This is a genomic window from Pseudomonas sp. GW823-FHT02E01 (assembly GCF_058797535.1).
In genome coordinates this window covers 115,343-171,628 of sequence record NZ_JBXAJS010000010.1, presented here as the reverse complement: position 1 = coordinate 171,628, position 56,286 = coordinate 115,343, and the positions used below count along the sequence as shown (strand labels likewise).

Here is a 56,286-nt window from a genome sequence, read left to right as displayed (position 1 = left end):
CATGCTCTCGTGCAGCTTGATGCTGCTGCCGCCGGAGCGTTCTTCGATGTCAAACACGGCAGATGGCCCCACGGAAAACTTGAGCGGCACGATCACGCGCAAGCCATCCTTGTGCGACTGGATCTGCAAGGCGCCTCGGCTATCGGCCAGTTTTTCGCTCAGGCATTGCGCGTATTCATGGGGCTTCTTGCCAGAAATCACGTTCATCGTCGGCAAGGACTCGTTGATGTCCGAGACGTTCGCGCAACCACTGATCGTCAATGCCATCGGCAACAACCACAAACCCCACTTCATACCAAACCTCCATTAAAGACCCTCGGACAGCGCAACTGCGATTTTTCTCCGAGACAAACTGCTTTATCGCTCATCAAATGTGAAATAAGCGTTTTTTATTGTCGAAGCGGTCGGATAATAAGGCGTTCGGGCTGATAAACTGCGCCTATCGCCCATGCTATCGTTTTGATTTTGTAGAAAAAGCCCTTCTGGAGGCGCCTCATGAAATTTATCCATCAGCGCGAGCACCTCAATGAAGACGACATCGTCGTCATTCAATGCTCCCAAATGTGCAACATCCGCTTGATGAACGACGCCAACTTCCGCAGCTTCAAGAATGGCGGTCGTCACACCTATCACGGCGGTGCATTCGACACGTTTCCAGCCCGCATCACAGCCCCGAGCACCGGTTTCTGGAACATCACGATCGACACCGTCAACCGCCGCGCTATCAGCGTGACGCGCAAACCTACCCTGACGCACTCGATCAAAATCATTCGCCGCTCCAGCACGAAACTGAGCTGATCAGCGAACCCGAAACACAAGACAGGCAGATACAACCGTGGCCCAAACGACCAAGTACGTCATCAAATACAAACTCAACGGTGAGCGCCGCTTCGAGTTTGCCCAGCTTGAAAACGGCACCCAGGAAGAAGCCAAGGCGGCGCTGGATGCCATTCATGGACAGGACGACGTCATCAGCGACATCAGCGTCAGCAAAGCGTTGTAACACGATCCGGAGCGACAATGGACGTCGGCTCCCGCTCGCAGTTCGACCGCAAGCAGCGGAGTGCCAGTTTTATTTTTGCCTTGCAGACTGACCACCTCCATAACAAGAGGCCCGGCAATGAGCGAGCAATATCTGGACAGGCTGGACTGGCCCCGGCTGGAGCAGCAACTTGATCAGGACGGCTGCGCCGTCATCCCGTCACTGCTGAGTCCCAAGGCTTGCGGGCAGGTCAGCGCCTGGTACCCTCGCACCGAACTTTTTCGCTCCCACGTGGTGATGGCTCGCCACGGGTTCGGCCGAGGCGAGTACAAGTATTTCAACTACCCCTTACCGGAACTCGTGGCCCGCTTACGCAGCGCGCTCTACCCACGACTGGTGCCCATCGCCAATCGCTGGCATGAACAGATGGGCTTGCCGGAGCGTTTTCCTGAAACCCTTCCAGCCTTCCTTGATCGCTGCCATGCCGCTGGTCAGAACCGTCCGACACCCTTGTTGCTGCAATATGGTCCGCAGGACTACAACTGCTTGCATCAGGATCTGTACGGTGAGCACATTTTCCCACTGCAAGTGGCGATCCTGCTGTCAGACCCGGATCAAGACTTCACCGGCGGCGAATTTGTCCTGACTGAACAGCGCCCGCGAATGCAGTCACGCCCGATGGTCATCGATCTGAAGAAAGGCGACGGGCTGATCTTTGCGGTCAACCAGCGTCCGGTCAAAGGCACTCGCGGTTACTACCGCGTTACCCTGCGTCACGGCGTGAGTCGCCTGCACAGCGGTAATCGGCATACCCTTGGAATCATCTTTCACGATGCGTCATGAACCCATGAATCCGCAGACTTTCGATCTATTTACCGATGCAGAACCCGAGCAACAGCCCAGGCGCGAGCAGATCGGCGAACAGTCCTACGTGCTTAGAGGCTTCGCCCTGCCCTGGCTGGAGCGTTTGCTGCCTGCCCTGGAAGAAGTGCTGGCGGCCGCGCCGTTTCGGCAGATGGTCACACCCGGCGGTTTCACCATGTCGGTCGCCCTGAGCAGTTGTGGCCAATTCGGCTGGACCACTGACCGCAGCGGTTATCGGTACACCCGCCTCGATCCAGACACCGCAAAGCCTTGGCCAATGATGCCCGAGGTGTTTTTCCAACTGGCGCAAGCGGCGGCACAGGCAGCAGGGTTCACCGGTTTTGCGCCGGATTCCTGCCTGATCAACCGTTATATCCCCGGGGCAAAAATGTCATTGCATCAGGATAAGGACGAACATTCCTACGCCGCCCCCATCGTTTCGGTATCCCTGGGTTTGCCGGCGATGTTCCTGTTCGGCGGTTTTGCACGCAGCGACAAAAGTCAGCGCGTTCCCCTGTTCCATGGCGACATCGTGGTCTGGGGTGGCGTGGATCGCCTGCGTTATCACGGCGTGTTGCCGATCAAGGACGGCCATCATCCGAAACTGGGCGAGCAACGCATCAACTTCACCTTCCGTACCGCCGGATAAAGCCTTCGAATTTGACCGCAAGCGCCGGAGTGTGTGGCAACTGCCCCACGGTTAATGTGCAGGCAACCCCTCAATGGACGTGACGCCATGACAACCCGATCGACCAAAATCGCCACTGAAAACGATCCGCGCTGGGCCGCCGTGGTTGCGCGCGACTCCAAGGCTGACGGGCAGTTTGTCTATGCCGTGAAGACCACAGGCATCTACTGCAACCCCAGCAGCCTCGCGCGCTTGCCCAAGCCACACAATGTCGAATTCTTCGATAGCGCCGAGCAGGCCCGGGCCGCAGGTTATCGTCCGAGCAAACGCGCGACGAAGGATCAGAGCGAACTCGCCGCGCAACATGCCGCCACCGTCGCCGCCGCGTGCCGCCAGATCGAAAGCGCGCAAACGCTGCCCGCCCTGGGCGAATTGGCCGAGGCGGCGGGCCTGAGCAGCTTCCATTTCCATCGCGTGTTCAAAGCCGTCACCGGCCTGACGCCCAAGGGCTACGCCGATGCCCATCGTTCACGCAAGGTACGCGAGCGACTGGCGCACGGCGGCTCGGTGACCGATGCCCTGTATGACGCCGGCTTCAACTCCAACAGCCGGTTTTATGAAGCGGCAGACCAACTGCTGGGAATGAAACCCGGGGACTACCGCGCGGCCGGTCAAAACAACGACATTCGTTTCGCCGTCGGCCAGTGTTCGCTGGGCGCGATTCTGGTGGCGCAGAGTGAGCGTGGGGTCTGTGCGATCCTGCTGGGTGATGATCCGCACCAACTGGTCTGTGATCTGCAAGACAAATTCCGCCGCGCCAACCTGATCGGTGCCGATCATGAGTTCGAGCAATTGATTGCCCGGGTCGTCGGCTTTATCGAGGCGCCGGCCATTGGCCTTGATTTGCCGCTGGACGTACGCGGCACGGCGTTTCAGGAGCGTGTCTGGCAAGCGCTGCGGGAGATTCCCGTGGGCAGCACTGCCAGCTACGCCGATGTCGCCCAACGCATCGGTCAACCAAAAGCCGTTCGCGCCGTGGCTCAGGCCTGTGGCGCGAACAGCCTGGCCGTGGCGATCCCTTGCCATCGCGTGGTGCGCAGCGATGGCAATCTGTCGGGCTATCGCTGGGGTGTCGAGCGCAAACGTCAATTGCTGCAGCGCGAATCGCAGTGATCAGCGGTTCACATCCACCACCACTCGCCCGCGCAACTGCCCGGCAAGCAAGCGTGGCGCGGCTTCGATGGCTTCGCTCAAGCCTATTTCGTGACTGATCAGCGGCAACAGATTGAAGTCCAGATCCCGGGCCAGGCGATTCCAGGCTTCCACGCGCTTGGCTTTGGGCTGGGTCACGCTGTTGATGCCAGCCAGGGTCACGCCGCGCAAGATGAACGGCGCAACGGATGCGGGAAAGTCCATGCCCTGGGCCAGACCGCAGGCCGCGACGGTGCCGTTGGCCTGGGTGCTGGCGCACGCATTGGCCAGGGTGTGGCTGCCGACCGAGTCGATGACGGCCGCCCAGCGCTCCTTGGCCAACGGCTTGCCCGGCGCGGACAAGGTGGCGCGATCTATGATTTCGCTGGCGCCCAGTTGCGTCAGGTAGTCGTGCTCCGAGGTCCGTCCGGTGGACGCGACCACCCGGTAGCCGAGCCTGCTCAGCAAGGCGATGGCAAAACTGCCGACGCCACCGTTGGCGCCAGTCACCAGAATGTCACCCTGCCCGGGCGTCACGCCGTTGTGCTCCAGTGCCAGGATGCACAGCATGGCCGTGTAGCCCGCCGTACCGATGGCCATCGCCTGAGCCGCGGTAAACGCCTTGGGCAGCGGGATCAGCCAGTCACCGTTCAGGCGAGCCTTCTGCGCCAATCCCCCCCAATGCCCTTCACCCACGCCCCAGCCATTGAGCAGGACCTGGTCACCGACCTTGTAGTCCGGATGCCCGCTGACTTCGACGACACCGGCCAGGTCGATCCCCGGCACCATCGGGAATTTGCGCACCACCGGACTGTTGCCGGTAATCGCCAGGCCATCCTTGAAGTTCAGCGTGCTGTAGGCCACACGCACCGTGACATTGCCCTCGGGTAACTGATCGTCCTGGATCTCTTGCAGTGTGGCCCGGTAACCGCTGTCGTCTTTGTCGATCAAAATGCCTTTGAACATTACGGCCTCTCAATGGAATCAGTCTGTGGGTGGTGCAATTGAAATAACACATAAGCCTCACCCGCCGAAATGACGACTGGCCTTGCGCCAGTCGTTGCGTTACAAATCCTGTTCTACCGCCCCTACCCGGATTCAACGTCGGAGAACACAGCACATGAACCAATGGCCAGATACCCGCATTCTTGACCTGCTCGGGATCGAACTGCCGATCATTCAGGGGCCGATGGCCGGTGCCACAAACTCTTCCATGGTGATTGCAACCTGCAATGCCGGCGGCCTGGGCTCGATGCCAGCGGCGATGCTCAGCACGGATCAACTGCGCGACGAGCTCAAAACCATCCGCCAACACACCCGGCGCCCGATCAACGTCAACTTCTTCTGTCATCAGCCTCCGGCTCCGGATGAGCAACGCGCGCAGGACTGGAAAAACCTGCTGCAACCTTACTACCAGGAGCTCGGCGCCGACTTCGATGCGCCGACGCCGGTGTCCAACCGGGCGCCGTTCGATAATGCGGCCTGCGAAGTGGTCGAAGCGTTTCGCCCTGAAGTGGTGAGTTTCCACTTTGGCCTGCCGGAAAAATCCCTGCTCGACCGGGTCAAAGCCACCGGCGCGAAGGTGCTGTCCTCGGCCACCACCGTCGCAGAAGCCGTGTGGCTGGAACAGCATGGTTGTGATGCAATCATTGCCATGGGCTACGAAGCCGGGGGCCATCGCGGAATGTTTCTCAGCGATGACCTGAGCAGTCAGGTGGGGACTTTCGCCCTGGTGCCCCAAGTCGTCGATGCGGTGAAGGTGCCGGTGATTGCCGCCGGCGGCATCGCTGACGCACGAGGCGTCGCCGCGGCCTTCATGCTCGGTGCTTCGGCGGTGCAGGTGGGTACGGCGTACCTGTTCACGCCAGAGGCCAAGGTCAGCCCTTCCCATCACAAAGCCTTGCGAACCGCCCGGGAAAGCGAGACGGCCGTCACCAACGTGTTCACCGGCCGCCCGGCCCGGGGCATCCTCAATCGGGTGATGCGTGAGCTGGGGCCCATGAGCGCCAAGGCCCCGGCCTTCCCCCTTGCCGGTGGCGCGCTGATGCCGTTGCGGGCCAAAGGTGAAGCGGACTTCAGCAACCTCTGGGCCGGCCAGGCATTTACCCTCGGGGTCGAATTGACCACCGAAGCACTGACTAGAAAGCTGGCTGAAGAAGGATTAGCGAGACTGCTGGGTCGTCCCTGAGCATCACTCTCATTAAAATTGTATACAATTTTGCGGCAACACATTCCGTTCAAAGGCAATTCGCTATATATTTTTGTACATAACGATTAACCTGCCGCCATTGCCTTTAACGGAGCCGTTTCATGACCATTCTTGCCTCACGTTTTGCCCCGACCTGCCTGGCGAGCCTTCTCGCCGTATTCGCCTTCGGCTCAGCCCAGGCGGACGAAGTCCAGGTGGCCGTCGCCGCCAACTTCACCGCCCCCATCCAGGCCATCGCCGCTGATTTCGAAAAAGACACCGGGCATAAACTGGTCGCCTCCTTTGGCGCCACCGGCCAGTTCTACACCCAGATCAAAAACGGCGCGCCGTTCGAAGTGTTCCTCTCGGCAGACGACAGCACCCCGAAAAAGCTTGAAGCCGAAGGCGACTCCGTCAAGGGTTCGCGCTTCACCTACGCCGTCGGTACGCTGGCGCTGTGGTCGGCCAAAGAAGGCTACGTCGATGCCAAGGGCGATGTGCTGAAAAAGAACGAATACCAGCACCTGTCCATCGCCAACCCCAAAGCCGCGCCTTATGGCCTGGCGGCGACCCAGGTACTGGCCAGGGAAGGTTTGACCGACAAGGTCAAGGACAAGATCGTCGAAGGCCAGAACATCAGCCAGGCCTACCAGTTCGTCTCCACCGGCAATGCCGAGTTGGGTTTTGTCGCCCTGTCGCAGATCTACAAGGACGGCAAGATCACCAGCGGTTCGGCCTGGATCGTTCCCGCCAGCCTGCACGACCCGATCAAGCAAGACGCGGTGATTCTCAACAAGGGCAAGGACAACCCGGCCGCCAAGGCACTGGTTGACTACCTCAAGGGGCCGAAAGCGGCAGCTGTCATCAAGTCCTACGGTTACGAAATCTAAATGTCGCTATCGAGTGCCGATTTTTCCGCCATCTGGCTGACCCTGAAACTGGCGTCCCTGACGACCGTCATCCTGCTGATTGTCGGCACTCCGATTGCGTTATGGCTGTCGCGCACCCGCTCCTGGTTGCGCGGTCCGGTCGGGGCGATTGTCGCCCTGCCCCTGGTGCTGCCACCGACGGTGATTGGTTTCTATCTGTTGCTGGCCCTCGGCCCTCACGGGTACCTTGGCCAGCTCACCCAATCACTGGGCCTTGGCACCCTCACGTTCAGTTTTGCGGGGCTGGTCATCGGTTCGGTGCTGTATTCGATGCCGTTTGTGGTCCAGCCGCTACAAAACGCTTTTTCCTCGATTGGCACGCGCCCGCTCGAAGTGGCCGCGACCTTGCGGGCCAATCCCTGGGATACCTTTTTCAGCGTGACACTGCCCCTGGCCCGCCCCGGATTCATTACCGCGGCCATTCTCGGCTTTGCCCACACCGTCGGCGAGTTCGGCGTGGTGCTGATGATCGGCGGCAACATTCCCGAGAAGACCCGCGTGGTCTCGGTGCAGATCTACGATCACGTCGAAGCCATGGAGTATGCCCAGGCCCATTGGCTGGCCGGGGCAATGCTGGTGTTCTCGTTTGTCGTCCTGCTGGCGCTGTATTCCAGTCGTAAAACCAAAGCGGGCTGGAGCTGACCGATGATTCAAATGCGTCTGAAACTACGTTATTCGGGCTTCGCCCTGGACGTCGATCTGCAGGTGCCTGGCCGTGGCGTCACTGCGCTTTACGGCCACTCCGGCTCTGGCAAGACCACTTGCCTGCGCTGCATCGCCGGCCTGGAACGGGCCGAGCAAGGCTTTGTCCAGGTTAACGATGAAGTCTGGCAAGACAGCGACAACCGGATCTTCGTCGCGCCGCACAAGCGCGCGCTGGGCTATGTGTTCCAGGAAGCCAGCCTGTTTCCTCATCTGTCGGTGCTGGCCAACCTGGCATTCGGCCTCAAGCGCATCCCCAAGCCGCAGCGTCGGGTCGACATGGCCCACGCCACCGAGTTGCTGGGCATCAGCCATTTGCTGGACCGGCACCCGCAACACCTTTCAGGCGGTGAGCGACAGCGCGTCGGCATCGCCCGCGCCTTGCTCACCAGCCCGAAACTGTTGTTGATGGACGAACCTCTGGCGGCCCTGGATGCCCAACGCAAAGGTGAAATCCTGCCCTACTTGCAACGCCTGCACGACGAACTCGACATCCCGGTGCTGTACGTCAGCCACTCCCAGGATGAAGTTGCGCGGCTGGCCGACCATATCGTGTTGCTCAGCAACGGCAGGGCACTGGCCAGCGGCCCGATCGGCCAGACCCTGGCACGCCTCGACTTGCCGCTGGCAATGGGGGATGACGCGGGTGTGGTGATCGAAGGTCGCGTCAGCGCTTATGACGCCGACTATCAATTGCTGAGCCTGCAATTGCCCGACACTACCCTCAACATCCGTGTGCCTCATACGCCACTGGATGCGGGCCAGGCACTGCGCTGCAAGGTCCAGGCGCGGGATGTGAGCCTGAGCCTGGACAATACCGGGCAAAGCAGCATTCTCAATCGCCTGCCGGTCACTGTGGTCAGCGAAATGAGCGCCGACAACGCCGCCCATGTGCTGATTCGCCTGGACGCTGCCGGCACGCCATTGCTTGCGCGGATCACGCGTTATTCCCGTGATCAACTGAACATCCATCCCGGCCAGCCACTGTGGGCACAAATCAAAGCGGTCGCGGTGCTGGCGTAAATCCGAAGGCACGACTGCACCGGAGCGAGGTCAATGGCTGTAACGCCCCGTAACTCCTTGCCCAGGACGCTTGTCATGTCCGATGGACTGCCACCTGACCTGCATTATGTCGATGACACCCAGCCGGGCATCACCCGCAGGAAACTGCGCGGAAAATTCGCCTATTTCGACCCGGCCGGTCAGCGCATCACCGACCCCGACGCAATCGAACGCCTCAACACCCTCGCGGTGCCGCCCGCCTATACCAAGGTGTGGATTTGCGCCGATCCACGCGGGCATCTGCAGGCCACCGGCCACGACGCCCGGGGTCGCAAGCAATACCGTTATCACCCCCGCTGGCGGGAGGTGCGTGACGCCGACAAGTACTTGCGCCTGCGTGAATTCGGGCTGGCCTTGCCGAAACTGCGCCAACGGCTGGAAGCCGTATTGGCGGCACCGGGATTCAGTCGCGACAAAGTCATGGCCACGGTCATTACCCTGCTCGACTCGACGCTGATCCGCATCGGCAACAGCCAATATGCCCGGGACAACCGTTCCTACGGCCTGACGACCTTGCGCAGCCGCCATGTAGAGATCAACGGCAGTGCCATCCTGTTCCAGTTCCGCGGCAAAAGTGGCGTCGAACACCAGATCACCGTGAAAGACCGCCGACTGGCCCGGATCATCAAGCGCTGCCAGGAAATACCCGGGCAGAACCTGTTTCAGTATCTGGATGAAAACGGTGACCGGCACACCGTCACTTCATCCGACATCAACAGCTATTTGCAAACGCTCAGCGGCACCGATTTCACCGCCAAGGACTACCGCACCTGGGCTGGCAGCGTTCTGGCTCTGGCGATACTGCGCAAGCGGCATTGGGAGCCTGAAACAGACGCCAGGCGGCACCTGGTGGAGATGGTCAAGGACGTTGCCAGGCAGCTGGGCAACACCCCGGCGGTGTGCCGCAAGTGCTATATCCACCCGGCGGTGCTGGATGGCTTCCCTCTGGGCGCTTTGGCGCAACTGCCCAGGCCGAGAGCGCGCAAGGGACTCTCGGCCGAGGAAGTCGGGCTGGCGAACTTTCTGCAGAAAACGCTGGCAGCGCCTGAATCGACGAATTGACCTGCCTGTTTTTTGCACGATCACCAATGGCTTCTATAGTTGAACTGAACACGTATCCGCTGCGGAGACGCCATGGAAGACATTTTCGTCGTGAAGCATTGCAAAAAGATCATCATCCATGGTCGCCGTGCGGGTGAATATGACCACCTGCCACCGGATGCCGCAGTCTGGTACCGCATCGCCGATACCCGCACCCAAGGCTTCATCGGAGATGGCTACGATAGTGAAGAAGACGCTGTGCGTGTTTGCCGTCAGTTGAACGCTCAATCACAAGTGACAGCCCGACAAAGTTGACGGCTCGTCACCATTTTTTAACGGGTCTATACTGAGATAGTTGAAGGATCAGTAACCCTTTCGGCAGAAAGCTCGCCCCAGGCGGGCTTTTTGCTGCCACACCCAGGTTTCTTGAACGGAGGTGCTTCCCATGTCCGAAAAAGAGTCCATCACCACCCTGCTCACTTTGCTGGACTCCCGTCAGGCTCGCCTGGCCGCAGCCTGCAAGGAAATCGCCGACTGGGTCGATCATCAAGGCGGACACCCCACCGCCCTCAGAATTCGTGATCGCCTGAACGACATTGAGAAGGACACGCCGCTGATCCGGCACACGCTGTCGTCTCTCAAGCCTGTCGACCGGCCTCTGCCCCGGTTCAGATGATCCGTCACGGATTCGCGGTGCGGGAAAAGGCCCTATTCGGGCAGCATGATCGGTGACCGTACGTCTCCACACCCTTGGCTGCCTGCCGGATTTCCATCCCTTCTCACAACCCGGCCTGGAACCGGGATTTTTTGTTGCGCAAAACCAATCGAACGTCCCCGCTCACGTGGAGTCAACCGCTCACACGTCACGAAGGAGACGTTCCAATGGTCACTCATTTCAAAGTCAGCGGGCACCTGGCCTGCGGTCACCACGGCAACAACCTCGTATCGACCCGCGAACTCAACCGGGTGAAATGCCGAAGCTGCCGAAACACCGACGCCTACAAAGAAGCCCGCAAGGCTGAGCGCAACGCTGCCCGCCGCGCAGCACGCAAAGCCAAAGCCGTGCACACCGCCAATGACTGGCGTTCAGCCTGGACCGAGCGGCTGACCGCGATGGCCGGCCTGCAACGACTGCCCCGTGGCTTTGGCGGCCAACCCTTCGTTTAGGGAGCATGAAGTCGCCGTCAGGTTTTTACGGCAAGACGATGTCCCTGCGCGCGGGCTCCATGATCTCGCGCAGGGACATGCGCTTGAACGCCTCGACCAGTGCTCGCCCCTCAACGGGTGCACAAGTGACCGCCAACCGCATGGTCGCCTCGCCCAGGTGCCAGATCAAAAACGCGGACTCCTCGACCTGTTGCTCGTCGCAGTCGGGATACACGCGCAGCATCGCCTGGGCCAGCATGGCTCCGGCAACCCGACTCTCCCCCAGTTCCAACTGCAACAACTGCTTGTCGGCCTGCATACCGGACCAGATGTCACGCATCACCGGTGTCGCCATCACGATCTCGTAATACTGATCGAGCAACTGCGAATAGGCGGCGCGCAAGCCCCGGGCATCCTCGACAGCCTCCATTGCCTCGGCAATGCAACGACGGCTTTCAGCGTTATAGCGCTCAGCCAGCGTACGGATCACGGAACTCTTGTCAGGGAAATACTGATAAAGAGAACCGATCGAGATCTCGGAGCGCTCGGCGATTTCACTCATCTTGAGTTGATCGCTGCCCTTGTCCGCGATCAATTGAGTGGCCATGGCCAGAATCCGCTCCTGACGATCGCGGCTGCGCTGTTGCGTGGGATTGCGTCGAACCGCTTGTGCAGCAGGCTGTTCGAGGGTTTCAGAGGTTTTCTTGCGCACGAGTGAGTTCCCGATCAAAAACGTGACATGTACTCACCTTAGCATCGCCATTCCCTACGCCCAACAACAGATGCCGCACGTCGGGGAATTCGATCTGATGGGTTGACGGTGAAACATGAGCATCTATCATCTTTTAAACATGAGCATCACTCACATTAATCGATGGAGATGAACGCGATGAAAACGGCCCAACCCATCACGCTGGTCCTCGGCGCCACCGGCAAAACCGGACGGCGCATCACACAACGGCTCGAGGCTGCCGGCCTGCCCGTTCGCCGGGGTTCGCGGGACGCCAATCCACCCTTCGACTGGGAAGATCGATCGACCTGGGACGCCGTGATCGATGGCGTTCATTGCGTCTACATTTCCTTTCAACCGGACCTCGCCGTTCCAGGCGCCGTTGAAACCATCCAGGCGTTCACCGACCTGGCGGTGAAAAGCGGCGTCCGCAAACTGGTCTTGTTATCCGGGCGCGGCGAAGTTGAAGCGCAACAGGCCGAACGCGTCGTACAGGACAGCGGGATTGACTGGACGATTCTGCGGGCCAGTTGGTTCTGCCAGAATTTCAGCGAGGCACACTTTCTTGAACCCATTGTGCAAGGTGAGCTTGCACTCCCCGTCGGCCAGGTCGCCGAGCCCTTTGTCGATGCAGAAGACATCGCCGAGTGTGCCGTCGCGGCACTGACCCAACCCGGACACACCAACCAGCTCTATGAACTTACCGGCCCTCGGGCGTTGACCTTTGCCCAGGCCGTGACCGAGATTGCTTGCGCCACCGGTCGCAACATCGAATTGGTGGCCGTACCGGCGGACGCGTATCGACAGGCAATGGAACAGGAACAGCTTCCCCCAGCGTTGATCGACCTGGTGTTGTATCTCTTCACGACTGTGCTGGACGGGCGCAACACACCCGTGGCCGATGGTGTACAGCGGGCGTTGGGACGGCCGGCGCGCGACTTTGGCGACTACGTACGGCGCACTGCCGCTACGGGCATCTGGGGCAATGGCCGTCCGACGTAAAGCAGTGGCGGGAACAGGCTTCGTCGACTAGGGTTTTTTGGCGTATCGAAGTGCGGCGCCTTTATTGGCAGGAGCCTGATCAAGGAGGAACCCATGTCACTCAATCGTAGTGCTGAACAAACCTACCGCCAGTGGTCGACCCCGATCCTGTTGGAACTCAAGGAGCGAGAACATCAGATGAACCCGTCAGACCGCCAGGCCCTGGAAAACGTACTGCTGGAAAGAAGGCTGATCGATACCGGCAACCCGGCCGGCAGCGATCGCCGCAAGGCAGACCCGACGTCCTGAAAAGCATCAGGCAATCACGATCAAGATAGAAATAATGGAATAGAAAAAAACAAGGGCTTGCATCCGCTTTCGCTTGCAAGCCCTTGCTTTAGAGAATGCCCAATCGAACGCAAACACGGTTCCATCGTCTGAATCCCCCCCCGCCGCCGTAAATCCATTTTTGATAATTATTAATTTCCAAACACTCCCCTCTATCGGCTTTAAATGTGCCAAGAGGAGGGTTAGCCATGGCAGGGCCCGCAGGTGACGTTTTTGACGAAAGCTTCGACTGCCATCAAAACCGCATTTGCAGAGGCTGACTTTCCTGAGCAGATTTACTGTTTTGTCCCGCGTCGTCACCCAGGCCACGCAGACAAACATTCACACACCGCACTTCGGTTTTCCCCGGTTCGAGACAAGGCTAAACCACCACATGGAGGGATTCCAGGATGCTGATAAAAATCGAGAAGGCGAGCAAACCGGAAGGCTGGAATGTATGGATGAACGCGTGGTGCGTTGAGTTTCGCAGCTACGCAGAGGCCTTGGCGTTCGTGATCAGATTGGAAGGCCGGATCAATGCACCTCACCCCTTGCCTATCAGCACCGCCAGACTTCTTTTGGAACAGGCTTGACCTCGCGACGCCATCACCGATGAGGCTATCCACGACGTCATATCCGTATTTATTAATCTGTCTTTGATAATTATTGATTTCGCTCGCCCCTCTCCCTCGACTTTAAATATGCGTCGAGGGGGCGTTGGCCAAGGTGAGGTTTACAGGTGACACCTTTAACGGACGCTTCGAATACAGCCAGTCTGCTTTCGAGGAGGCCGACCTTCCTCACCATGTGTAATACTTTTCCCCGCATCTTCCCCCAGGAGATGCGGGTTTTTTTTCGTAAATGCGTTAAAACCACCCGCTACGTTCATCTTCCAGCTCTTGGCGACACACTTTAAGTTGAGCGTTGTAAATCTCTGACTGCTTTTGCACTTTCTGGGCAACCTGCATCAGCCAGGGTTTACTGCGATAGGTATTGCGGCTAAAGCCCCCACGCCCCTCGTGATAGGCCAGGTACTGATTGTAGGTATCCCATTTGGAGATTCCGAGCTGACGTTGGGTACCAGTGGTGTACCAACCGATAAACATGATCGCGTCGTCAAAACTGTCACGCGAACCACCGTTGCCCGTATTGTCCTTGTACTCACCCCACACCGGGTCTTGAGCCTGCGCATAACCGTAGGCCGAACTGACTCGCCCCCAAGGGATCACCCAGAGCAGGTAGTCACGAGGCGGCAATGCGTCCGCCACGTAACTGCTTTCCTGCTTCATGATCGCCATGGCCACATGCAGAGGCGTCCCATATTCACTCTGCATTTGCAGCGAGTCCTCATACCAGTCGGGATACTCACGGTAAATACTGCAGAGATTGCCTTGGTCTTTTGGCGGTGTAGTCGTGCACCCCGTTAAAAACAGCATCAACAAAGCCAACAGCAGAACCTGTCCTTGTTTCATTCATTACCCTCAAAAATAAGGGCATAAGGTACCCTCCGTTTACTGCAAGGCGCCTGAGTCAGGCAGGTGCAGACAAAAACGTCAGAAGACATCCAGCTTGATCGCGTCACCCTTATCGAAAGGCTTCTTTGTAAGTCCCTATTGCACGGCGGCCTGACGCAAGCCCTGCGCTCTGATTGAATGCTCACACGCGGGCGTGAGGCCAGTGGGTGTACTCCGGGTTTCGATCTAGAGCATTTTCTCCAGGCCGATCTTGTCGCTGAGCCAGGCCTTGAAGCTGCGCCACCTGCCGCCGGGCTCCTTGCGCAAGGTATGCAGGCGGTCGTCGTCCTCGGTGAGCCAGATAATTTCGCCGTTTTCCAGTCGGGCCTGGTAACTCCGGGCCGGCGCCATGCCCTCAAGCGCCAGCTGGCGTACGTAGCCGGCCAGTTCGGGACTATCGACCAGCACCCCGACTTCAGTGTTCCAGAACACTGAACGCGGGTCGAAATTGTACGAGCCGACGAACACTTTCTGTCTGTCCAGGATCATGGCCTTGGTGTGCAGGCTGGAGTCAGAGCCACCACTGAAACCAAACGAGGAGCCACGACCGGGATCGTCCGGCTGGCGCCGCAGCTCATAGAGTTTCACGCCATGTTCGAGCAGAGTCTTGCGATACGGTGCATAGCCGCCATGCACCGCCGGCACATCGGTGGCCTCCAGTGAATTGGTCAGCAGGCGCACATCAACGCCGGCATCGGCACGACCCAGGAGATAGTCCATGCCCGGCTTTTGCGGGACGAAATAGGCCGAGATCATGATCAGCTCGCTATTGACGCTATCGAGTTCAGGCCGCAGCTGTGTGGCCATCAATAGCGCGCGTGCCGGTTCGCCGCTGGCCAGGACCTTGCTTGGAGCGTCCCACATCGCCTTGCTATGGGCCCAGATCAGCTGCTTGCGCCAGGTCTCGAGTTGCGGTTGAGTCTGGTAGGTCATGAGATGGTTGTACAACGCCTTGCTCTCGATACGTGAGGTCTGGAGCGATTGCTCCAGGCGTTGGCGGCTTTCGAGCAAGTCTTGCGCTGTTGGCTTGTTGAGCTGGAAGTCACTGATCGACTGGCTCAAGGCGCTGTTCCAGTACTGATCGAAGCTGTGCCCCAATTGCTCGGCGACCGGGCCGATGCCCAGCAGGTCCATGTCGGTGAAGTTGTGGTCGGGCCTGGCGTCGAAATATTCATCCCCTAGGTTGCGTCCGCCGACGATCGCTGCGCTGTTGTCGGCCAGCCACAGTTTGTTGTGCATGCGTCGGTGTTGTTGGGAAAGATCAAGCAGGCGGCCCATGGTTCGAGTGACCACGGTGCTGCGCCCCAGATGCAAAGGGTTGAAGACGCGGATTTGGATGTTCGGGTGCACCGCCAGGGTAGCGATGACTTCTTCCTGGCCGTCGCTGGCAGTGTCATCGAGCAAGATGCGTACCCGTACGCCGCGATCTGCTGCCAGCAGCATTTCATGCACCAGCGCCCGAGTGCTGAAACCGTTATGCACAATGTAGTACTGCAAATCGACGGCTTTCTGTGCATTGCGGATCAACTCCGCGCGCGCCCGGAATGCTTCACTGCTGTTGGGCAGCAAGCGAAAACCCGAGCGCCCCTCATGCGCGGCGGCCTGAGCCTGGATCGAGCGCCCGAACGCCGAATCGCTGGCGGGTATCGCCTCGCTGAATTCGTGGGGCAAGCGCGTGGTGGCGCAGCCGACGAGCAGCAGCGCGAACAGCATGGCGCAGAGAAACCGGGACATGGGCAAGGACTGCTCCTCAACCACAACGGGTGTAGTTTTGAACTCGGCATCCAGCCAGTACTGGCTGCCGAGCACATGCAGCCCTCGATAGTCCGCACGACTTGTTCCAGTAAAGCCCGTTTCAAGCAGTGTGTCGAAACATTCCAGCACGTGCGCCCAGAGCATGAAACCGCCCTGGGCCGGGTGCAGGCCCGCCCTCCGCTATAGCGCCTGGCTGGGTCGAGCAGTTTGGGGCAGCCGGTGTCGCTAACAACGTACGCGGTGCCCTGGAAGCCATCGATAAGATTGAAGAACTCATCAAGATGACGCTTGTGGTGATGATGGCACCGGAGTGACTGAGTCGTTTTCGGCCCTTCGCGACAGGCAGCAGTCAGCCAAAAGCGGGCGCTCACAGCGGATTTAGATTTTGACGTGTGCCCACTCTATAAACGGCTCTGGAAAAACGACGGCAGCAAAGTAGTCGCCTAACCTGGGCGCTGGGCTCGTTCCGATTCATCCAGGTGCTCTAGCAGCACCGCTATCGTCGCATCCCGCAGCTTGATTGCCTCCATCCAGTCCGGCCCGTCTGCCAACAGCGGAGGACAGACGTTGACGTGGATTGCACCGTGGCGCGGGTACCACTGACCGTCGCGCAGCACCTTGCGCGTGCCGCAAATTGCGACCGGCAGCAGCGGCACGCCGGCACGCGCAGCTAGCACGAAGGCGCCCATATGGAACGTTCGCAATCCTGGCTCGCGGGTGAAGGTTCCCTCGGGAAAGAACACCAGGGGCTGGCCAGCCTGCAGCGCCTCGGCCAGGGGCTCGGTGTCTGCGGCGCTGCGCTGCAGGTCGAAGCGTTCGACAAAGCGGGCGCCGAGCTTGCGCAGGAACCGGCCGGCGATCCACTGGCCAGCCAATTCGCGCTTGGCGACGAAGCTGAACTGCGGCGGTAGGGCCGCGCTGAGAATGACACCATCGAGGTAGCTGGCATGGTTTGCAGCCAGCACGCTCACCGAGGAGGAAGGCAGGCGCTCGAGTCCCGTGACACTGAACGGAACACCCGCCAGGCGCAGAAACAGCCGGGAGGCCGCACGGGTAAAGCTGCGACACCAACGCTGGCGCGGCAGGATCGCAACGACCAGCCAGGTCAGCGGTGTGACCAGCCAGAACAGCAGCCAGATGTAAGTGGCATACAACGCGGCGCGGCAGGTCTGCCAGCTGCGACCGAAATGCCCGCGCAAGGCCTGCAATACCAGGCGCAACAGCTGGCGCCAAACGGCCAGGTGCGGCCGCCCCACTTCGCCGCGCTCATACAGTTCACGACTGGCAGCACGGCGAAGCTTTCCGCTGGAGGTTTTCAGTACGCTATGCGGTGGCGCCAGAACGATATCGTCGGGCGCCACACCGGTGAGGTCGAACACGATACGGTTGACCTCCTGCTGCAGCTGTTGCCGCGCAGCAGCGTCCTTCTCGTAGCTTTCCGCCAACACCACCAGGCGCTCGGTGCCGGTGGCCGGCTCCGGACTGCCGAACACCGCGATGCAGCCTTTGCGCAGCCCGGGCAGATTGCCGACCGCTGCTTCGACATCGTAGGGGTAGATGTTGCGCCCGGCACGGATGATCAAGTCCTTGGCGCGGCCGGTCAGGTAGACTTCGCCGCCGGCCATGTAGGCGAAGTCGAGCGAGTCGAACCAGCCATCGCGCAGCACCCGGCGGGTCTCTTCGGGGTTGCGGTAGTAGCCTGCCGAGGTAGACGGCCCGCGAAATTGCAGCCGCCCTTCGCTGCGTTCGGGCAGTTCGATTCCACTGCCATCGACAATACGAATCTGATGGCCCGGCAGTGGTCGACCGCTGGAGACGAAGCGCAGCGTTGCGCTGGCATCCGCTTCGACGGGCAGTGCATTGCCACGGGCCTGGAACGCGTCGCGCTGTACCCGATCGATCAGCGGTCCTCGGTCCAGGGGAGGAAAGGCCACGCCCAGTGTGGCCTCGGCCAACCCATAGACGGGCGCCAGCGCAGTGGGCGCCAAGCCGTAGCGAGCGAAACGTTCGGCGAAGCGCTGCAAAGTCTGCGGGCTGACCGGTTCGGCACCGTTGAAGGCCAGGCGCCAACTGCTCAGGTCCAGACCCTCGAGATCGTCGTCAGCGAGTTTGTTCAGACACAGCTCGTAGGCGAAGTTGGGCGCCGCCGACATCGTGCCGCGGAAGCGGTCGATGGCCCATAGCCAACGCGCCGGCCGTGCCAGGAAAGCCAGCGGCGACATCAGCATCAGACTGTAGCCGTAGTACAGGCTGCCCAGCCAGGCACCGATCAATCCCATGTCGTGGTACATGGGCAGCCAGCTGATGAACACGTCTTGCGGTCCCACCTTCAGAGCCCTCCCCATGGCGCGCAGATTGGCCAGCAGATTGGCGTGGCTGACCATCACACCCTTGGGCTGGCCAGTACTGCCCGAGGTGTACTGCAGGAAGGCGATGTCATCCGGTTGCCGCGGTGGTGTGATGCATTCGCCCCCCTCCTCCATCAGATCGGCCACGCTGGTGATGCGGGTCAGGCTCGGGACCTGCGGCTGGAGCAACCGGGCGAGCAGCTTCGCTTGCGTCACGGTAATCAGCACTTTGGCCTCGGCGTTGCGCAGAATACCGGCCTGGCGGCGCAGATGATCCTCTATCTGCGACAGGCGCAGCGGTGGGTAAATGGGCACCGGCACACCACCGGCCAACAGGATGCCGAAAAAGCCCTGGAGAAAGTCGCGGCCTGTGGGCAGCATCAGGGCCACGGTCTGACCGGCGTGCAAGCCACAGCGTTGCAGCCCTGCGGCTACGGCCAGGGCACTCTGGTGCAAGGCGCCATAGCTGATATCTTCCTGCTGGTCACTTTCACCTAGCAGGCGCACGTGGAGATGCTGCGGCTGCTGGCGCACATGCCAGTCGAGTACCTCGATCAAGGTCCGCGCGGCATCTGGCGTCTGCCCCGTTGCTATCAGGGTCTCGCTGGAGTTGCTGGAGGGCAACGGACGTACGGCCTCGGCGCCATGCCTGCTGTGCAGCACGCGCAGTATGTCGGTGGGGGTGTCTGCCGAGGCGAACAGGTTTTCTGGTAAGCGCACACCGAATTCGTGCTCGATACGTGACCAGAGCTCGACTCGAGTCAGGCTGTCTACGCCCAGATCCCGATCCAGCACGCTGTGCAAGGTGACTTGCAAACCTTCTGCCGCTTGCGGGCGCAGCTCGACCACGGTACGCCGGACAATTTCGAGCAATTTTTCCGCGTCCCCATCGCAACGGGGAACGGCACGGGTTTCTGGAGGCGGACGAGGCATCGGCAGCCCCTCATGACAGAACACTCTGTGTGTAGATCCTTGCCAACTGCCATTATGCGCCTACGGAGGCGACTGGGAATGCCATCATCAGCTGCAGCGCTCGCAGGATGGGTGAGCCGGGGCTAGGCTTCTGAAGAACGCAGCCCCTGCAGAGAGATCTGCCATGCCAGCCAGCCTTGCCCCCGGAGTGACACGCCGAGAAATCTGGGCCTGGGCGATGTTCGATTTCGCCAACTCCGGCTACACGACCGTGGTGATCACCGCCGTGTTCAACGCCTACTTCGTCGCGGTGGTCACCAAGGGCGAGGCCTGGGGGACGCTGGCCTGGACCAGCGCCATATCCCTCTCTTACGCCTTGATCATCCTGACCGCGCCGCTGATCGGTGCCTACGCCGACGCCTTCGCCTGCAAGAAACGCCTGCTGCTGTTCAGCACGATCGGTTGCGTCACCTTTACCGCTGGACTGGCGTTGGCCGGGCCGGGGGAGCTCGGCGTTGCGATTCTGTTCATCGTGCTATCCAACTACTGCTTCGGCAGCGGCGAGAACCTGATTGCCGCCTTCCTGCCCCAACTCGCCCGTGCGGATGCCTTGGGCAAGGTGTCCGGCTGGGGCTGGGGGGTTGGCTATATAGGCGGCCTGGTCAGCCTGGGCGCCTGCCTGGCCTTCGTCAGCTGGGCCCAGGCGCAAGGCCAGACAGCGGCGCAGTTCGTGCCGGTGTGCATGCTGATCACTGCGGTCTTGTTCGCGTTGGCCAGCGTACCGACCTTCCTGTTCTTGCGTGAACGCAGCCTGCCGCAGACAGGGAGCAGCGACAGGCCTATCCCGCAAGCGGCGCTGGCGCGCTTCGCGCAGACGCTGCGCGAAGCCGACCGCTATCGTGACCTGCTGCGCTTCCTTGCCTGCACCGTCTGCTACCAGGCCGGTATCTCGGCGGTGATCACCCTGGCTGCCATCTATGCCAATCAGGTCATGGGCTTCAGTACCCAGGACACGCTGCTGCTGATCTTCGTGGTGAATATCACGGCCTCCATCGGTGCCGTGCTGTTCGGTTGGCTGCAGGATCGCCTCGGCCATCGCACCACGCTGGCGCTGACCCTGCTGGGCTGGCTCGGCATGGTCGGTCTGGTCTGGGTCGCGCGCGGCCCCGGGCTGTTCTGGCTGGCGGCCAACCTCGCCGGTCTGTGCATGGGCGCCAGCCAATCGGCCGGACGTGCGATAGTCGGTCTGCTCGCGCCGCCGACGCGGCTAGCGGAGTTCTTCGGCCTCTGGGGGCTGGCCGTCAAACTGTCGGCAATCCTCGGCCCCATGACTTACGGCTTGACCAGTTGGCTGTCCGGAGGCGATCACCGCCTGGCGATGCTGATTACCGGCAGCTATTTCGTTGTCGGCCTGCTGATCCTGGCCGGCGTCAACCTGGAGCGCGGGCGGCAGGTAGCTGTCAGCCATACCGAGAGTCTCGAAAAGTGAAAGAGACTCCCTGCATCGGGTCAGTCTTCGCCTGTCGAAACTGACCTAATTCGGCCAAAAGCTGCTGGTGATGAATCAAACACAACGATGTGTCCAGTCTGCCAAACACATTCGCCTCATGAGTTTTCACGTAGCTTGCAAAAGTCATGCGAATAGGGATAGATCGCTTTAAAACGTCAACTCATCACATGTCTTGCTGCCAGGTCTATTTATGCCGCTCAGCTTTCATAAAATGCACGCCAATGGCGATGATTTCGTTATCGTCGACTCGCGAAAATCACCGAATCCAATCACCAGCAATATGGCTCGTCTAATGGGAGATCGGAACCGAGGAATCGGCTTCAATCAACTCGCGGTGGTGTTTGATTGCGATGATGCAGATGCGCGTTTGATGTTCTGGAATGCAGATGGCTCAACGCTGGACGCTTGTGGCAGCGCAACGCGCGGGGCCGCTGATATGCTGATGCGTGAATCCAATATGACTTCGGCAGCACTGCGAACCAACCGTGGCCTGCTGACTTGCGAACGAACTTCAACCGGCGCCATTTCTGTAAACATGGGAAAGCCACTTTTGGGTTGGTCGGATGTTCCTCTGGCTTTGGAAATGGACACTTTAGTGATGCCACTTGCCGGTCACCCAACAGCTTGCAGCATGGGAAATCCGCACTGCACCTATTTTGTGGATGACCTGGCAGCCGTTGAGATTGCGACGATTGGACCGGGAGTTGAAACCAACCCCTTGTTTCCCCTCAGGACGAACGTGCATTTCGTCCAGATCATTGACCGAAAGCACATCCGGTTGCGAATTTGGGAGCGCGGGGGTGGTATCCCGCTGGGTTCAGGCTCCTGCTCTTGTGGCGCCGCGGTTAACGGAATTCGTCGTGGCTTGTTAGACAATTGCGTTGAGGTTGAATGTGACGGCGGAGTTGTAACGGTTCAATGGGATGGCGAGGGATCAGTTTTTCTCACCGGACCGGTAGAGACGACTTTTTCAGGAACAATCGCGGATGCTTTGTTGAAAGCTTGATTTTCAGGTAAGCCACTATTGGCCGACTTTTGCCTGTCGCCACCGTCTGCTTTGGGTTGTGGATTCAACCGGTCGATGACTACGCCGATCAGTCGACCATCACTGTCGCGCTCAGCTAGCGTCGGTGCCGCCATCGCCCGTTCTTGTCTCAAATTCATCCTTATTCTCCCGTAACCCGTGTTTTGCTCTTCGTCAAAGTCAGGCTCAACAGTACCGAAATCAAGATGATGCCGCCGACTGTGGTCAGCGACCATTGGATCGGCATGTGCCACCACGGCGCGACCAGCATCTTGCCGCCGATGAACACCAGTACGATGGCCAGACCATATTTGAGCAAGTGGAAACGGTAGGCCATGTCGGCAAGCAGAAAATACAGTGCGCGCATGCCCATGATGGCGAAGATATTGGAGGTGAACACGATGAAGGGGTCGGTGGTGACGGCGAAGATAGCCGGGATGCTGTCGACCGCGAACACCAGGTCGCTGGCCTCGATCAGTACCAGCACCGGGAACATCGGTGTCGCCCAGCGCAGGCCGTTCTGGCGCACGAAGAAGTGCTCGCCGTGAAAACCGTCGGTGATGCGAAGATGGCTACGCAGCCAGCGCAGCAAAGGGTTCTTTTCGAGCTCTGGCTGCTGGTTGGCGAAGATCAGCATCTTGAAGCCGGTGATGAGGAGGAAAGCGCCAAAGACATAGAGCAGCCAGGCAAACTCCTGCACCAGCCAGACACCGGCGAAAATCATACCGGCGCGCATGATGATGGCGCCGAGCACGCCATAGAGCAGGACGCGGCGCTGCAACTCTTGCGGCACGGCGAAATAGCCGAAGATCATCACGAAAACGAACATGTTGTCGATCGACAGCGACTGCTCGATCAGGTAGCCCGTCAGGAATTCGAGCGTTGTACGCTGGGCCACTTCGGCGCCGAACATGCTGCGCAGATACCACCAGAGCAGAACGGAGAAGACCAACGCCAAACTGGCCCAGGCGATGACCCAGGCCAGCGCTTCGCGTACCGAAACACGATGCGCCTTGCGCCCGCCGAAAACGAAAAGATCCAGCGCCAGCATGGCGAGGACGAACCCGATAAAGGCGGCCCACATCCAAGATTGGCCGACGCTAATGGTGGTCATTTAACTATCCAAGGTTGGCCGATACTCATATAGCGCCGCACGATCACCCGCCCCAATGCGGGCGGCGCAGTGACTTAAGCGGTAGGCCAGGCGCTTGCTGAAGTAATCTCGAAACCGCGGCATTGGATGGCCTTCTGCATGACTGTCTCTGCATGAAGTAAATGGGCTGGAAGAGGTCATGCTAACGGGCATGTAGCATCAGTAAAAATCGTTTATTCGTTGCGAATTGTTCGTTTTTTACGAAGTGTTGATTCGAGAGACCGGCTTGCTCAACCTGAATCTGAGCCAAGCCGACCGTCAGCTATGGGTTGTGGATTCAACCGGCCAACGCAACAGATAGGCTAAATCGTTCAGCGGGCGTTTCGGGTCGGGGGGTACTGATGGGTTCCGCTGCCGTTGGTCGGCACCTTGCGCAGCAGTGCGATAGAAAACTATAGGAATAAACTCTCGTGCCGATATCACTGAGGCAAGGCCTGCGCGTGCCTGACCTTGAACCTGAGCGAACGAGCACATTGATGAGTGATAAATCTTTGGAAGAAAAAGCGGCATTGATGGTCGACCCACATGAAACGATGGCCAGTGTCGGACAGATCACTGCCGGGCGCGATGCCCTGCGACAGAGCCTGGACAAGGCTGATCGCGCGGTTCAGGAGCTTCAGGAGCAACTGGACTTGGCAAAGACGCTGATGACCCGTCTGCTGGCGGCGAGTTTTGCGTCGACCGGCAAACTTTCCGCGCCCCTTACAAACTGGGGGCTAAATGAGATCGACGTTGTCGAACGGGAGATGGCCTGCTATTTGAATTCTACCAATGAGGCGAGCGCCGCTTCATAGGTCGCGCACTGAATGCATATGGCGGGCTGCCGGAAGTCATGCCGCCCCGCCAGCTACACTTATTCGATACATTTCCGCACAGAGACTTCCGCCATGACGACCAAAACCGCAATCGTATTCGCTGGCGGTGGCAGTTTGGGGGCGGTGCAGGTGGGAATGTTGCGGGCCCTGGTCGAAGCCAATGTTCGGTTTGACATGGTGATTGGTGCTTCGGTAGGCGCTATCAACGGTGCCTACTTTGCCGCAAGACCCGATTCCGATGGCGTCCAGGCGCTCGCCGGATTCTGGCGCGGGCTGAGTAAAACTGACATCTTCCCCCTCTCTTGGTTCGATACCTGTAGAGGATTGATCAAACGGCGTGGCTATCTGTTACAGCCGTCGGCCTTGAATCGGCTGCTGGGTCAGGCACTGCCCATTCACCGCATTGAGGATGCGGTGCTGCCCCTGTACATCGTCACCACCAACCTGCTCAGTGGTGCCGAGACGGTTCTGTCCAGTGGCGAACTCGAGCAGGCGTTACTGGCCAGCGCTGCCATTCCGCTGGTGTTCCCCTGCGTACAAATCGCCGATCAGTTTCTGGTTGATGGCGGCGTGGCAAGCAATACACCTATTTCGACTGCCGTAGCCTTGGGAGCCACCAACGTCGTGGTAATCCCCACCGGAGTGAGTTGCGACCTGACGCAACCTCCCCGAGGACTGGTCGCCTTGGCCCTGCACACCGTCAATCTGATGAGCATGCGCCAGCTGGTGAGCGACATCGAACACTTCCGCACTGTCACCAGCCTGCACATCGTCCCGCCCTTGTGCCCGGTGGATGTCTCGGTTTTCAACTTTGACCAGACCGAGTCTTTGCTGCAGCGTGCCTATGAGCAGACCCTTCGGTGGCTGGAACGTGGGGGGCTCGAACGCACCAAGGTCCCTGGTGCCCTTTCCATCCATTCGCATGCCCATGAGCATTGAGTGATGTGAATTACCAAAACAGCGAACCTTCAGGCCGGAGCACCCAGAGCGATGCCTGCGTTTCAAAATCAACCCAAATCTCGCCCTACCCGCCCTAAATGCCGCCATCCTGGAATTCACGCTTCGGGTTGCCCATGATGTGGCGGCAACGTTTAGCGCTGAGGCCCCTCTACATTACACCGATGAAAAACGCTTTCGATAATCACTGGGACCAACCCCGAGACGCCGCATGAATGCCCTCCTGAACCCGTCCGTATTGGCATAACCTACTGTATCGGCCAAGCGCTTGAGTGATACGTCCGAGTCTTCGATTAACCGTCTGGCCGCATCGATGCGCGCCAGTTCGACAAATTCGGCCGGGGTTGAACCGGCTTCGGCCTTGAAGGTACGGGCGAAGTTGCGCTCGCTCATACCGGCGCGGGCGGCCAGGATGGGTACGCTCAAGTCGGCCTTCAGGTGTTCCACAACATAATCCTGCACGTCTCGGATCACGCTGCGTTCGGCGGTTTGTGCTGCCAATTGCGCGCTGAACTGCGATTGTCCGCCGGGCCGCTTGAAGAACATCACCATTTCACGGGCAACGCTGAGCGCCAGTTCTCTGCCGTGGTCTTCTTCGACCAGCGCCAAAGCCAGGTCCATGCCCGCCGTGACCCCTGCCGAGGTGTAGATGTTGCCATCCTTGATAAAGATGCTGTCCGGGTCGACATGGGTTTGCGGGTGTTCCCTGGCCAGCTTTGCGCTGGCGTTCCAGTGAGTGGTGACACGGCGTCCGTCAAGCAGCCCGGCGGCGGCCAGCAAAAAGGCACCGCTACAGACGGAGCCGATACGACGTACGGATTTCGCCTGCCGGCGTAGCCATTCCTGCAATGCAGGGTCCAGGGCAATTTCATCGATGTGTGGACTGCCAGCGACAAGCAAGGTGTCAATCTTGCCTTTATACGTTTCAAAGGTGTCGTCGATGGCAAGCTTCAAACCACTTGAGCTTTTGATCATCCCTTTGCCGGTGCCGATCACTTCAACCCGATAGGCGCGTGGGTTGCCCAGTTGCCTGGCTGCTTCGGCGAAGACATCGGCAGGTCCGACAACGTCCAGCAGTTGCACGCGGGGGAAGGCCAGGAGGGTTATGCGCATGATGTCTGTCCTCGTCGAATCATTGGCTGAATACGTCGCTTAATGACTATTTCAGCCAATGTCTGTTTGGCTGAAAATATCCCCAACAGCAAATTCAGTCAAACGAGAGACTGCCATGAACACTGCATATACCCCCACGGTCGCTGCCGCTCAATCGGTGCAAACCAGCAATACGTCCATCAAAAACCTGCCTATCAATCTGTTCGGCTCGGTCATGGGCCTGGCCGGTCTGGGACTGGCTTGGCGCTTGAGTGGTCAGTATTACGGTGTCGGCGAAGTGTTGGGTGAAGCGATTGGCGCCCTGGCCGGCCTGGTATTCGTGCTGCTGACCTTGGGTTACCTGGGCAAATGGGTGAAACATCCAGAGGCGGTAAAGGCCGAGTTCAACCATCCGATCGCCAGCAACTTTTTCGGCACCGTCACCATTGCATTGTTGCTGCTTTCGGCAGTCGCCGCGCCCCACAACGAATTGCTCGGACGGGCTCTCTGGATACTGGGCAGCGCACTGACGGTGTTGCTCGCAGGCCTCGTGGTTTTCCGTCTGTTGTCGGGCAATCAGGATTCGTTGAATGCCGTACCTGCCTGGTTGATTCCGGGTGTTGCCACCCTCGATATCGCGGTAACCGGTGCGCATATGCCCATGGCCTGGGTTGCTGAGTTCAACCTGTTTGCCCTCGCCGTGGGTGCGGTGCTGGCGCTGGTTTTCTTCACCCGGATCTTTTCGCGGCTGGTGCATGAGACAACGCTGGCCAAAGGCATGGTGCCTCCGCTGATGGTCCTTATTGCCCCCTTTGAAGTCGGTTTCCTGGCGTACACCAACGTGTTCGGCGAGATCGACAGGTTTGCCAGCGTATTGTTCTACTTCGGCCTGTTTCTGTTCGTGGTGCTCGGCTTCAAAGTGTTCCGTCGCGATGTGCCCTTTGCCCCTTCGTGGTGGGCAATCAGCTTTCCCATCGCGGCCCTGAGCAATGCCGCGCTGAAATATGCACATGCCCAGGACAACACCGTGCTGATGGTAATCGCTGCTGTAATTCTGCTGTTTCTCACAGTGGCACTGACCGTGTTGTTGGTGAAAACCCTGATCAGCCTGATCAGCGGCAAACTGTTGGCCAACTGACCTTTTACCTCCCTTTGGCGAGCCTTGACCGGCTCGCTTTTTTTTTGCCCATACAGGTTTCATCGAATGACTTACAACACATCGTGGTTACTGCTGATCGTTGCCGGACTCCTGGAGATTTTCTTTGCGGTCGGCTTGAAATCTGCCAATGGCCTTGAAAGGCCCTGGCTGCTGGTCGGCACGGTCGTAGTATTGGCCGGCAGTTTGAGCCTGTTGACGATGGCTTTGCGGGTGCTGCCTGTAGGAACCGCCTATGCGGTCTGGACCGGCATCGGCGCTGCCGGCACAGCCGTCGTTGGAATGTATTGGATGGGTGATGCGGTATCGTTCTGGAAACTTGTCTGGATCGGCATGATCCTGCTGAGCGTCGCCGGACTACGCTGGGCAGCCTGAACAGGGCAAATAATTAATTGATTAACAGCCTCATTTTTTAGTCCAGTGAGGAACAGGAAACATAGACGAAGGGAGTCGCAAGCGGACACTCGGTCAGCTCAGTTTTCAGCCACTTAGTCGAATCTTCAACGCATCGATTTTTTGGCTTTGAAGAAACTGGGGGGCAGTTTCTTACCCCCCCAAGTTGCCTAACCTCGTAGGAAAGCGAGCAAATCGGCGTTGATTGTATCGGCGTTCGTCGTAGGCATTCCGTGCGGGAAGCCCGAGTAGGTTTTCAGCGTGCTGTTTTGCAACAGTTTGGCTGACAAGAGCCCCGAGTTTTCATAAGGCACGATCTGATCATCATCACCATGCATCACCAGCACGGGGGTCGTGATGCTCTTTAGATCGTCGGTAAAGTCGGTCTGGGAAAAGGCCACGATCCCGTCATAGTGTGCCTTTGCGCAGCCCATCATGCCTTGTCGCCACCAGTTCCGGATGATGCCCTCAGACGGTTTTGCACCAGGGCGGTTATAACCGTAGAAAGGCCCGGCTGGAACGTCATGGTAGAACTGTGCGCGGTTGGCCTTCAGCTGTGCCTGCAAGTCATCGAAAACCGACTTTGGCAAGCCGCCTGGATTGCTCGGTGTCTGAACCATCAAGGGTGGCACGGCGCTGATTATGGCGGCCTTCGACACTCGGTCTTCGCCGTGGCGCGCAATGTAATGGATGACTTCACCACCGCCGGTGGAGTGCCCCACATGAACTGCGCCTTGTACCCCAAGATGGTTGACCACGGCCGCGACGTCATCAGCATAGTGATCCATGTCGTGGCCGTCCCAGACCTGACTGGATCGCCCGTGACCACGCCGGTCGTGTGCAATGACCCGGTAGCCGTTCGCCAGGAAAAAGAGCATCTGCGCATCCCAGTCGTCCGCACTGAGTGGCCATCCGTGATGAAAAAAGATCACTTGGGCATCGCGTGGTCCCCAGTCTTTGTAAAAGATCTCAACACCGTCCTGCGTAGTGACATAACCCATGTTCGCATCTCCCGAATGAAATGGAGGGTATGACCAATCGTGTCCTGATCGTGCCCCTTGTTGAACCTTGCCCTTGTTCAATAACGTGCAGCCCATCCAATAGGCGGTTCCCAGGGATTGGTCCTGGTCTGGTTTTCGCCCACCCCTGAATTCCATGGCGTTTTAGCAATGCATTACATCCGCGCAGCTTGGTCGCCAAATCACTTTAGGTTTAAAGTCAACTTTAAGGTCAATGGCTTTTTTGGGGTGGGATATGAGAATAGGCGAACTGGCGAAAATCAGCGGACTGGCGCCTTCACGGATTCGCTTTTACGAAGCGAGCGGCCTGATCAAATCTGTCGGGCGCAAAGCCAATGGGTATCGGGACTATGCACCTGATACGGAGTGGGTTTTGGAGATCATCACGGGCGCCCAGGCGGCGGGGTTTTCACTGGAAGAAATTCGACAATTACTGCCGATGAATGCGAACGGTTGGCGGCATGAAGAGTTGCTCAGTGGACTCAAGCGCAAGGTTGAGGAAATCGAAGTCCTGCAGCAACGGCTGGCCCTCAATAAAGCGCAACTTCTTCTGGTTATCGAGGGAGTTGAAAGCAAGCCTGAAGGCATGGGTTGCGTGGACAACACGCAGTTGTTATTGCATCGTCTACGCGAGGAAGGTGTGGCGGTAGCACCACGCGGCCGTGATATTGCGTCGTCCAAGTAAAACGTCACCTGTCAGGCTTGTGAGGTCTGACAGGTTTTTGCCGGATCGTTGAATCAGTGTGCGTTAGCCAGTGCCGCTAACGGCTTCGGCGCGTAGAGTGCACTTTGGAACGCGGGCACGTATTCGTACTTCATCATTTTCCCCAGCTTCAAGGAGCGGATGTAGTTCGACAGGCTGGTTCAGCCTCAGTTCGACGCGCTGGAGGTTAAACCCCCGGCAACCTTGAACACCCGCGCCATGCCCTCATTCACAAGCGGAATATTCGACTCCGCTCCTTCGCGTCATCCCGTCTCCCCTTCCCAGTAGTCTGAATCTCCTACCCCGTCTGGGAGTATCGGCCGATGTATATCGTCCGGCGTTTATCCATAGTTGTGGCATGTACCAAAAAAAGGTCCGCGGTCCGGCCTTGGTGACTGCAATTGCTTTGGAGAAAGTCATGGCTACTCAGAAAAAAAACTCATCGTCAACGAACGATCAGATCGCTCTATTCACCCAGCCCCTCACCACTGACCTCAACGAGTCATTGGTGACAACGTCGGTTACAGCCAGCGCTTTGGGCGTCGTGGCGACCGGCGAGGACGTGACCCTGGACGAAACGGCGGGGTTGCAGAACGCCACTGCCACGCCAACCCCTGCGGGGGACGCTGACGACAACGACATTCTGGTGGCGTCCCTGCCCACGACCTTCGCTAACCGTTTGGCCGGACTTGGGGCAGGCACCGCCACGGGTGCGGCCTTGAGCGGCTATACCGGTGCCGCGGGCAACACGGGCAGCGATGCATTCACCGTCACCGCCGCGCCCGGAGGAAGCATTACCGATATCAGCTTCACCGACAGTTCAGGCGCACCGCTCAATGGCCTGGACAGCGGACTCGATACCCTCGATGGCACCAGCATCCTTCTCTATACCGATACGAACGACAACAACATCGTCGTGGGCCGAGCCGGGGGCCCGGCCGGTGCGATCGTGTTCGCTGCCTACATTGAAGAAACCGGTTCGCCGGTCACGGGCGGCAAGATCTGGACCGTGGAGTACCAACCGCTCAAGCATCCCGATATGACGGATGCCGATGACTCGCTCAATCTGCTGAATAAGGTTTTCATCGGAGCCAGTGAGGATCTGGTGTTCAGCCTGGCCAATGCGCCCTCCGGTCAGAACCTGTTCCTGATGTTCACGAAGGCGAACCCGAACGTTGTCGATGACGGCGGTGTGTTGCGGATCACAGATCCCACCATCATTGCCACCGGCAAGGACCCTGCTGACCAGTCAAGCGGCGTCAACATAAACACTGGCGACACGATCAATACCAGCCAGGCGGGTGGCCCGACCACCTTCGGCACCAACAATCAGATGATTGTGGAGCAAGAGGGCATCCGCTTTTCGTTCGTCACAGGTGCCAGGCAGAATGTGACCATTCCCAACCTGGATCAGAACGAAGCCGACCTTGAATCCAACGTCGACTTTACCGACGTCTACAACACGAAGTCGGCCAATTTCGACGTTGTGCAATTGCAAAGCGGCAAGAGCGCTATCGTAAAAATCAGCGCATTCAGCACCGCGGCTGAACCTGGCGTGAATTTCATCAATGGATATGCGAATGATGCGACGGTGGCCATCACCAATGTTCGCGTGATCAACAATAGCACCGGGCTGGTGATCGAGAATTCAGACGGATCGGTGAATGATCCGGCCATTACCATCAGCTTTGCTGCAGGGGTCGCAACCCTCACCGGCATTAAAGCCGGCTACCAGATTGAATACACCACTACGGCGGATCACAACCGCGTGCTTATCGAGAACGGTGCGGCCGTCAATGCCAAGGGCAATGACCACGCCGACTTTGATATCGGTGGTTTCACGCTGGTCAAAGCCTCTGTTACCACCACCGAAATCGGCTCCAAGATGATCTTCGACGACGACGGGCCGAGCATCAGCACCACCGGCACGGAGCCGACGCTGACGGTGGACGAGACGGTACTGGCGACCAACGACACCCAGAGCTTTGCCGCCAACTTCAACTCGGCGTTTGGCGCCGATGGGGCCGGCACGCAGACCTATGCGCTGGACGTGGTGGCCGGAGCTTCCGGGTTGACCGACACGGAGACAGGCGAGGCGGTGAACCTGTCGCTCAACGGTGCAGTGGTCGAAGGCCGCACGGCCCTCGGCAACCTGCTGGTGTTCACGGTCAGCGTGGCCGCCAATGGTGATGTCACCCTCGACCAGCTCCGCGCCGTGGTGCATCCCGACCCAACCAATCCGGATGACTCGACGAGTTTGACCTCGGACGACCTGGTGACGCTGACGGCGACCACGACCGACGGGGACGGCGACAGCGCCCAGGCGACCCTCAACATCGGGCAGAACCTGGTGTTCAAGGACGACGGGCCGAGCATCAATACCACCGGCACGGAGCCGACGCTGACAGTGGACGAAACGGTGCTGGCGACCAATGATACCCAGAGCTTTGCCGCCAACTTCAATTCGGCGTTTGGCGCCGATGGTGCCGGCACCCTGACCTATGCGCTGGGTGTGGTGGCCGGAGCTTCCGGGTTGACCGACACGGCCACAGGCGAGGCGGTGAACCTGTCGCTCAACGGCACCGTGGTGGAAGGCCGCACGGCCCTCGGCAACCTGCTGGTGTTCACGGTCAGCGTGGCCGCCAATGGCAGCGTCACGCTCGACCAGCTCCGCGCCGTGGTGCATCCCGACGCCACCAATCCCGATGACTCGACGAGTTTGACCTCGGACAACCTGGTGACGCTGACCGCGACCATTACCGACAAGGAGGGCGACAGCGCCCAGGCGACGCTGAACATCGGGCAGAACCTGGTGTTCAAGGACGACGGGCCGAGCATCACCACCACCGGCACGGAGCCAACCCTGACAGTGGACGAGACGGTACTGCCGGCCGACGATACCCAGAGCTTCGCCGCCAACTTCACCTCGGCGTTTGGCGCCGATGGGGCTGGCACCCTGAGCTATGCGCTGGGCGTGGTGGCCGGGGCTTCCGGATTGACGGACACGGCCTCGAACCAGGCGGTGAACCTGTCGCTCAATGGCACCGTGGTGGAAGGCCGCACGGCCACGAGTAATCTGCTGGTGTTCACGGTCAGCGTAGCCGCCAATGGCAGCGTCACGCTGGACCAGCTCCGCGCCGTGGTGCATTCCGACCCAAGCAATCCCGATGATTCGAAATCGTTGACCTCGGACAACCTGGTGACGCTGACGGCGATCAAGACCGACGGGGACGGCGACAGCGCCCAGGCGACGCTGAACATCGGGCAGAACCTGGTGTTCAAGGACGACGGGCCGGCACTCAGTTTCGGCAACCTGATCGGGACCGGTAGCGTCCTTGCGCAATCCGGGTTCTGGAATATGGCGACGGGAGCCGACGGGCTGGGGGCGGCCGGTCTGGATATCTCGTTGGTCAATAACCAGTTCACTCTCGTCAGGCCGGACAACACGACCACGACCGGGACCGGCACACTCAGCGAGCTGTCGCCATCACCGGATGTCAATGGCGCGTACCAGTTCGCGGGAACCTTGACCGGTGATTTCGACAACAACGCCGCAACGGCGAATACCACCGTCGACTACACGTTGACCGCCTATGCCGATGGTCGCTATGCACTGGATCTGGTGCAAGGCTTCCGTTCGACGATCGTGCTCAGCAGTGCCGACGGCTCGCTCGCTGCCGGCGGCCCGGATCCGGTGCGCACATTGTTGATTCCGCAGACGAGCAACCCGGCTATTCCTTCGGCATCCGAGGAGATCGTGTTCTTTTCCGCGAAGGCGCTGGCGTCGACCGCGGACATCCTGACCGGCATCGGGCTCGGAGCACCCGACCCTACCGAAGCCGCGCTACAGACCAACCCCCTGCCGTCGTACATCGACCCGAGGGCCATGAACGTCAGCACGTCCGGCATCGGCGTCGCCAACAACGTGCTCCAGGGCGATAACCTGGCGGCAATCAGCGCCGTCGATGAAAGTTTCGTCATCAATCCAGAGAGCCTACTGACGGCAATGAAGGTCTTCATCGACAACTCCGTGGCGGGTTACAACACCGCGACCGAGGACCTGTACTACCGGATCTACTACGCGGATGGCACGTTTTCGGACCGCATCGAGGTGAACACCCTGACGCCGGAGGCTGGCGGGCAGGTGTCCTTCCTCGTCGAGAAGGCGGGTACGACACTGATCGACGCGGTTCAGCTGACGATGGGCCGGGGCGATATCAAGATCCCGGTGATCCAGTTCATTCAGGAGAGCGAGAGTCTGGCCAGCGATGTCCAGCTGGCGTTCAGCGCGACGCTGACGGACAAGGACGGGGACTCGGCGACGAGTACCTTTGACGCCAACCTGTTCGCCAACGAACCGGACAACGCACCCTTCGACTTCACGTTGGTTGGCACGATCGGTGAGCAGGATGCGTTCAACATCGATCTGTCAGTCAATGAGAACCTGTACCAGGTCACCGGCTTCGATGCGGGCCCGGGCGTGCGGGACAGGCTGGTGCTCAACGGCGACCCGAACGCCGCTGTCCAATCGATCGACAACACCGGTGCCGACAGCATCGTGACGGTTGCCGAGACGGGCGGACAAACAACGACCATCACCTTGATCGGGGTTGATGTTCTGAATACCGACGTCTTTTTTGGCAGTGCTTGAAGCTTTGCGCGTGAACGGATGCGAGGGTGGCCTAGGAAACCACCCTCGTATTCTTTTTGCAGTTCAGATAAGAGATTCGGATGATCGCATGCGCGGCGAATGTCCGGGTGGTCATTGATACTGACCATCACCCTGCCCACGCGGCTGAGAGATTTTCTTCGATGCGCAGCAGTTTCAGGTAAATGCCGAGCCGTCGCGATCTGCTCCCTGTTTCCGCGCGACCGTTTTCTATGTCTGGCACAACTACCCTGACATCGGTGGGCCTATACTTTAACGATCGGCACACTCGATGCGGCATGCAGTCGTGTTTGATGTATGGGGGACGCGTCGAGCGATCGTTCACGCAGGCCACGGCCTGCCTTCGTCGTAGGGAGGAAAACATTCATGGCGCGTAAATACATCGACTGCCGCGAGTTTCCGAGCGATTCCCACTGCTCAATCGCACTGTCCGCAGACTCTGAAAACGAACTGCTCGAGGCCGCCGCGCAGCATGCGGTCAGTGTTCACAAGCACACCGACTCACCAGAACTGCGTGCTCAACTGAAGACGATGTTTCACGACGGAACCCCGCCTGTTGAAGCACCGCGTCCTGCTTAGCACCCAGGGGTTTCAGAGGAGTGATTGTCATCGATAAGCACCTACGAGGCTCATTTCGATGAGTTCCGCAGGCCTGAGGGTAGTTTTTTATGCCTGGCACAATCTGAATGACGAATGAGATCCCCAAGGAACTGCCAATGGCTGCTCCTTGGGGGTGCTTTGGAGTGCTTGTTTAATCTGGCTGCGTGTTCATTCAAGCCAAGCTCAAACTGATTCGACAGACTGCTATCGGCCAAAAAGCGGCCCTTCTCGACCAGTTAAATCCATATCGCCTTTCTACCCGGCCGCCTGAGCAGGTTCAGCCTCAGTTCGACGCGCTGGCGGTTAAAGCCCCGGCGACCTTGAACAGCAGCGCCATGTCCTCATTCACAAGCGGAATATGCGGCTCGGTTCCTTCACGTCATCCCGTCTCCCCTTCCCAATAGCCTGAAACTCCTAGTCCGCCTAGGAGTATCAGTCGATGTGCAGCCTGCGGCGCATGTTCATAGTTGTGACCAATAGAACCGAAAATGGTCCAAGGTCGACCCCCGATGACTGGACCCCGCTCAGGAGAAAGTCATGACTATGCGCAAAAAAACCTCATCGCCCACGAGTGACCTGGCCAATAACGCCGGTGACCATCCTTCACCCGTCAGCCACGACTGGACTTTTACCTACATTCCGACCGTCACCACCAACCTTGAAGACTACGCCCCCGGCAGCACGGCCATCATCACGGCCAGCGGTTTCGCCGCCGGCAGCACCGTGACACTCGAAGTGGACCACGCCATCGGTGCCGGCGCGGATAGTGTGTGGGGTACGTCCGACGACGTGCTCGATACCAATACCGGCGAGGGACACGAGCCCTGGTCCGTGACCGACGGTGGCGCCGGCGATCTTGACGGCCAAGTCAACGGCAGCGTCACCACTTCGTGGTACGTGAATCCCGACGACTCGGCAGGCGCAACGTTTCTGCTGACAGCGGCCTCTGCGGGCGCCGATGGAGTGGTCGGCACGGGTGACGACGCCATGGCGACTACGTCCTTTACGGACAGCGTTTTGGGCGTAGTGGCGACCGGCGAGGACGTAACGCTGGACGAAACGGCCGGGTTGCAGAACGCCACTGCCACGCCAACCCCTGCGGGGGACGCTGACGACAATGACATTTTGGTGGCGTCGCTGCCCTCGACCTTCGCCACCCGTTTGGCCGCACTGGGGGCAGGTACTGCAACGGGCGCGGCCTTGAGTGGCTATACCGGTGCCGCAGGCAACACAGGCAGCAATGCATTCACCATCACCGCTGACCCCGGAGCAAGCATTACCGATGTCAGCTTTGTCGGCACCTCTGGCGCACCACTCAATGGCGTGGACAGCGGGCTGTTGACCCTCAACGGCACCAGCATCTTTCTCTATACGGATACGAACAACAACATCGTTCTGGGTCGAGCCGGCGGCTCAAGCGGCGCGATTGTGTTCGCTGCTTATATTGAGGAAACCGGATCACCGGTCAGCGGCGGCAAGATCTGGACCGTGGAGTACCAGCCGCTCAAGCATCCCGTTATGACGAATGCCGATGATTCGCTCAATCTGCTGGATAAGGTTTTCATCGGCGCCAGCCAGGACCTGGAATTCAATCTGGCCAATGCGCCTTCCGGTCAGAACCTGTTCCTGATGTTCACGAAGGCGAACCCGAACGTTGTCGATGTCGGTGGTGTGTTGCGGATCACGGATCCGACCATCATTGCCACCGGCAAGGACCCCGCAGACCAGTCAAGCGGCGCCAATATAACGACTGGCGACACGATCAATACCAGCCAGGCGGGTGGCCCGACCACCTTCGGCACCAACAATCAGATGATTGTGGAGCAAGAGGGCATCCGCTTTTCGTTCGTCACGGGTGCCAGGCAGAATGTGACCATTCCCAACCTGGACCAGAACGAAGCCGATCTTGAATCCAACGTCGACTTTACCGACGTCTTCAATGCGAAGTCGGCCAGTTTCGACGTTGTGCAGCTGCAAAGCGGCAAGAGTGCCGTGGTAAGAATCAGCGCATCCAGCACCGCGGCTGAACCTGGCGTGAATTTTATCAATGGATATGCGAATGATGCGACGGTGGCCATCACCAATGTTCGCGTCTTCAACAGCGCCGGGCAGGTGATCGAGAATTCAAACGGCTCGGCGAATGATCCCAGCATCATCATCAGCTTTGCTGCAGGGGTCGCAACCCTCACCGGCATTAAAGCCGGCTACCAGATTGAATACACCACTACGGCGGATCACAACCGCGTGCTTATCGAGAACGGTGCGGCCGTCAATGCCAAAGGCAATGAGCACGCCGACTTTGATATCGGTGGTTTCACGCTGGTCCAGGCCTCTATTTCGAAAACCGAAATCGGCTCCAAGATGATCTTCGACGACGACGGACCGAGCATCAACACCACCGGCGTGGAACCGACACTGATGGTGGACGAAACGGTGCTGGCGACCAACGCCACCCAGAGCTTCGCCGCCAACTTCAATTCGGCGTTTGGCGCTGATGGTGCGGGTACCCTGACCTATGCGCTGGACGTGGTGGCCGGAGCCTCCGGGCTGACCGACACGGCCACCGGCGAGGCGGTGAACCTGTCGCTCAACGGCACCGTGGTCGAAGGCCGCACGGCCCTCGGCAACCTGCTGGTGTTCACGGTCAGCGTCGCCGCCAATGGCAGCGTCACCCTCGACCAGCTCCGCGCCGTGGTGCATTCCAATACCACCAATCCTGATGACTCGACGAGCCTGACCTCGGACAACCTGGTGACACTGACGGCAACCACGACCGACGGGGATGGCGACAGCGCCCAGGCGACCCTCAACATCGGGCAGAACCTGGTGTTCAAGGATGACGGACCAAGCATCAGTACCACTGGCGTGGAACCCACGCTGACGGTGGACGAGACAGTACTGGACGCCGACGCCACCCAGAGCTTTGCCGCCAACTTCACCTCGGCGTTTGGCGCCGATGGCGCCGGCACGCTGACCTATGCGCTGGGCGTAGTGGCCGGAGCCTCCGGGTTGACCGACACGGCCACGGGCCATGCGGTGAACCTGTCGCTCAACGGCACTGTGATCGAAGGCCGCACGGCCACGAGCGATCTGCTGGTGTTCACGGCCAGCGTGGCTGCCAACGGTGATGTCACCCTCGACCAGCTCCGCGCCGTGGTGCATTCCAACACCACCAATCCCGATGATTCGACGAGCCTGACCTCGGACAACCTGGTGACGCTGACGGCAACCAAGACCGACGGGGACGGCGACAGCGCCCAGGCGACGCTGAACATCGGGCAGAACCTGGTGTTCAAGGACGACGGGCCGAGCATCAGTACCACTGGCGTGGAACCGACGTTGATGGTGGACGAGACAGTACTGGACGCCAACGCCACCCAGAGCTTTGCCGCCAACTTCACCTCGGCGTTTGGCGCCGATGGGGCCGGCACGCTGAGCTATGCGCTGGGCGTGGTGGCCGGGGCTTCCGGGTTGACCGACACGGCCACGGGCCAGGCGGTGAACCTCTCACTCAACGGCACTGTGGTCGAAGGCCGCACGGCCACGAGCGACCTGCTGGTGTTCACGGTCAGCGTGGCTGCCAACGGTGATGTCACCCTCGACCAGCTCCGCGCTGTGGTGCATTCCAATACCACCAATCCCGATGACTCGACGAGCCTGACCGCGGACAACCTGGTGACGCTGACGGCAACCAAGACTGACGGGGACGGCGACAGCGCCCAGGCGACCCTGAACATTGGGCAGAACCTGGTGTTCAAGGACGACGGACCAAGCATCAATACCACCGGCACGGAGCCGACGCTGACGGTGGACGAAACGGTACTGGCGACCAATGATACCCAGAGCTTTGCCGCCAACTTCACCTCGGCGTTTGGCGCCGATGGTGCCGGCACCCTGACCTATGCGCTGGGCGTAGTGGCCGGAGCTTCCGGGTTGACCGACACGGCCACGGGCCATGCGGTGAACCTCTCACTCAACGGCACTGTGGTCGAAGGCCGCACGGCCACGAGCGACCTGCTGGTGTTCACCGTCAGTGTGGCCGCCAACGGCAGCGTCACGCTCGACCAGATCAGGGCCGTGGTGCATTCCAACACCACCAATCCCGATGATTCGACGAGCCTGACCTCGGACAACCTGGTGACGCTGACGGCAACCAAGACCGACGGGGACGGCGACAGCGCCCAGGCGACGCTGAACATCGGGCAGAACTTGGTGTTCAAGGACGACGGGCCGAGCATCAGTACCACTGGCGTGGAACCGACGTTGATGGTGGACGAGACAGTACTGGACGCCAACGCCACCCAGAGCTTTGCCGCCAACTTCACCTCGGCGTTTGGCGCCGATGGGGCCGGCACGCTGACCTATGCGCTGGGCGTGGTGGCCGGAGCTTCCGGGTTGACCGACACGGAGACAGGCGAGGCGGTGAACCTGTCACTCAATGGCACCGTGGTCGAAGGCCGCACGGCCACGAGCGACCTGCTGGTGTTCACCGTCAGTGTGGCCGCCAATGGCAGCGTCACGCTTGACCAGCTCCGCGCCGTGGTGCATCCCGACCCAACCAACCCGGATGACTCGACGAGCCTGACCTCGGACAACCTGGTGACGCTGACCGCGACCAAGACCGACGGGGACGGCGACAGCGCCCAGGCGACGCTGAACATCGGGCAGAACCTGGTGTTCAAGGATGACGGGCCGAGCATCACCACCACCGGCGTGGAACCGACACTGATGGTGGACGAAACGGTACTGGCGACCAACGCCACCCAGAACTTTGCCGCCAACTTCAATTCGGCGTTTGGTGCCGATGGCGCCGGCACCCTGACCTATGCGTTGGGCGTGGTGGCCGGAGCCTCCGGGCTGACGGACACGGCCACCGGTGAGGCGGTGAACCTGTCGCTCAACGGCACCGTGGTCGAAGGCCGCACGGCCCTCGGCAACCTGCTGGTGTTCACGGCCAGCGTGGCCGCCAACGGTGATGTCACCCTCGACCAGCTCCGCGCTGTGGTGCATTCCAACACCACCAATCCGGATGACTCGACGAGCCTGACCTCGGACAACCTGGTGACGCTGACCGCGAGCATTACCGACAAGGAGGGCGACAGCGCCCAGGCGACCCTGAACATCGGGCAGAACCTGGTGTTCAAGGACGACGGGCCAAGCATCAGTACCACCGGCGCGGAACCGACGCTGACAGTGGACGAGACGGTGCTGGCGACCAATGATACCCAGAGCTTTGCCGCCAACTTCACCTCGGCGTTTGGCGCCGATGGTGCGGGCACCCTGACCTATGCGCTGGGCGTGGTGGCCGGGGCTTCCGGATTGACGGACACGGCCTCGAACCAGGCGGTGAATCTGTCGCTCAATGGCACCGTGGTGGAAGGCCGCACGGCCACGAGTAATCTGCTGGTGTTCACGGTCAGCGTCGCCGCCAATGGCAGTGTCACGCTCGACCAGCTCCGCGCCGTGGTGCATCCCAACACCGCCAATCCGGATGATTCGAAGACGTTGACCTCGGACAACCTGGTGACGCTGACAGCGATCAAGACCGACAGGGACGGCGACAGCGCCCAGGCGACGCTGAACATCGGGCAGAACCTGGTGTTCAAGGACGACGGGCCGGCACTCAGTTTCGGCAACCTGATCGGGACCGGTAGCGTCCTTGCGCAATCCGGGTTCTGGAATATGGCGACGGGAGCCGACGGGCTCGGGGCGGCCGGTCTGGATATCTCTTTGGTCAATAACCAGTTCACCCTCGTCAGGCCAGACAACACGACCACGACCGGGACCGGCACACTCAGCGAGCTGTCGCCATCACCGGATGTCAATGGCGCGTACCAGTTCGCGGGAACCTTGACCGGTGATTTCGACAACAACGCCGCAACGGCGAATACCACCGTCGACTACACGTTGACCGCCTATGCCGATGGTCGCTATGCACTGGATCTGGTGCAAGGCTTCAGTTCGACGATCGTGCTCAGCAGTGCCGACGGCTCGCTCGCTGCCGGCGGCCCGGACTCGGTGCGCACATTGTTGATTCCGCAGACGAGTAACCCGGCTATTCCTTCGACATCCGAGGAGATCGTGTTCTTTTCCGCGAAGGCGCTGGCGTCGACCGCGGACATCCTGACCGGCATCGGGCTCGGAGCACCCGACCCTACGGAAGCCGCGCTACAGACCAACCCCCTGCCGTCGTACATCGACCCCGCATCCATGAACGTCAGCACGTCCGGCATCGGCGTCGCCAACAACGTGTTCCAGGGCGATAACCTGGCGGCAATCAGCGCCGCCGATGAAAGTTTCGTCATCAACCCAGAGAGCCTGCTGACGGGAATGAAGGTCTTCATCGACAACTCCGTGGCGGGTTACAACACCGCGACCGAAGACCTGTACTACCGGATCTACTACGCGGATGGCTCGTTTTCGGACCGCATCGAGGTGAACACCCTGACGCCGGAGGCGGGCGGACAGGTGTCCTTCCTCGTCGAGAAGGCGGGCGCGACACTGATCGACGCGGTTCAGCTGACGATGGGCCGGGGCGATGTCAAGATCCCGGTGATCCAGTTCATTCAGCAGAGCGAGAGTCTGGCCAGCGATGTCCAGCTGGCGTTCAGCGCGACGCTGACGGACAAGGATGGGGACTCGGCGACGAGTACGTTTGACGCCAACCTGTTCGCCAACGACCCGGCCAACGCTTCCTTCGACTTCACGCTGGTTGGCACGGGCGGTGAGCAAGATGCGTTCAACATCGATCTCTCAGTCAATGAGAACCTGTACCAGGTCACCGGCTTCGATGCGGGCCTGGGCGTGCGGGACAAGCTGGTGCTCAACGGCGACCCGAACGCCGTTGTCCAATCGATCAACAACACCGGCGCCGACAGCGTCGTGACGGTTGCCGAGACGGGCGGACAAACAACGACCATCACCTTGGTCGGGGTTGATGTTCTGAATACCGACGTCTTTTTTGGCAGTGCTTGAAGCTTTGCGCGTGAACGGATGCGAGGGTGGCCTAGGAAACCACCCTCGCATTTTTTTTGCAGTTCAGATAGAGATCCCCTTGATCCCATGCGCTGTGAACTGGCGAGCAGCACAAGGCTTAAAGAACGCCGCTGCGTGCATATTGGGGTCCGTTTGTGTGTTTGCACGCAAAAACAGCAGATGGACCTCTGCCTGCACCCTCCCCTTAGGTGCTTCAGGCTTTTCATGTTGACCCATCGATCTGCAGGCTTTCTCCGCCCCACATTCGCGTACACAACCCCCAACCTGGGCCTGTTTTAGCCGGGTGCAGGTATGCAGAAAAAACGACACATTCAGACCGCAGGCGTGGCTGGGGGACGACGGCGCGCGCCAGGTCAAAAAGCCCTTCTCCGCCCCCAAGTACGCCAAGGCGCGGCATCTGGTGCAAGAAACGAATGCCTGGCCGGGGAGATCAGAGCCGAGGAAGCGACGCAGTGGGTGGCCGACGTGAACAACGAACGGGCATGGATCATGCTTGAGTATGGGAGACAGTTCAGGGGTTGATCGGGATCCGCTGCAAGCCTTGCCGGTGATCGATGGGCTTTGACTACATTCAAGGAGCGGTGCAAAACGCTGAAGCGCGGGCCGCAACAAAAAGGTAGCCCGCGCGTTACGAGTAACGGGGGCTATGTTCAATTGCCCAGTACCGACAAGGCCCTGCTGGTTGAAAACTGCGCCACTGATGGCGACCCAAGACCCCAACTTCTGGCGCAGCAGCGCATACATTTGCGCCTTAAGAGTGAAGGCGCTAATCAGGATGGGAGTTCGGCATGCTGTTTTTCAAACCCGAGCGACAACTAGCGCTTGAACTAGATCTCGAGGGACTCTCGCTCCGTCTCAAACCTCTCAGTACCACCATCAAGCTGATGACGTCTCACAGGCTGCGGAAGTATCAACGGGCCCTGGAAAACGACATAGGCGGACTACCTGGGTTTATGGCGTTGTCGGTTGAGGGAAAAGTCAATTACATGATTCCCATCATTTCGCAAATGAACGAAGCCAGAGATCAGCAGAATGAAGTCGATTTCATAGCGGCCTACCTGACCGTCATGCTGCTGGAAAGCATCAGCTGCGGCTATCATTCGACGATGAACTTGGTCTTTAGCGGGATGGAAAAAATCGCCGCGTTCCGGTGGGATGAGTCATAAAAAAACCATCCAACAAGAAACTCTGGAAGCGCTTATCAACAACCACGTGCCGGGCGAGCGCCACGACTTCGAGGAGTGGCAGGAGACGGTGTCCACGCTCCTCATCAATCTGGCCAAAGCACCTGCCGATCAGTCTGCCCGCTTCGCCAACATGTCGCGACCTGAAATTGTAGTTTCTGAAAAGTGCTCGCGAAAGCTAGTAGGGCTCGCCAAGACCGGTGTCGAAATGTGGCGGTCTAGCTACTGCGCTGGCGCAGTCTCAACTACTTGACTTGATCATATGCATCATTCATCACTTTAATGGCGTTTAACACATGCGGATGTTCAGCCCAGCGGTATGAAGCATTTCCAAGTAAGCCGGCTGTCGCGTTGTCCATCAGGCTTTTTACATCAAGCCCGCTGGCGACGGCCGCTCCAATAATTGCTACAAGCGCTTGTTCCAGTGCAATTTCGCGATCACTAACCACTGCATCTCCTTAAACCGACCCCATGCCGGCCTGAAAGATTAATCGCTCACCCACAACCAAATTGCCACTACCCCCTGTCGCATCCGGTCACGGAGTACGGCGCTTGAGCCACCCTAACCCTTTTCGCGTGCTTTCCACAATCAATCGATGCTTAGTAGTCTCGATACGCGTAATCGCAGGCACTTGGCCCGACCGAGAATGGATCAGCAAGAACTGTTGGGTGCGCTCGGTGTGAAAGATCTGTCCCAACCGTTGCAATGACCGAGCAGTACATCCGCAACAGGAAAGGGAAAAAAGTCTCACCAACCAAGTGAATTGCGGACCAATCCAATAATTGCGGACCAGAAACGAACAAGGGCTTGCCCAGCTTTCGCTCGCAAACCCTTGATTTATATGGTGCCCGAAGCCGGAATCGAACCGGCACGCCCTTACGAGCGGGGGATTTTAAGTCCGAATTTTTTTCATTTAAAAACAACAGGATAGGTCTATTTGTGCATCGCAATAAAGATACAGCAGCACCCATCCAGCCCTTTAAATTCAAGTAGCTTAAAAAGCTTTGCGGTGCAGAAAATGCGCCTCATGCCCCTCCCCCTGGCGTTCTGCCGACGCCCCCCCCTGATGCACGATTTCCCGATGCTACGCTGAAATCTCCACGGGGGATTCGCGATGCCCAACTCAGACCTGCTCCCTTCCCTGCTATCAAAGATCAACGAAATCCAGCTCGCCACCTTTCACCAGGAACGTGAATACCTGCACGCCGACATAGTGCGTTGGGGATGGCGACCCCTGGCTTCGGGTTGAATAGCCGACCTGCCAGGGTGTTCGCGATGGTGATCTCCGATATGGATGTCAACCAGCACGGGCTGGATCTTCGCGAGGCGATCAGATGGGATAGCAACGCCATTCTTACTGCGGCGTACGAGGAGGAAGTACATGGAACACCAATACTGTATATATAAACAGAATCGTATCGGTCGAAATTTCCCGCGACAATACCCGATAAGCGGTAGTGGAGCTGTGCTCCGGCGCCAGCGTCCCAAGTAATTCCAAAACTCTTTCGGCGAACCGCCGGGGACGCAAAACAATTTCCCAAGGAATCTTCATGCCTATCCCTAGCGCAGTTTGGAACACCATCGAATCCGACATGCATGCCGTAACCGTCCTGACTCAGAAAGGCTGTCATACGCACGCACTGTCTCTGGTGTTCAGTTCAATCGATAAAATGGCTTGGCTTACCAGCGCCAATATCGACCACACCCGCAGTGACTTCATACGTTGGGTGGACGACTACCTGCTACCAGCAGGCTCAGTTTCCCTTAACGCTATTGACCTTTACGCAGCGCGATGCGGATTTCTCCATACCGGATCCTCAGAGTCAAAACTGTTCCGAGACGGAAAAGCGAAGCAAATCTTTTATTCCGTCGGACCTCGCAAGCCACAGGCAGAGATACTGACCGAGGTCCACTCGAAGCTACCAAAATTGGGTCTCACACCAGACGACGTGGTCGTAGTTCAGTGCATCGAGTTGTTGGAGCAGTGGGTGGCCGCTATGCAGCGATTCACCGACGCCATTGAGGCAGACGCCTCCCTTGAGGCCCATACAAAAGGACGGGCTGAACTTCAACTGGCCATTTTCCCGGTAGCTTGAGGTCACTTACACGACCTGTTCTCGGCTTGTAGCATTCCCTCATAACCGATTCACTGCCGGCGCTCAGCCAACAGCGCCCTGACCTTTAACTCCAAACTGGCGGTCTTGCGCAGTCCGGCAGTGGCCCAGGGCTGCACCGCCAACTCTTGCATTTTGCACGGCACCATCACCGGCACCTCGACACGGACGGTGCGCATCTCCGGCTCCTGATTTGCGCACCCCGCCAGCAACACCAGCAGCCCAGTTAGCAGAAACCTCATAACCCCAACTCCTGATTAATGAACGATGCCGCGGCCTGAGCCGGATCGCCTCAGCGAAAGGCAGCTTCACGCCCTGAGGAACTCAGTCAACCAAAATCGAGGTTCTTCAGGAGCGGTGCTATGCTCCATGCCAAAGCGTGCCTGGGTAAGGGACGAGCGCCACCATCAGTTTGCAAAAAATAACGAAAGAAAGAACAGGTCAACGTAAAACAGCTCCCCTGAACAACAAATCAATCCAACAATCAACAATGCGCAAGCAGAGAAAAATGAAACTAATTCAAAACATTTCCGGAAAAATAAAAAACTCAAATAAAGATATAGATATTGAACTAAACGGCAACAATCTAATCATTGCCGGCGGGAATGGCTCTGGAAAAACCTCCCTAGTAACCGCCATTCATAATGCACTAACGAGCCAAATCGTCCAGCAACAAATTCGAAACATCCCAAGTTATGAAAATAACATTAGGACATTCACAGAAGCATTGACCAACCCCAACATTGATCCAGCTACGCGGATAAACTATCAACAGAACCTTCTACACTCCCAGCAAGCTTTGGACGCTATCAACAGTCCAATCGTTGTAAAATACAATACCGATCCATATAAATTCATAGATATATATAACGAAAAAAAAGCATCAATTCGCTTTTTTCCTGCAGACCGTAAGGCAGCCATTACCAGCGTATCCTCTGCGACCGCATCTCAACCAGATATACAGCTTATAAATATACAGATGCCGCTAGGAAGTAATCTTGAACAGCACCTAGTAAATTTAAAAGTGAGAAGTGCTTTAGCGGTACAAGCTGGCGAGGTAGGAAAACGGCCTATTCACGCCGAAGAATGGATATCCTCGTTTACCGAAAACCTTAAGTATTTATTTGAAGATCAATCAACAGAGCTTCATTTCTCGCCCGATCAATTGAGATTTTACATTTCGCAAAGTGGCAAACCGCAATACAATTTCCAAAGCTTATCCTCTGGATACCTAGCTATATTTGATATTTATGCAGACCTGCTCATGCATACTGAATATGCACAGATTAAGCCCTCTGAACTTTCAGGTATTGTGATAATTGATGAAATCGACGCCCACCTTCATGTTTCACTACAACGAAAAATACTACCATTCTTTACTTCCTCGTTCCCAGCGATACAATTTATTGTAACAACTCACTCTCCTTTCGTACTGACATCCGTTGATGACGCAGTAATATTTGACATAACGACATGCCAAACTGTACTCGACTTATCAATGTACTCTTATGAATCCGTTGTTGAGGGGCTGCTAGGCGTTCCACCCATTTCAAAAATATTCGAGGATACAATTAAAAAACTGACAAAAATCACCAGCACTGATTTTTTCGATCTTAATTTAGCGGAAAATTTATTGAACACGATTGCACCTCACACAGATGTACTAGATGCCGAATCAGAAATGTTCTATCAAATTGCCGCTAACAAAATAATTAAGATGAAGGCGGAGAGCAAATAAATGTTCAATGTGGAACGACCTAAACTCGCCCCACCGTCTTTAATCGAAAAAAAAAGCTGGACTGGTAGCGACGTACTACACTCGTTACGAGAAGTATTTTATGATAAGTGTTATATTTGCGAAACAAAAGACCCACTTAGCGTTAACGTTGAACATTTTGACGCCCACATGGATAACGTCGACAAGATGTACGACTGGAACAACCTATTTCTTGCTTGCGCCCGATGCAACAATTTTAAACGACATTTGTTCAACAACCTCATAAACTGTACAGATACCAAAATAGACGCATTACGACTTATACGACACGCCCCTCCAGTTACACCGTTTGCGAAAACACTAACAATTGAACCAACAAACAACGACGCCAAAACTATTGAGACCGCCTCCCTTATAAGAAAAGTCTTCACAGATGACAATACGGGCAACAAAGACATAACCGGCACCTATTTAAGAAAACGAGTCTACAAACGATACTCTCAACTATTATCACATATAAACACATATATTGACGAAGATTCACTCGACTCCGAAAAAAGAGACGCCATTCTTAGAATTGAAAATTTAATGAAAAAAAACCAAGAATACTCGGCTTTCTTGAGATGGGCAGTAATAGACTCACCAGAGCTTTTTGAAATTGTTAAACATTCTATTGACTAAATATCAAACTAAAAACTTGTACACCACTAAGGGAGGATGCTAAGCATCCTCCCCTCCACTGATCATAGCGAGCCAGAATTGTCCCTCAGTTTCCCAAGCTGATAACGAGGGTTCGATTCCCTTCACCCGCTCCACTATTTATAAGGCTTCCAGAGGTGTTTAGGTAACGTTGCGTAGAACTGGTGACAGTTTCGGTGACAGTTACTGGATTCTGGGAGTGTTTGCGCACCAGCATGAGCGCGCAACAACTGACGGACCTGTGCCAGCGCCCTCCCCCTATGCGCTCTCCGCTTTTCATGTTGACCCATCGGAAAACGGTTAGGAAGGTTAGTTTTTTACTGACTGCCCTGAAAGCCTTGTGCTGTAAGGCTTTGCGACGATGGCCGCAGGTTAGGAATTGGTTAGCTGAGGGTTATTTCCTAACCTTTATAGATGTTAAAAAACCAATAAATAAATTCCTTATAAATCAGCGCCTTACAGATTACTAACCTCAAACCTAACCATAACTAACCCTCCAAAGTTAGTCCTCAAGCCCAGTAAACACGGGGCCTCCAGCCGCTCTTGAGCTGCCATTTCAAAAACTAACCCTTTTCCCGAGCCACCTCTCAAAATCCCTTCCACATTGCGTTCCAGCAGACGTCTCAAAACAGCCCACCCTTGCAGGGATTCGCAGGCTTTTTCTCCCCCATCAATGCCAGAGCAAGCCCCGCCAGGCCCGCGCCGGAGCAATTGCAGGGGATGCAGAAAAAACGACACATTTAGCCCGCAGGCGTGGCGGGGGGACGACTGCGCGCGCCAAGTGAAGTGCAGCCTCCCGACCAGCCAGAGCACCAACTTGGTGCGTCGATCGATACCAGGCTCGCGCGAACGCCCAGCGCGGTGGGTGAGCCACCATGCCATCAGCTTGTCGATCAGGTTTTGTCAGCACTCGAATTCAAAGCAACACATCTGCTGCATACGCAGCAGATGTGTTGCATAATGACTTCACCGAAACGAACAGGGACTTTCATATGAAGTGCAGCGAGTTTCGGCGGTGGTTGCTGGCCCAAGGCGTGGAGTTCAAACCCGCCAAGGGCAGCCACTTCAAGGTTTACTTGAATGGCAAATCAACCATCTTTGCGGACCACGGCAGCAAGGAAATGCACGAAGGGTTACGCAAGACCATTATCAAACAGCTGGGCCTCAAGGATTGAGGCTTGGCTGTACTCGAAAGAGGCGAGACGCCATGTATCAATACCCGCTAGAGCTGCACCCTGAACCGACCGGCGTATGGTTGTCGTGCCCGGACGTGCCGGAAATGAACGCATCCGGCGACACCCTACCGGAAGCCATGGCCGAGGCCCTGAATGGCCTGGAATCGGCGTTGTCGCTGTACGTAGAGCAGCGCCGTAAGATCCCGCACGCCTCGGCGCCGGCTGATCCGACCCTGGTGCTGCACCTGCCGGCGCTGACGGTGGCCAAGATTATGCTGTGGAATGCCATGCTTGATGACGGGGTGAGCCGTGCCGAACTGGCCCGGCGCCTCGGCTGCACGCGCCAGGTCGTCGACCGCTTGGTTGACTTTATCCATAGTTCGAAAATCGAACAGGTCGAGCGCGCCCTGGCCATGCTCGGTCGGCGCCTGTCGCTGGTCTTGGAAGCCGCTTAATTTAAAGGCTTACGCATAACCCACTGAAAGGAACCCCCGCCATGCCGATGATCGATAGCGACCAACTCAAGCCCGTGAGTGATAGGGTTCGGGCGGCGAAACAGGTCTGGTCCGCCACGGGTGATGCGCTGCGCACTCTGCGCGAGCGCGACCCGAAGAATGAACGCGAACTGATGCTGGCCCGGGCGCGGCTTGAGACGGCCCGTGAGCGTTTCCAGACGTTGACCGCTGACCTGGCCCACTTGGTGCAAACCCTGATCGAGCAGGCCGAGCGCGAGAGGTAGGGCGCCGGTACCGACATTTCCCCGAACAGAAAGGAACCCCGGCCATGAGCGTGGCGATACACTGGTCATGCCATCACGGCACAATCATAAGGAGCAAGATCGATGCAGATGCATGAAGTGGGGGAAGTGATCCAGGTCGTCGGGGCCACCAGTGCTAACACCAAGTTGGCCGAGGGCTGGAAGCTGCTGGCCGTGACCAGCGCCGGGAATGGCCAGTCAAACGGGCAGACGTTCGTCTGGTACGTGCTGGGCAAGCCGGCGGCGAAAGAGGGCGGCGGATTTTTTGCTGCCGACTGAGGTGAGTCCACGTTACCCATAACGCCGTTTATGTTGAATCGGCCCCTACACTTGAGAGAAGTGTGGGGGCCTTTTTTTGTGGCTGAGGAAACCAGCGCCTCCTAGACTGGAGGGCCAGACCCCGGCCCTGTGGTTTTGTTCCGATAGACTCACTCAAGCGAAAGGAAACCGCGCATGACGATTGAGCAAGAAATAGTTCTAGAGCGCTGCATGCAGGAGCTTCACGCTGAACGCCAAGCTGAAGCGGCGTTGACCACGGCCTTATTGAACGGCCCCGACTATAAAAACGGTGCTATTCATGACCAAGCGAGGCAACGCCAAATGGTCTATGCCATGGGGAGTAAGCTAGCCAGTAAGGGGCGCAACGGAGTTAGGGGTTGGTGTGCGTGGTTACAGCAGTTCGTAAAAGACAGTGCTTTGAGTGCTGAGCAAGCGGCCGCATTCACAATGCAGGCTGGGGCTATCAAAAAGGGCAGACATTGAATGTGGTTGATTGAGCTAAGGAACCTCTTCCCTGACGTTATTTGGTCTGGGATTATCGCCTCGACGTTGACACTAACAGGAGTATTCCTATCAAACAGAAGCAACACAACAAGATTGAATATTCAGCTCAAGCACGACTCCACAGAAAAACAAAGGGAGCGGCTTGCAACATTAAGGCGTGACGTCTATTTGCGCACTGCGGAAGAAATGACAAAGGCATTAACACACATAAGCACACTGCCTCAGATCGATACAAAAAAAATCAATCCAGCACTAGAACTTCAAAATTTCTTCGCTTCCGCTGCAAAACTTCAACTTGTAGCCGAACCGCAAACCGCCTTATTAGTGAACGACCTTGTAGGAGCGTACGGCGAGCTTTTTATGCACCTTATGTCAAAAATCATACCAATGCAGAACATTCGCATTGATATTGAAATAAATGATGACTGCTATAATCGCGCACAATCCGAAGTCAATCGAATCCTATCCGAACAAACAAAACTCATTGAGACTCTGAACGCCACACAAGAAAACATGGCACCTTTAACTTATGCGTTTGATTTTCACTCATCTCAAGCCGAGAAATTTGCAAACGCCCGTGCCGAGGCGTGGGACAAGCACAACAAGTTGCACATCGAATTCTGTCGCACTTTACTTCCAGAACTTCGGTCCATCATAGAAAAGCAAAATACTGTCACCATTGAGATCCGAAGAGAATTAGGACTAACAGCCAACCTTGCAGACTTTCAAAAGCAAATGGAAGTTCAATTCATTAAAATTGACCAGGCACTAAATTCGGCTCTTGATGCTTTAGAAGAAAATGCAAAAACATAAATCCACCCCTAACACTTAATTATAAATACCAAACAGAAAAATTCAAAAAAAGGAATGTTTGAAATATGCGCAACTTTACCCCTTTCAACACAACCCTCGACAACTTGATTGCAGATGATCTAGCCGTATTAAAAACAGTTACAGAGGGTTGGTACGTTGAATACAAGCAAGAACTTCCAAATGCTCAATCTATAGCAAAATCTGTATCTGCGCTTGCCAATAGTTATGGCGGATGGGTTTTTTACGGAATAAAGGAAGAGTCTAAGGAAAACTCTGTCGCAGGGGAGTTTCTCGGTATCGCCGCTTCGGAAGTCGACACCGGCCTTCAAAGGATTAGACAAGCAGTTGCGAACCTCATGCATCCTGCCTGCCACTATGAAGCTCGTGCCATCTATGGCCCTTGCGAAGATATCGGCTTGATTGAAGATCGGGCAATCATATGCATTACTACACCGCAAAGCATTGAGGCACCACACATCCACAACAAAGGATTAATCTACCGACGAGTTTCTGACGGTTCCGAACCCGTCCCTGAAACAGACCGCCACATGGTCGAAAAAATGTTTCAACGCTCAACCGAGACGGTCGCCAACTATAAGAAATGGATCGCAAAAGATCCGGAGTTGTCAAAAGGCGAAAACGACTCTCCTTATCTCCGAATAATGATCGTGCCAAACTTATGGAAAATGCCACGACCGGGCTTTATATTAAATACTACAAATGTTCGCGAAGCACTTAATGAGACAGAAGGCCGTGCAGCGAACATACCGTTCGACACTATTTATACTAGCTCCACGGGAATTATTGCGCGCCAATGTGAAGACAGAGACCCTACAAACTCCCATATAACTTGGAAAGTTGGATTTGATCTATCGAGCGACATTTTTGTTCCTTTCACTTGGTCGAAAGGCTCACTCGAACATATAGAAGAACACATGAGAGGCTACAGCTTATCCAACGAATTCATCACCATATTACGAAATTCAAAAATAAACGAAGCCACGGTTGTCAATTTGAACTATACATTCAATATGCTAATGGCAATTGTTGAGGCTCAACGTGCGCTTCAATTAAAAGCCGGCTGGCCATTAAGCTTTTACATAAAAATAAAACTTGTCAACGTATGGCGTACAATTCCATTTCTAGACATAGATTACTTCCTGCAACATATTGAATCTAATGGCATTCCGATTTGCTTAACTGATGAATGCGTCTCACCACATGGCAATCACCCAGAAACATTTGCATCGATTAAAGACCACCCTGAAGTAGAGGATAGCCGCGCCAAAGTTACACTTCAAGCCTTGACAGCGTTTATGCCAATTGCGGAAGCGTTCGGTATACCATTAACAGACATGATTCAAACGGAACACTCACGAGCGGATACTGGAGGGCAAAAGGAGTATTTTTTTGACAAACTAACGGATGCTGGAGTACGTGCAGGAAAAATTTCAAACACCTCTAAAAAGTCAAACTTTTAAATTTAAGCTAGCTACTGCTCAATGCTCTAGCAGTAGCTAGCGACTAAACTAAGCCCCAGCACCAAGCTCAAACGGCTTGAAGCGAATAACCTCCTCGCCCAGCCATTCATTGATTTGAAGTAGGCGCGCCTGCAGCGGCTCCAGTTCATTCAGCCCCCAGACCTGAGCAGCTTCGCGCATCGAACCAAACCCCCCCGAGTTCTGCGGCACGATGCCCATCAGTTGGGGATAAATACGCAAAGCCGCGAGCAGATCGTCACGACTGATGTTCTTGATCGAACCGAAGTCATCCTTGGCCGCGACCTCACTGATTGGGATCAGTTGGATACCGTCTTTCTTCCCACCAGGTGCGTACATGAACAAGTTGCGGAAGTTGCCTGGGCCTTTGCTGCTCTTCATGGCACCGCGCAGGTCAGTGACGAAGTCCTCGTTCTGCGCCGCGTCGGTCATGTACAGAATGAAGCCGGCATGACTGCCGTTCTGGTAATACTTGCGCCGGAACAAGGTCGCCGCCTCGTTCAGCAGGGCGCTCTGCAGTGCCGACAGCCACTCAGGTAATCCGTAGATTTCCTGGTTAATATCAGCCTCCCGCAGGTGGCAGATGCTGTGTTTGCGAAACTCGTGCTCGTCGCGCCAGCCGCGCACCTGGAAGTAACTACCTTCATCAATGCCACGACGCACAAACTTGGCCATCGCCGGCAACAATCCCAACGCCTGACGCAGCATGTTGTCGCGCTTCTCCAGGTAGGTGTTGCCACACCAGATGAAATCCAGGGCAACCTGCTCGAAAGCCTGTCGGCTCAGCAGTTTGTGCGGGATGAAGGTCCGAGCCAGGGCATTGCGTTTGAAGTTAAGCCCCGATTGCAGGTACACACTCGCCCTGGTCGACTTGGCCAAGCCATCCAGCGACAGCGGTGGCTCGTACCAGCGCCCGTTCGACCAACACTCCAGATAGTCGAGGATCTCCCGGCCATCGAGCACCGGTACCGGATCGCCGAAGGTGAATGCATGGGCCTGACTCTGTGCAGGCAGCGCCTCAACCAGATCAGTAGTCATCAACAAATCTCCATGATGCCGGTATTGGCAGCGGTCTGCCCTTCCAGCGGCTCGTTGTGCAGGGCGTGGAACAATGCCCACGCCAAGTCGGCGTGACCGGTTTCGTCATTACGTCCGGCCGTATAAGTGAACTGCCGCCCCGAGGCGGTGATGGTCTTGCGGATGGCCATCAGGCTGGAGGCCATGTCGGTCCAGCCGGCATCGAATTCCAGGCGTCCGTTTTTGATCACGTCGTATGCCTTTAGCACCAGACGGGTTTTCACTTCGGGCGAGTAGCTGAACGTGGTGACTGCCGGGAAGAATTGGCGCACCAGCTGGGCTACGCCGCTGCCCATTCGTATGCGCAAAGGCATGAAAGTGACGCCTACGAAATGACCAGCGGTCGTGAGTTGCGGAGCAGGGATTTATTTTTGCGGAGCAAAGAAATAAGGGCTTGCATGAGGTATCTCATGCAAGCCCTTGATATTCATGGTGCCCGAAGCCGGAATCGAACCGGCACGCCCTTACGAGCGGGGGATTTTAAGTCCCATGCGTCTACCAGTTTCGCCATTCGGGCGGTAGCGCGGTGAAGCGTCAAGCTTTTGCCAGATAACGCTCTGGCAGTTCTGACGCTTGTGCAGCAGAGGTGGAAATATATACATCCCGCCCCAGTGAAGCAAGTTCGCAAATACCCTTTTCAAGACTAAATCTTGCAGGCTACTGCAAATAAAAAAGCTCCGTAAATCATAGATCTACGGAGCTTGTTTATTAGTGGAGGCCGAGGTCGGAATCGAACCGGCGTAGGCGGATTTGCAATCCGCTGCATAACCATTTTGCTACTCGGCCTCAAAACATTTGTTGTCAGTAGCGCGACATCAAATGCGTACAAACTTGGAGCGGGAAACGAGACTCGAACTCGCGACCCCGACCTTGGCAAGGTCGTGCTCTACCAACTGAGCTATTCCCGCGTCTTGGTGTGGCGCATTCTATAGAATCCAGAAGCCCCGTCAACCCTTTGATTCAAAAAAGTTTTATTTCTTTTCAACGTCGGTCTTCAGATGTGGCCAGGCAGCCCGCAGGTACTGGACCATCGACCACAAAGTCAGGCCAGCCGACACCATCAGCAAGGTGTAGCCCAGCAAGACCCAGAAACTGAAATCCTTGGAATTGGCCAGCAGGATCACCAGCGCCAACATTTGCGCGGCGGTTTTCCATTTGCCCAGGTTCGATACGGCGACGTGGGCACGAGCGCCCAGTTCGGCCATCCACTCGCGCAGTGCCGAGACGACAATCTCGCGACCGATGATCACGGCAGCCGGCAGCGTGAGCCACAGGTTTCCGTGTTCCTGCACCAACAGGACCAATGCAACCGCAACCATCAGCTTGTCGGCAACCGGATCGAGGAAAGCCCCGAACGGTGTGCTTTGTTCCAGCCGGCGGGCCAGGTATCCGTCCAGCCAGTCGGTCGCGGCAGCGAATGCGAAGACCGAAGCGGAGGCCATGTAGCTCCACTGGTAAGGCAGGTAGAACAGCAAAATGAAGATCGGTATGAGCAGAACGCGTAGAACGGTAATCAGATTAGGGATATTCATCGGCACAACTGGCTACGAGGTGAGGGGGCATTCTACTCGCTGTGCAGATTTGCATAAATCAACTCTGCGAGCTTTTTACTGATCCCGGGGGCTTTGGCAATTTCTTCGATGCTTGCACGAGACAGCTCCTGCAATCCACCAAAATGTTTCAACAAATCACGCCGACGTGTGGGTCCGACGCCAGCGACGCCTTCCAGTGTAGACGTCCGACGGGTTTTTCCACGTCGGGCGCGGTGCCCGGTAATGGCAAACCGGTGGGCTTCGTCGCGAATCTGCTGGATCAGGTGCAGCGCGGGTGAATCCCCGCGCAAGGTGAACTCATGTGCGGCGTCGTTCAGGTACAGGGTTTCGAAACCGGCCTTGCGCGTCGCACCTTTTGCCACGCCCAGCAGAATCAGGTCAGGCACGGCCAGCTCATCGAGCACGTCACGGGCCATGGACAACTGACCTTTACCGCCGTCCACCAGCAGGATATCCGGCAGCTTGCCCTCCCCGTCCTTCAGTTTGCTGAAGCGTCGGGTCAGCGCCTGATGCATCGCCGCGTAATCATCGCCGGCCGTAACGCCCTCAATGTTGTACCGGCGGTAATCGGCCTTGATCGGACCTTCGGGACCGAAGACCACGCAGGACGCCACCGTCGCCTCGCCGCTGGAGTGACTGATGTCGTAGCACTCAAGGCGCTGTGGAGGTTCATCCAGCTTCAGCACCTCGGCCAGTGCATCGAAGCGCGCCGTAATGTGCTGACGATTCGCCAGGCGCGCACTCAGTGCCTGCTCGGCATTGGTCACCGCCAATTGCTGCCAGCGCGCCCGCGTGCCCCGCACGCGATGGCTGATGGTCAGTTCACGACCGCGCAACTCGTCGATGGCGGCGATCAGCGTGGGAAAGTCATCGTGGACCACATTGACGATCAGTTCGCTTGGCAAGTCGCGTTCAGGACTGCTGATGAAGTACTGGCCTAGAAATGCGGCCATGACTTCGGAAACGTCTTCTTCAATACCGACTTGAGGGAAAAAGTTCTTGCTTCCCAGTACCCGCCCGCCCCGCACGCTGATCAAGTGAACACAGGCGCCGCCCGGGTTGACGAAGGCGGCAATCACATCGACGTCGCCGGTCCCGCCCTCCATGCTCTGTTGATCCTGGACCCGGCGCAGTAACGCAATCTGGTCCCGCAACTCGGCTGCTCGTTCGAATTCGAGATTGATCGCCGCCTCTTCCATCCCGGCGGACAACTCGTCTGTCAGTGCATTGCTGCGCCCTTCAAGAAACATCACCGAATGGCGGACATCCTCGGCGTACACCTGCGGCTCCACCAGTCCGACACAGGGCGCCTTGCAGCGTTTGATCTGGTATTGCAGGCAAGGGCGCGTGCGGTTCTTGTAATAACTGTCTTCGCATTGCCGAACGAAAAACGTCTTTTGCAGCAGGCTCAGGCTTTCGCGGATCGCGCCGGCACTCGGATAAGGCCCGAAATACTTGCCCTTGGCCTTTTTCGCGCCGCGATGAATGCTCAGGCGCGGAAACTCTCCGTCGGAGAGAAAGACGTAG

52 protein-coding genes, 3 tRNA genes and 2 pseudogenes (2 of these 57 only partly in view) are annotated in these 56,286 nt (G+C 57.6%); 37 read left to right on the top strand and 20 right to left on the bottom strand.

What is annotated here, in order from left to right; all coding sequences use genetic code 11:
- Nucleotides 1–294: the 5' portion of a hypothetical protein gene (locus AC1RDQ_RS23180; protein WP_057714660.1), read on the bottom strand. 63 nt of this gene lie to the left of the window's left edge; only the first 294 of its 357 coding nucleotides appear in the window; its start codon is at nucleotides 292–294; the stop codon falls past the left edge of the window.
- Between the two features lie 201 nt (nucleotides 295–495).
- Between AC1RDQ_RS23180 and AC1RDQ_RS23175 the strand changes: the two genes are divergently transcribed.
- From AC1RDQ_RS23175 to ada, 5 genes are all read left to right on the top strand, one after another.
- On the top strand, nucleotides 496–798 hold the full coding sequence (locus tag AC1RDQ_RS23175) for a DUF1883 domain-containing protein (protein WP_007912251.1): 303 nt from the start codon (nucleotides 496–498) through the stop codon (nucleotides 796–798).
- A 37-nt stretch (nucleotides 799–835) separates the two neighbouring features.
- Nucleotides 836–1,003, top strand: a complete 168-nt coding sequence (locus AC1RDQ_RS23170) for a hypothetical protein (RefSeq protein ID WP_090455470.1) — start codon at nucleotides 836–838, stop codon at nucleotides 1,001–1,003.
- A gap of 117 nt (nucleotides 1,004–1,120) precedes the next feature.
- Nucleotides 1,121–1,825, top strand: a complete 705-nt coding sequence (locus tag AC1RDQ_RS23165; RefSeq protein ID WP_492588240.1) for a 2OG-Fe(II) oxygenase — start codon at nucleotides 1,121–1,123, stop codon at nucleotides 1,823–1,825.
- Nucleotides 1,815–2,495, top strand: coding sequence for a DNA oxidative demethylase AlkB (gene alkB, locus AC1RDQ_RS23160; RefSeq protein WP_492588239.1), 681 nt, complete (start codon nucleotides 1,815–1,817; stop codon nucleotides 2,493–2,495). Before AC1RDQ_RS23165 ends, alkB begins: the two co-directional genes overlap by 11 nt.
- Before the next feature lie 87 nt (nucleotides 2,496–2,582).
- Nucleotides 2,583–3,647 carry a bifunctional DNA-binding transcriptional regulator/O6-methylguanine-DNA methyltransferase Ada gene (gene ada / locus AC1RDQ_RS23155; RefSeq protein WP_154947253.1) on the top strand — a complete coding sequence of 355 codons (1,065 nt, stop codon included), beginning with the start codon at nucleotides 2,583–2,585 and terminating at the stop codon, nucleotides 3,645–3,647.
- On the opposite strand, the gene acuI is transcribed toward ada, so the two are convergent.
- Complete coding sequence (gene acuI / locus AC1RDQ_RS23150; RefSeq protein ID WP_492588238.1) at nucleotides 3,648–4,631, bottom strand: acrylyl-CoA reductase (NADPH); 984 nt, start codon at nucleotides 4,629–4,631, stop codon at nucleotides 3,648–3,650.
- A 154-nt stretch (nucleotides 4,632–4,785) separates the two neighbouring features.
- Between acuI and AC1RDQ_RS23145 the strand changes: the two genes are divergently transcribed.
- The 8 genes from AC1RDQ_RS23145 to AC1RDQ_RS23110 all read left to right on the top strand — a co-directional run bounded on the left by AC1RDQ_RS23145 (nucleotide 4,786) and on the right by AC1RDQ_RS23110 (nucleotide 10,754).
- Complete coding sequence (locus AC1RDQ_RS23145; protein ID WP_492588237.1) at nucleotides 4,786–5,853, top strand: NAD(P)H-dependent flavin oxidoreductase; 1,068 nt, start codon at nucleotides 4,786–4,788, stop codon at nucleotides 5,851–5,853.
- Nucleotides 5,854–5,975: 122 nt separating this feature from the next.
- Nucleotides 5,976–6,743 carry a molybdate ABC transporter substrate-binding protein gene (gene modA / locus AC1RDQ_RS23140; RefSeq protein WP_349734393.1) on the top strand — a complete coding sequence of 256 codons (768 nt, stop codon included), beginning with the start codon at nucleotides 5,976–5,978 and terminating at the stop codon, nucleotides 6,741–6,743.
- Entirely contained in the window at nucleotides 6,744–7,424 is a 681-nt protein-coding gene (modB, locus tag AC1RDQ_RS23135) for a molybdate ABC transporter permease subunit (protein ID WP_090455483.1), read from the top strand.
- Nucleotides 7,425–7,427: 3 nt separating this feature from the next.
- A complete protein-coding gene (gene modC, locus AC1RDQ_RS23130) occupies nucleotides 7,428–8,507 on the top strand; it encodes a molybdenum ABC transporter ATP-binding protein (RefSeq protein WP_090455485.1) in 1,080 nt (359 codons plus the stop codon).
- A 75-nt stretch (nucleotides 8,508–8,582) separates the two neighbouring features.
- Nucleotides 8,583–9,608 (top strand): DNA topoisomerase IB, encoded by a 1,026-nt coding sequence (locus tag AC1RDQ_RS23125; RefSeq protein WP_492588236.1) that lies wholly within the window; start codon nucleotides 8,583–8,585, stop codon nucleotides 9,606–9,608.
- A 72-nt stretch (nucleotides 9,609–9,680) separates the two neighbouring features.
- Nucleotides 9,681–9,902: a hypothetical protein gene (locus AC1RDQ_RS23120; protein ID WP_492588234.1), complete on the top strand. Its 222-nt coding sequence runs from the start codon at nucleotides 9,681–9,683 to the stop codon at nucleotides 9,900–9,902.
- Nucleotides 9,903–10,032: 130 nt separating this feature from the next.
- Nucleotides 10,033–10,263, top strand: a complete 231-nt coding sequence (locus tag AC1RDQ_RS23115; RefSeq protein ID WP_057714650.1) for a hypothetical protein — start codon at nucleotides 10,033–10,035, stop codon at nucleotides 10,261–10,263.
- Nucleotides 10,264–10,469: 206 nt separating this feature from the next.
- Nucleotides 10,470–10,754 (top strand): hypothetical protein, encoded by a 285-nt coding sequence (locus AC1RDQ_RS23110; RefSeq protein WP_057714648.1) that lies wholly within the window; start codon nucleotides 10,470–10,472, stop codon nucleotides 10,752–10,754.
- Nucleotides 10,755–10,779: 25 nt separating this feature from the next.
- Here the strand turns inward: AC1RDQ_RS23110 and AC1RDQ_RS23105 are convergent, their stop codons facing one another.
- Nucleotides 10,780–11,445: a TetR/AcrR family transcriptional regulator gene (locus tag AC1RDQ_RS23105; RefSeq protein ID WP_492588233.1), complete on the bottom strand. Its 666-nt coding sequence runs from the start codon at nucleotides 11,443–11,445 to the stop codon at nucleotides 10,780–10,782.
- Nucleotides 11,446–11,622: 177 nt separating this feature from the next.
- Between AC1RDQ_RS23105 and AC1RDQ_RS23100 the strand changes: the two genes are divergently transcribed.
- Nucleotides 11,623–12,465, top strand: coding sequence for an NAD(P)H-binding protein (locus AC1RDQ_RS23100; RefSeq protein ID WP_492588231.1), 843 nt, complete (start codon nucleotides 11,623–11,625; stop codon nucleotides 12,463–12,465).
- A gap of 93 nt (nucleotides 12,466–12,558) precedes the next feature.
- Nucleotides 12,559–12,753 (top strand): hypothetical protein, encoded by a 195-nt coding sequence (locus AC1RDQ_RS23095; protein ID WP_090455493.1) that lies wholly within the window; start codon nucleotides 12,559–12,561, stop codon nucleotides 12,751–12,753.
- A gap of 6 nt (nucleotides 12,754–12,759) precedes the next feature.
- Here the strand turns inward: AC1RDQ_RS23095 and AC1RDQ_RS23090 are convergent, their stop codons facing one another.
- Nucleotides 12,760–13,113: a hypothetical protein gene (locus AC1RDQ_RS23090; protein ID WP_492588230.1), complete on the bottom strand. Its 354-nt coding sequence runs from the start codon at nucleotides 13,111–13,113 to the stop codon at nucleotides 12,760–12,762.
- 68 nt (nucleotides 13,114–13,181) lie between these two features.
- Between AC1RDQ_RS23090 and AC1RDQ_RS23085 the strand changes: the two genes are divergently transcribed.
- Nucleotides 13,182–13,364, top strand: a complete 183-nt coding sequence (locus AC1RDQ_RS23085; protein ID WP_057714641.1) for a hypothetical protein — start codon at nucleotides 13,182–13,184, stop codon at nucleotides 13,362–13,364.
- Nucleotides 13,365–13,637: 273 nt separating this feature from the next.
- Here AC1RDQ_RS23085 and AC1RDQ_RS23080 read toward each other — a convergent pair whose 3' ends face one another.
- The 3 genes from AC1RDQ_RS23080 to AC1RDQ_RS23070 all read right to left on the bottom strand — a co-directional run bounded on the left by AC1RDQ_RS23080 (nucleotide 13,638) and on the right by AC1RDQ_RS23070 (nucleotide 19,321).
- The gene (locus AC1RDQ_RS23080) at nucleotides 13,638–14,243 is read right to left on the bottom strand and encodes a transglycosylase SLT domain-containing protein (RefSeq protein ID WP_218498170.1); all 606 of its coding nucleotides are present in this window, start codon (nucleotides 14,241–14,243) and stop codon (nucleotides 13,638–13,640) included.
- A 228-nt stretch (nucleotides 14,244–14,471) separates the two neighbouring features.
- Nucleotides 14,472–16,019 carry a phospholipase D-like domain-containing protein gene (locus AC1RDQ_RS23075; protein ID WP_492588276.1) on the bottom strand — a complete coding sequence of 516 codons (1,548 nt, stop codon included), beginning with the start codon at nucleotides 16,017–16,019 and terminating at the stop codon, nucleotides 14,472–14,474.
- Nucleotides 16,020–16,483: 464 nt separating this feature from the next.
- On the bottom strand, nucleotides 16,484–19,321 hold the full coding sequence (locus AC1RDQ_RS23070; protein ID WP_492588229.1) for an AMP-binding protein: 2,838 nt from the start codon (nucleotides 19,319–19,321) through the stop codon (nucleotides 16,484–16,486).
- Nucleotides 19,322–19,484: 163 nt separating this feature from the next.
- Between AC1RDQ_RS23070 and AC1RDQ_RS23065 the strand changes: the two genes are divergently transcribed.
- Together AC1RDQ_RS23065 and dapF are read left to right on the top strand one after the other, a co-directional pair.
- Nucleotides 19,485–20,789 (top strand): MFS transporter, encoded by a 1,305-nt coding sequence (locus tag AC1RDQ_RS23065; RefSeq protein ID WP_492588228.1) that lies wholly within the window; start codon nucleotides 19,485–19,487, stop codon nucleotides 20,787–20,789.
- 211 nt (nucleotides 20,790–21,000) lie between these two features.
- Nucleotides 21,001–21,816, top strand: coding sequence for a diaminopimelate epimerase (gene dapF / locus AC1RDQ_RS23060; RefSeq protein WP_407516935.1), 816 nt, complete (start codon nucleotides 21,001–21,003; stop codon nucleotides 21,814–21,816).
- 160 nt (nucleotides 21,817–21,976) lie between these two features.
- Here dapF and AC1RDQ_RS23055 read toward each other — a convergent pair whose 3' ends face one another.
- Complete coding sequence (locus tag AC1RDQ_RS23055) at nucleotides 21,977–22,948, bottom strand: TerC family protein (RefSeq protein ID WP_492588227.1); 972 nt, start codon at nucleotides 22,946–22,948, stop codon at nucleotides 21,977–21,979.
- Nucleotides 22,949–23,463: 515 nt separating this feature from the next.
- Between AC1RDQ_RS23055 and AC1RDQ_RS23050 the strand changes: the two genes are divergently transcribed.
- Complete coding sequence (locus AC1RDQ_RS23050) at nucleotides 23,464–23,781, top strand: hypothetical protein (RefSeq protein WP_340312105.1); 318 nt, start codon at nucleotides 23,464–23,466, stop codon at nucleotides 23,779–23,781.
- A gap of 93 nt (nucleotides 23,782–23,874) precedes the next feature.
- On the top strand, nucleotides 23,875–24,741 hold the full coding sequence (locus tag AC1RDQ_RS23045) for a patatin-like phospholipase family protein (protein ID WP_057714630.1): 867 nt from the start codon (nucleotides 23,875–23,877) through the stop codon (nucleotides 24,739–24,741).
- A gap of 174 nt (nucleotides 24,742–24,915) precedes the next feature.
- On the opposite strand, the gene AC1RDQ_RS23040 is transcribed toward AC1RDQ_RS23045, so the two are convergent.
- Complete coding sequence (locus AC1RDQ_RS23040; protein ID WP_154859811.1) at nucleotides 24,916–25,872, bottom strand: GlxA family transcriptional regulator; 957 nt, start codon at nucleotides 25,870–25,872, stop codon at nucleotides 24,916–24,918.
- 115 nt (nucleotides 25,873–25,987) lie between these two features.
- Between AC1RDQ_RS23040 and AC1RDQ_RS23035 the strand changes: the two genes are divergently transcribed.
- Both AC1RDQ_RS23035 and AC1RDQ_RS23030 read left to right on the top strand, forming a co-directional pair.
- Nucleotides 25,988–26,989: an SLAC1 anion channel family protein gene (locus AC1RDQ_RS23035; RefSeq protein ID WP_492588226.1), complete on the top strand. Its 1,002-nt coding sequence runs from the start codon at nucleotides 25,988–25,990 to the stop codon at nucleotides 26,987–26,989.
- 66 nt (nucleotides 26,990–27,055) lie between these two features.
- Nucleotides 27,056–27,382: a DMT family transporter gene (locus tag AC1RDQ_RS23030; protein WP_492588225.1), complete on the top strand. Its 327-nt coding sequence runs from the start codon at nucleotides 27,056–27,058 to the stop codon at nucleotides 27,380–27,382.
- Between the two features lie 188 nt (nucleotides 27,383–27,570).
- On the opposite strand, the gene AC1RDQ_RS23025 is transcribed toward AC1RDQ_RS23030, so the two are convergent.
- On the bottom strand, nucleotides 27,571–28,401 hold the full coding sequence (locus AC1RDQ_RS23025) for an alpha/beta fold hydrolase (RefSeq protein WP_154947244.1): 831 nt from the start codon (nucleotides 28,399–28,401) through the stop codon (nucleotides 27,571–27,573).
- 253 nt (nucleotides 28,402–28,654) lie between these two features.
- On the opposite strand from AC1RDQ_RS23025, the gene AC1RDQ_RS23020 reads away from it, so the two are divergent.
- Complete coding sequence (locus AC1RDQ_RS23020) at nucleotides 28,655–29,104, top strand: MerR family transcriptional regulator (RefSeq protein WP_090455530.1); 450 nt, start codon at nucleotides 28,655–28,657, stop codon at nucleotides 29,102–29,104.
- 53 nt (nucleotides 29,105–29,157) lie between these two features.
- Here the strand turns inward: AC1RDQ_RS23020 and AC1RDQ_RS23015 are convergent.
- Nucleotides 29,158–29,280 (bottom strand): annotated as a pseudogene (locus AC1RDQ_RS23015) (acetoacetate decarboxylase (ADC)); the annotation flags it as partial.
- 260 nt (nucleotides 29,281–29,540) lie between these two features.
- On the opposite strand from AC1RDQ_RS23015, the gene AC1RDQ_RS23010 reads away from it, so the two are divergent.
- The 5 genes from AC1RDQ_RS23010 (at nucleotide 29,541) to AC1RDQ_RS22990 (ending at nucleotide 42,824) form a co-directional block, all read left to right on the top strand.
- A complete protein-coding gene (locus AC1RDQ_RS23010; protein ID WP_492588224.1) occupies nucleotides 29,541–33,773 on the top strand; it encodes a DUF5801 repeats-in-toxin domain-containing protein in 4,233 nt (1,410 codons plus the stop codon).
- Nucleotides 33,774–34,157: 384 nt separating this feature from the next.
- A complete protein-coding gene (locus AC1RDQ_RS23005) occupies nucleotides 34,158–34,370 on the top strand; it encodes a DUF1059 domain-containing protein (RefSeq protein ID WP_008001113.1) in 213 nt (70 codons plus the stop codon).
- Nucleotides 34,371–34,928: 558 nt separating this feature from the next.
- A complete protein-coding gene (locus AC1RDQ_RS23000) occupies nucleotides 34,929–41,366 on the top strand; it encodes a DUF5801 repeats-in-toxin domain-containing protein (protein ID WP_492588223.1) in 6,438 nt (2,145 codons plus the stop codon).
- 809 nt (nucleotides 41,367–42,175) lie between these two features.
- Nucleotides 42,176–42,553 carry a hypothetical protein gene (locus AC1RDQ_RS22995; protein ID WP_090455531.1) on the top strand — a complete coding sequence of 126 codons (378 nt, stop codon included), beginning with the start codon at nucleotides 42,176–42,178 and terminating at the stop codon, nucleotides 42,551–42,553.
- Complete coding sequence (locus AC1RDQ_RS22990; RefSeq protein ID WP_492588222.1) at nucleotides 42,543–42,824, top strand: hypothetical protein; 282 nt, start codon at nucleotides 42,543–42,545, stop codon at nucleotides 42,822–42,824. Before AC1RDQ_RS22995 ends, AC1RDQ_RS22990 begins: the two co-directional genes overlap by 11 nt.
- Here AC1RDQ_RS22990 and AC1RDQ_RS22985 read toward each other — a convergent pair.
- Nucleotides 42,817–43,020: a hypothetical protein gene (locus tag AC1RDQ_RS22985; protein WP_102671513.1), complete on the bottom strand. Its 204-nt coding sequence runs from the start codon at nucleotides 43,018–43,020 to the stop codon at nucleotides 42,817–42,819. The genes AC1RDQ_RS22990 and AC1RDQ_RS22985 overlap by 8 nt on opposite strands.
- Before the next feature lie 1,102 nt (nucleotides 43,021–44,122).
- On the opposite strand from AC1RDQ_RS22985, the gene AC1RDQ_RS22980 reads away from it, so the two are divergent.
- Nucleotides 44,123–44,668: a hypothetical protein gene (locus AC1RDQ_RS22980; protein ID WP_492588221.1), complete on the top strand. Its 546-nt coding sequence runs from the start codon at nucleotides 44,123–44,125 to the stop codon at nucleotides 44,666–44,668.
- Between the two features lie 50 nt (nucleotides 44,669–44,718).
- Here AC1RDQ_RS22980 and AC1RDQ_RS22975 read toward each other — a convergent pair whose 3' ends face one another.
- The gene (locus AC1RDQ_RS22975; protein ID WP_492588220.1) at nucleotides 44,719–44,928 is read right to left on the bottom strand and encodes a hypothetical protein; all 210 of its coding nucleotides are present in this window, start codon (nucleotides 44,926–44,928) and stop codon (nucleotides 44,719–44,721) included.
- 266 nt (nucleotides 44,929–45,194) lie between these two features.
- On the opposite strand from AC1RDQ_RS22975, the gene AC1RDQ_RS22970 reads away from it, so the two are divergent.
- The 8 genes from AC1RDQ_RS22970 (at nucleotide 45,195) to AC1RDQ_RS22935 (ending at nucleotide 52,111) form a co-directional block, all read left to right on the top strand.
- Entirely contained in the window at nucleotides 45,195–46,424 is a 1,230-nt protein-coding gene (locus tag AC1RDQ_RS22970) for an AAA family ATPase (RefSeq protein ID WP_492588219.1), read from the top strand.
- Between the two features lie 1,670 nt (nucleotides 46,425–48,094).
- Nucleotides 48,095–48,277, top strand: coding sequence for a type II toxin-antitoxin system HicA family toxin (locus AC1RDQ_RS22965; protein ID WP_492588218.1), 183 nt, complete (start codon nucleotides 48,095–48,097; stop codon nucleotides 48,275–48,277).
- Nucleotides 48,278–48,309: 32 nt separating this feature from the next.
- A complete protein-coding gene (locus tag AC1RDQ_RS22960) occupies nucleotides 48,310–48,732 on the top strand; it encodes a type II toxin-antitoxin system HicB family antitoxin (RefSeq protein ID WP_492588217.1) in 423 nt (140 codons plus the stop codon).
- A 41-nt stretch (nucleotides 48,733–48,773) separates the two neighbouring features.
- Nucleotides 48,774–49,016, top strand: a complete 243-nt coding sequence (locus AC1RDQ_RS22955; protein WP_492588216.1) for a hypothetical protein — start codon at nucleotides 48,774–48,776, stop codon at nucleotides 49,014–49,016.
- Between the two features lie 102 nt (nucleotides 49,017–49,118).
- Complete coding sequence (locus tag AC1RDQ_RS22950) at nucleotides 49,119–49,313, top strand: hypothetical protein (protein WP_492588215.1); 195 nt, start codon at nucleotides 49,119–49,121, stop codon at nucleotides 49,311–49,313.
- A 174-nt stretch (nucleotides 49,314–49,487) separates the two neighbouring features.
- Nucleotides 49,488–49,796 carry a hypothetical protein gene (locus AC1RDQ_RS22945; protein WP_492588213.1) on the top strand — a complete coding sequence of 103 codons (309 nt, stop codon included), beginning with the start codon at nucleotides 49,488–49,490 and terminating at the stop codon, nucleotides 49,794–49,796.
- Entirely contained in the window at nucleotides 49,797–50,630 is an 834-nt protein-coding gene (locus tag AC1RDQ_RS22940; protein WP_492588212.1) for a hypothetical protein, read from the top strand.
- Nucleotides 50,631–50,695: 65 nt separating this feature from the next.
- Complete coding sequence (locus tag AC1RDQ_RS22935) at nucleotides 50,696–52,111, top strand: AlbA family DNA-binding domain-containing protein (RefSeq protein WP_492588211.1); 1,416 nt, start codon at nucleotides 50,696–50,698, stop codon at nucleotides 52,109–52,111.
- Between the two features lie 48 nt (nucleotides 52,112–52,159).
- Here the strand turns inward: AC1RDQ_RS22935 and AC1RDQ_RS22930 are convergent, their stop codons facing one another.
- From AC1RDQ_RS22930 to uvrC, 7 genes and pseudogenes are all read right to left on the bottom strand, one after another.
- Entirely contained in the window at nucleotides 52,160–53,167 is a 1,008-nt protein-coding gene (locus AC1RDQ_RS22930; RefSeq protein ID WP_492588209.1) for a phage portal protein, read from the bottom strand.
- Nucleotides 53,167–53,508, bottom strand: a pseudogene (locus AC1RDQ_RS22925) (phage terminase large subunit family protein); the annotation flags it as partial. The gene AC1RDQ_RS22930 and the pseudogene AC1RDQ_RS22925, both read right to left, overlap by 1 nt.
- 128 nt (nucleotides 53,509–53,636) lie before the next feature.
- Nucleotides 53,637–53,723: transfer RNA gene (locus AC1RDQ_RS22920), tRNA-Leu, on the bottom strand.
- A 195-nt stretch (nucleotides 53,724–53,918) separates the two neighbouring features.
- Nucleotides 53,919–53,992 (bottom strand) — tRNA-Cys (locus tag AC1RDQ_RS22915).
- 46 nt (nucleotides 53,993–54,038) lie between these two features.
- Nucleotides 54,039–54,114: transfer RNA gene (locus tag AC1RDQ_RS22910), tRNA-Gly, on the bottom strand.
- 63 nt (nucleotides 54,115–54,177) lie between these two features.
- The gene (pgsA, locus tag AC1RDQ_RS22905; RefSeq protein WP_057714620.1) at nucleotides 54,178–54,738 is read right to left on the bottom strand and encodes a CDP-diacylglycerol--glycerol-3-phosphate 3-phosphatidyltransferase; all 561 of its coding nucleotides are present in this window, start codon (nucleotides 54,736–54,738) and stop codon (nucleotides 54,178–54,180) included.
- Nucleotides 54,739–54,770: 32 nt separating this feature from the next.
- Nucleotides 54,771–56,286, bottom strand: partial view of an excinuclease ABC subunit UvrC gene (gene uvrC / locus AC1RDQ_RS22900; RefSeq protein ID WP_057714618.1) — the 3' portion only. Its footprint extends 308 nt past the window's final position; 1,516 of the gene's 1,824 nt are visible here — the last part of the coding sequence; the start codon falls outside the window, past its right edge; its stop codon occupies nucleotides 54,771–54,773.

Coding starts and splice junctions, on each gene's coding strand:
- AC1RDQ_RS23175 (WP_007912251.1), top strand. CDS start 496: ATGAAATTTATCCATCAGCGCGAGCACCTCAATGAAGACGACATCGTC.
- AC1RDQ_RS23165 (WP_492588240.1), top strand. CDS start 1,121: ATGAGCGAGCAATATCTGGACAGGCTGGACTGGCCCCGGCTGGAGCAG.
- alkB (WP_492588239.1), top strand. CDS start 1,815: ATGCGTCATGAACCCATGAATCCGCAGACTTTCGATCTATTTACCGAT.
- ada (WP_154947253.1), top strand. CDS start 2,583: ATGACAACCCGATCGACCAAAATCGCCACTGAAAACGATCCGCGCTGG.
- acuI (WP_492588238.1), bottom strand. CDS start 4,631: ATGTTCAAAGGCATTTTGATCGACAAAGACGACAGCGGTTACCGGGCC.
- AC1RDQ_RS23145 (WP_492588237.1), top strand. CDS start 4,786: ATGAACCAATGGCCAGATACCCGCATTCTTGACCTGCTCGGGATCGAA.
- modA (WP_349734393.1), top strand. CDS start 5,976: ATGACCATTCTTGCCTCACGTTTTGCCCCGACCTGCCTGGCGAGCCTT.
- modB (WP_090455483.1), top strand. CDS start 6,744: ATGTCGCTATCGAGTGCCGATTTTTCCGCCATCTGGCTGACCCTGAAA.
- modC (WP_090455485.1), top strand. CDS start 7,428: ATGATTCAAATGCGTCTGAAACTACGTTATTCGGGCTTCGCCCTGGAC.
- AC1RDQ_RS23125 (WP_492588236.1), top strand. CDS start 8,583: ATGTCCGATGGACTGCCACCTGACCTGCATTATGTCGATGACACCCAG.
- AC1RDQ_RS23120 (WP_492588234.1), top strand. CDS start 9,681: ATGGAAGACATTTTCGTCGTGAAGCATTGCAAAAAGATCATCATCCAT.
- AC1RDQ_RS23115 (WP_057714650.1), top strand. CDS start 10,033: ATGTCCGAAAAAGAGTCCATCACCACCCTGCTCACTTTGCTGGACTCC.
- AC1RDQ_RS23110 (WP_057714648.1), top strand. CDS start 10,470: ATGGTCACTCATTTCAAAGTCAGCGGGCACCTGGCCTGCGGTCACCAC.
- AC1RDQ_RS23100 (WP_492588231.1), top strand. CDS start 11,623: ATGAAAACGGCCCAACCCATCACGCTGGTCCTCGGCGCCACCGGCAAA.
- AC1RDQ_RS23095 (WP_090455493.1), top strand. CDS start 12,559: ATGTCACTCAATCGTAGTGCTGAACAAACCTACCGCCAGTGGTCGACC.
- AC1RDQ_RS23090 (WP_492588230.1), bottom strand. CDS start 13,113: ATGTTTGTCTGCGTGGCCTGGGTGACGACGCGGGACAAAACAGTAAAT.
- AC1RDQ_RS23085 (WP_057714641.1), top strand. CDS start 13,182: ATGCTGATAAAAATCGAGAAGGCGAGCAAACCGGAAGGCTGGAATGTA.
- AC1RDQ_RS23080 (WP_218498170.1), bottom strand. CDS start 14,243: ATGAAACAAGGACAGGTTCTGCTGTTGGCTTTGTTGATGCTGTTTTTA.
- AC1RDQ_RS23075 (WP_492588276.1), bottom strand. CDS start 16,019: ATGTCCCGGTTTCTCTGCGCCATGCTGTTCGCGCTGCTGCTCGTCGGC.
- AC1RDQ_RS23070 (WP_492588229.1), bottom strand. CDS start 19,321: ATGCCTCGTCCGCCTCCAGAAACCCGTGCCGTTCCCCGTTGCGATGGG.
- AC1RDQ_RS23065 (WP_492588228.1), top strand. CDS start 19,485: ATGCCAGCCAGCCTTGCCCCCGGAGTGACACGCCGAGAAATCTGGGCC.
- dapF (WP_407516935.1), top strand. CDS start 21,001: ATGCCGCTCAGCTTTCATAAAATGCACGCCAATGGCGATGATTTCGTT.
- AC1RDQ_RS23055 (WP_492588227.1), bottom strand. CDS start 22,948: ATGACCACCATTAGCGTCGGCCAATCTTGGATGTGGGCCGCCTTTATC.
- AC1RDQ_RS23050 (WP_340312105.1), top strand. CDS start 23,464: ATGAGTGATAAATCTTTGGAAGAAAAAGCGGCATTGATGGTCGACCCA.
- AC1RDQ_RS23045 (WP_057714630.1), top strand. CDS start 23,875: ATGACGACCAAAACCGCAATCGTATTCGCTGGCGGTGGCAGTTTGGGG.
- AC1RDQ_RS23040 (WP_154859811.1), bottom strand. CDS start 25,872: ATGCGCATAACCCTCCTGGCCTTCCCCCGCGTGCAACTGCTGGACGTT.
- AC1RDQ_RS23035 (WP_492588226.1), top strand. CDS start 25,988: ATGAACACTGCATATACCCCCACGGTCGCTGCCGCTCAATCGGTGCAA.
- AC1RDQ_RS23030 (WP_492588225.1), top strand. CDS start 27,056: ATGACTTACAACACATCGTGGTTACTGCTGATCGTTGCCGGACTCCTG.
- AC1RDQ_RS23025 (WP_154947244.1), bottom strand. CDS start 28,401: ATGGGTTATGTCACTACGCAGGACGGTGTTGAGATCTTTTACAAAGAC.
- AC1RDQ_RS23020 (WP_090455530.1), top strand. CDS start 28,655: ATGAGAATAGGCGAACTGGCGAAAATCAGCGGACTGGCGCCTTCACGG.
- AC1RDQ_RS23010 (WP_492588224.1), top strand. CDS start 29,541: ATGGCTACTCAGAAAAAAAACTCATCGTCAACGAACGATCAGATCGCT.
- AC1RDQ_RS23005 (WP_008001113.1), top strand. CDS start 34,158: ATGGCGCGTAAATACATCGACTGCCGCGAGTTTCCGAGCGATTCCCAC.
- AC1RDQ_RS23000 (WP_492588223.1), top strand. CDS start 34,929: ATGACTATGCGCAAAAAAACCTCATCGCCCACGAGTGACCTGGCCAAT.
- AC1RDQ_RS22995 (WP_090455531.1), top strand. CDS start 42,176: ATGCTGTTTTTCAAACCCGAGCGACAACTAGCGCTTGAACTAGATCTC.
- AC1RDQ_RS22990 (WP_492588222.1), top strand. CDS start 42,543: ATGAGTCATAAAAAAACCATCCAACAAGAAACTCTGGAAGCGCTTATC.
- AC1RDQ_RS22980 (WP_492588221.1), top strand. CDS start 44,123: ATGCCTATCCCTAGCGCAGTTTGGAACACCATCGAATCCGACATGCAT.
- AC1RDQ_RS22975 (WP_492588220.1), bottom strand. CDS start 44,928: ATGAGGTTTCTGCTAACTGGGCTGCTGGTGTTGCTGGCGGGGTGCGCA.
- AC1RDQ_RS22970 (WP_492588219.1), top strand. CDS start 45,195: ATGAAACTAATTCAAAACATTTCCGGAAAAATAAAAAACTCAAATAAA.
- AC1RDQ_RS22965 (WP_492588218.1), top strand. CDS start 48,095: ATGAAGTGCAGCGAGTTTCGGCGGTGGTTGCTGGCCCAAGGCGTGGAG.
- AC1RDQ_RS22960 (WP_492588217.1), top strand. CDS start 48,310: ATGTATCAATACCCGCTAGAGCTGCACCCTGAACCGACCGGCGTATGG.
- AC1RDQ_RS22955 (WP_492588216.1), top strand. CDS start 48,774: ATGCCGATGATCGATAGCGACCAACTCAAGCCCGTGAGTGATAGGGTT.
- AC1RDQ_RS22950 (WP_492588215.1), top strand. CDS start 49,119: ATGCAGATGCATGAAGTGGGGGAAGTGATCCAGGTCGTCGGGGCCACC.
- AC1RDQ_RS22945 (WP_492588213.1), top strand. CDS start 49,488: ATGACGATTGAGCAAGAAATAGTTCTAGAGCGCTGCATGCAGGAGCTT.
- AC1RDQ_RS22940 (WP_492588212.1), top strand. CDS start 49,797: ATGTGGTTGATTGAGCTAAGGAACCTCTTCCCTGACGTTATTTGGTCT.
- AC1RDQ_RS22935 (WP_492588211.1), top strand. CDS start 50,696: ATGCGCAACTTTACCCCTTTCAACACAACCCTCGACAACTTGATTGCA.
- AC1RDQ_RS22930 (WP_492588209.1), bottom strand. CDS start 53,167: ATGACTACTGATCTGGTTGAGGCGCTGCCTGCACAGAGTCAGGCCCAT.
- pgsA (WP_057714620.1), bottom strand. CDS start 54,738: ATGAATATCCCTAATCTGATTACCGTTCTACGCGTTCTGCTCATACCG.